This is a genomic window from Mesorhizobium sp. M1227 (assembly GCF_040318315.1).
Classification (GTDB): Bacteria; Pseudomonadota; Alphaproteobacteria; order Rhizobiales; family Rhizobiaceae; genus Mesorhizobium.
Window position 1 is genome coordinate 57672 of record NZ_JAMYLZ010000015.1, and the last position, 56656, is coordinate 114327.

Consider the following 56656-nt stretch of genomic DNA (forward strand, 5'->3'; position numbering starts at 1 on the left):
CGCGCATAGTCATATGTCGGCATTGAGCTTTCTCCTGGCTCGTCCTATAAGGCCGCGCGCACAGCGGGCACGCTCCGGCTGTTGGGGCGTAGCCAAGTGGTAAGGCATCGGTTTTTGGTACCGACATTCCCAGGTTCGAATCCTGGCGCCCCAGCCAGTTCTCCAATTCTGACGATCCCCGAGTCGTAGTCTCAGTTGCAGACACCTTGGTCGCGGACTGGTATCTGCGGTATCTGTCCACAACAAATTGGTGTCTCCGGTAGAGAGCGCGATGCGACTGGCATCTTAGTTTAATGTCGGCTCAATTGGCCGGCAGTCAAATGCATCTTTGGGGAAAAGCAGTTTTTTATGCCACGGCTTGGCGTTAGATCTTATAGTTTAGGCTTTTATAATCAAAAACATCGGGTTTTTTGTCGCCTTTCCTCAAAAAAAGCCAGAGCATTTAACACCTCTATAGTATTACCAGCGCTTTAATGAAGTTCAATTTCTTTTTAACGACGGCGATCATGTTATCTTGTGAGTATATTTTTCGCCGCGACGTAAGAATCCTGCCGCCGATCAACCATTCTATCAGAGCCTGCAGGTATGTGATTTGGCGCTAATATACACCCTCTAGTAGGCAGACATCCGCGGGGCGCTATCGAATCAAAATGAGGGATTATGGATGGCAACTCTGCACTATGCATCGGGTGGTTCTGCCACCGAAATCGCAACCGCCGGCTTCAATCTGGCTGACGTTCAGTATGTTTCGCTGGTCGACGCATTGCCGGACGGCATGAAAGGCCTGGTCTATCTCAACGAGCATGAGGGCGTAACCGCATCCTTCATCGAGAAAATGACCCCCTTCCTCGGCAATCCGAATGTGTTTGGGTTCTATCTGGTTGACGAGCCCGATCCCACGGGCAGGTGGGGCACCTATGCAACCGCCGAGAACCTGAAGGCGGAATCCGACTGGATCCATGAGCATTTTCCAGGCGCCAAGACCTTCATCACCATGATGAACATGGGATCCCCGACCAATCCGGATTTTACCAACACCTACAATCCCGCCAACACGCATATCGACTATTTTGGAATAGACCCCTATCCGGTGCGCACGGGAACGGACACGGTCGACTACGACATGATCGACCGAGCCGTGGCTGCAGCGGTGAAATCCGGCATCCCGATCAGCAACATCGTTCCGGTCTATCAGGCCTTCGGCGGCGGTAACTGGGAGACTTCCGACGGCGGCAGACAGGTCATGCCCACCGCCGAACAGATGCAAATCATGATCGATCATTGGGCCAAGCTGGTTCCGTCACCTGCCTTCGACTACACCTACAAATGGGGAACGCAGAACGGCGACACCGCATTAGAGAGCTCTCCGGAACTACAAGCCGTTTTCCGGGAGCACAACCTCGCAACAACTGGGACCGAACCGCCTCCCGTCGACACAAGCGACACCTTGTATGGCACCAGCGGCGACGATGTGTTTCACGGCGCCGGCGGCCACACGATGATCGGCTATGGCGGCAATGACACCTATTATGTCGATGACATCCGCGACAAGGAGATCGAGGCGGCGGGCGGCGGTACCGACAAAGCATTCGCCTCCGTAAGTCATGCGCTTGCGGCCGGATCGGAAATCGAACTTCTCGCCACCAACAGCCCGTCCGGCACCACGGCGATCAATCTGACCGGCAATGCGTTTGCCCAGACTATCCAGGGCAATGCCGGTGCCAATGTCATCAACGGCGCCGGCGGGGCCGATACGTTGGTCGGCTATGGAGGCAATGACACCTACTATGTAGACAATGCCGGCGACAGGGTGTTCGAGGTGGTGGGCGGTGGTACAGACAAGGTGCTCGCCTCAGCAAGCTTTGCGCTTGTGCACTCGGCAGGCGCGCAGGTCGAACTTCTTGCTACCACCAATCCCTCCGGCACGGCAGCAATCAATCTCGTTGGCAACGAGTTCGCCCAGACGATCCAAGGCAATGCCGGTGCTAATTACATCAACGGTATGGGTGGCGCCGACACGCTGACCGGCTATGGTGGCAATGACACTTACCTCGTCGACAATGCTGGCGACAGGGTGATTGAAGTGGCCGGCGGCGGCGGCGACAGGGTATTTTCCTCGGTGAGCTATGCTCTTTCGGCCGGCTCGCAGGTCGAGCTTCTTGCCACCACAGGTCCTTCAGGTACGGGAGCAATCAATCTCACTGGCAACGAGTTTACCCAAGCCATCCAGGGCAATGCCGGCGCCAATGTCATCAATGGTGGCGGCGGTGCTGACATCTTGACCGGTAACGGAGGCAATGATGCCTTCGTGTTCAACAGCGCTCTTGGAGCCGGCAATATCGACAAGGTCACCGACTTCAACAAGCTCCAGGACAAGATCCAGCTCGACGACGCCGTTTTTGCCGGGCTTAAATTGGGCGGCCTTTCATCCGACGCTTTCTTTGCTGGCACGGCTGCGCATGATAGCTCCGACCATATCATCTACAACAGTTCAACAGGAGCGCTCTCTTTCGACAGCGACGGGATCGGTGGCGCAGCTCAAATACAGTTCGCCACTCTCTCTCCAGGTCTGTCGCTTACGGCAGGTTCGTTCCTTGTGATCTGAACGACCCGGAACGGCGGACCTTCAATTCGAGACGGTCCGCCGCCTTATCTTTGTTCAAGCACCCGATTTTCCAAGCAAAGTGACCGGTCTGAGTTGTGCTCTCCTCCTGGAGTGCAACGTCCCCTCCATAAAGGCTCACTCCAAAATGGAGTGGTATCGTCCTTGTCTTCGTGATCCTGCCTCTAGTCTAGAAGAAGCCGGGATGGTCTCATTGTCTGATTCAATGTCAATACTGAGATATGGGGATAGCCCGCCGGCGTCAAAAGCGCTCGAATGTCTGCAATTTGTCGCTGCCTTGACCTTGAGCAGAGATGCGGAGCTCGATTCAACTCACGACACTCAATTATGCGCTTGTGGTCGCAGAGGAGGGCAGCTTTCTGCGTGCCTCGCGACGCGCCGGGATCGATCACACCGCGCTCAGCAGGCGCATCCGCGATCTGGAATACGCGGTGGGTACGAGGATATTTCATCGCCATGCCCGCGGCGTCGGCCCAACCCCGGCCGGCGAGCGCTTCCTGGAGCGTCTGCGCTCCGTGCTGCTCGAGCTCGACAACACGCTCACACTGGCCAGGTCCGGCACCAGAGATGACCAACAAAAGCTTTCCATCGGCTCCAACGGGATCATTCTCGCCGGGCGGGCCTTGGATGCAATCATCGAGTTCGGGCAATCTCATCCCAATGTGACCGTCAGCTTGACAGAGAGTCCTTACCCTTCGCCTGAGGCTGCTCTGGGTGCCACTCAGGTTGACGTGGTCGTGACCTCCTCCTCCCGATTTACCGGCGGCGCATTCGAATTGACGCTGTGGAAAGACACTCTGGCTGTCGTCCTTGCCTCAAATCATTCTCTCGCAAGCCGTTCGGTGATCGAGTGGCACGAGTTGCACCAGGAAACGTTGCTGGTGCGCAGGGGCGAAGCATTTCAGATCGCCGACGCTGTTGGGCGCGGCGTGCAGCTTCCTCCAATCGTCGAACATCACGTCAGTGCCGGCATTCTTTTGCGCCTTGTCGGAAGCGGGCTTGGAGTTGCTTTGGTCCACGACGGAGATGCCAACAATATTCCTGAAGGTGTCGTCTGCCACAAGCTGCGGATCGGGGGCAAGCCAATCCAGATCTGCAATTTTGCACGTTGGCGACCGGACAATGCCAATCCTGCCCTGCCGATCTTCATTGCGTTCCTGCGTGATCGGTATTCGTCCTGACGGCTGTCCGACCGGCATACGCCCGGAACACTCGTCCCGGCTTCAGGCTTCCTCGGGCTTTGGCAAAGGCTCAGTCCGACGTCATGACCGGGTCAGCATCGGCGCTATCAGCTTTGCCGGATCGGCGACTATCTGTCCGGTCTCGCGGCCGAGCAATTCAGCATAGGCGACGAGATCGCGATGAACGGCGGCGGGCAGTTCGATCGTCATCTTGACCGGCCGGTCATGGCGGAGAGCATGGCGGGCCGTACTCGGTCAACCCGAAACTTCGGCAATGCGCACCAGATCGCTAAGCGCTGAACGGATTTGTGGCCAAGGAAATTCGGAGCATTCCTCCCATGTCTCGCCCTCGCGCAATACGGCATCCAGCTTGCCTGCCACACCCGCAAGAGTGGTGGCCGGCGTCGTCGAGAACGCTTCCAGCAGATCCGCCGCGCGTTCGCCAGCCTCGCGCTCGGCTCTGAGCGCAGCAGTGTAACCGGTCTCCTTGGCAGCCGCATTCCAGCGTGCCTGATACATCGCGAAATAAGCTTCGGCCTTTTCACGAAGCGCCATCTCCGGCTCTTTGCCGAGCACTTCGTTGAGCGCCTCGATGGAGTGGACCGTCACTTCCCGCCCCTTGGGCAGGCGGACGATCACACAAGGAAGGCCGACGCTCTCTAGGAGCCTCGTCTCCAGACGCTGCTGCCTACGGCAGAGCCGTTCGGTCCTCTTATGGGCTGTCTCCCATTCCCGCCAAAGTGCCAGCGCTGGGTCTGCCGGCATACTCGGTGCAGCTGGACTTCCGGCAAATACATTTTTCTCAACCACCAACGCCGTGGACGTGATCATCCCAGCCGCAAGCACTCGCCTGCGGGTGACGAAAGATAAAGTCGTGGTATTGTCGGAATCAGCCATGATCCGAGCTCCAAGCAGCTTGGGTTGTGGTCAGGCTGGGCACGGTGCGTCAACACCGCGCCTAGCCGCTTAAATGCAGATTAAGGTACAGCTTGAGCAGCAAATGCGCAACAGAAATCATCATAATATAGTGATTGCATGACGCCGATACAGTGTCGAATGGCTCGGGCGGCGCTGGACTGGGGAGTATTGGATCTAGCTCGGGAAGCGGGAGTCTCCACCCAAACGATAGTCCGCCTCGAACGCGGCGAGGCGCTTAAGCAAGCAACTGTCGATCGTATTTGTCACGCGCTCAAATCGGCCGGCATTGAGTTCATTCCGGAGAACGGTGGAGGTCCTGGCATTAGGCTGGCACGCCGATCTAACAACCGATGAACCATTACGGCCAAACGTCCCATTGGAATCAAACTGCGGCGAATCTCTTGCGACCGAGTGCCGCGTAGGACCCGATTTTCCCGAACATTTTGCGACAGAAATACCTCGCTGTCAGCTCCAGTGAAATGCGGACGCATCCCATGCGAACCTGAAAGCCGAGTTGGTGGGCAGGCATGCGGCTGCACCATGCAGGATACCCAAAGGCCGGCTGGCCAACGGGCAGGGTTTGGCACGTTTCCGGCCCTGCCCGCCCTCGGCCACCAAGGGCCGGCATGCCACATGCTCGTCAGCGTATGGCAGACAGGCAGGCCTGATTGCATCCTGTCACAATCTCATCGAAAACAGGATGGGCAAGTCGCGTCACGGCCACTGCCGCGGATTCTCGACCTTTACTCCGCCGCTCCGCGCTCAGCGCGACTGTTTAGGGCAATGAGGTTTTTTGCCCGGAACAGGCAATCCGGCTGCTCATTCCGATAGCGGTGTCCGATTTCCATGATGAGGATGGTCCCCGGCAAGAAGGCCAACGCGCTGAAGATGTCATCCCAGTCGATATCGCCCAGCCGAGCGGCATGTGCGGGTCACCTATACCCGGCGTTGCATCCTCCTGCGGAAGGTAGGTTCCGTGGAAGCCCTTCGGGCGCCCGAAGGAATCATGGACATGCAGGTGCCCCGCAACCGGCGCCATGGCCCGCAGCTGCTCGCGGAAGTTCAGGCCGCGATGGTTCGATTCACTAAAAGCGTGACTTAAATCGACGAGCGCCACCAGGTTCAGATGGCTAACCGCCTTTGCCGTCTGCGCAACCTCAGGGCCTTGGCAGCATCAATCTGGTAACGGTAGACCGCCGGGTCCGTGAGGTTCGATGAGACGACGCGGTGAGCCGTATAGCGGAAATCGAACTCCCTCGTCAGCGCGATAAGCCTCTCGGCTCTCTCGCGGACGACGCGACCACCGACCATGAGGTCGAGGGTCGTCAGTTCCAGTCCGACGGCTTCGACGCCCATATCGGCAAAGCTGCGAAAGTCCGCTTTAAGGCTCTCCATCTGCCATTGAAAGAGACTGAGTTAAAACCTGCGGCGATAATCTTGCTCATAAGCATTCCCAATGACGGGCGGCCAGGAATGCCAGGCCGGTCCGGATCGTTGTCAGATGAGATGGCAATTACAGAACCGATGCCATTCTCGAAACGAGCTTCGTTCACCCTAGGTGCGATCGAGCGGTCTACGCTATTGCCAGTGGGCTTACATTAACTCGGATCAGACCGCGACGACCTCGAGTCTCACGAAGCAGACTGCCTGCCCCGAACCTGGAAGCTCTCAAGAGCACCTCTCGTTCAGACAGACTTGATACTGAGAGCCCCCTTTCTCAAGCTAAACTATTACAGGTTCACGCAAATCACCTTGTCATCGTGGCGAATTCATCAGCCTCCAGAGCTGGAGGAACCGGCAAGATGCGCGGCATGAGGCAAATCAATTCGACCGCCGGAGGCCCTGCCGCTGCAGAGTTTCCGGGTTTGCGTTTCATTGCTGCGGCGTGCTCGCAGATCCCAGGAAAAGACCGGTGAAGTTCGCAACACGTTGAATTCTCGGCGACACGCAGAGGTTACAGCTCGCCTTTATGTACGCCGCAACGGCTCAGATCTGTCTGGGTTCGGTCCACTCGGCGCCCGAGAGGCGAAGATTTCGGGATCGAGGCGCTCGAGCCACTGCGCGCCAGACAAAGCTATCCGATCCGTGTCATACTGTCAGGCAAGACACTAGCAATTTGGGGGCCGCAGCAAATGAAAGAAGAGAACGACGTTCAGAAGTTGGTGCGCACGCTGCGGGCTCGAGCACCTGATGACGCGGCTGAATTGCTGGCCCGAGAATCTCCCGAGTTTATCCGCGACACACTAAAGCTGTTGCCGGACGGGCACGCCCGTAAGGTGGCCGAGCATTTGCCACCGCACATGCGGCCCATCAGGTCTCATGGCGGTGGCAAGGATTTCGCGGTCCCCGACTCGCTCGTCGAGCTGATGGACCCGATTCCCGCCAGCGTTCCTGTCGCGACGACGGTTGCCGCCGCGGTGGAAGCTGTCAGACGCGCCCAGGTGCCGACCGAGCTCACTTATCTCTATGTCACGGACGAGGGCAATAAACTGGTTGGCCTGGTGGTCCTGCGCGATCTGATGCTGAGCGAAGCGGACGCGACGGTGGATCAGATCATGCTGCCCAGGCCGTTCGCTCTTAATGTCGGTCTGTCTTTGAGCGAGGCCTGCAAGGCAGCAGTACGCCGTCAGTACCCTGTCTATCCCGTGGTGGACGCGGAGAACCGGCTGCTCGGGCAGGTTCGCGGCTGGCGCTTGTTCGAGCAGCAAATCATCGAGATTTCCGCCCAGTCTGGCCAGATGGTGGGTGTCCAGAAGGAGGAGCGTTCTTTTACGCCGCTGTTTTCAGCCTTCTTGAAGCGTCATCCGTGGCTGCAACTGAACCTGCTGACGGCCTTCATGGCCGCTTTCGTGGTCAGTTCATTCACAGGCACGATCGAGAAGATCGTCGCCCTGGCGGCGTTCCTCCCGGTCTTGGCCGGGCAGAGCGGAAACACCGGCTGCCAGGCACTGGCTATGACGCTGCGTGGCCTTGCCCTGGGGGATGTGGACAAACGACCGAAGCTGCACCTGGTGATGCGGGAGGGCGCGCTCGGGATCGCCAACGGCGTGCTCGTCGGTCTTGTGGCGGCTGCAGCGATGTGGTTCTACGCCTCGCGGCAACCGGAGTCGGCGGCCCAGGCGCCAATGCTGGCACTTGTGATCCTGCTCGCCATGTCCGGATCGTGCCTCATGTCCGGAATCTCCGGCGTGCTGATCCCGCTGGGCCTGCGCCGGGTCGGCGCCGATCCGGCGGTCGCCTCGGCGATCTTCCTCACCACCGTGACCGATATTGTAGGCATGGGCCTGATGCTGGGGCTGGCCACCATGCTCGTGCTGTAGCAAGACGCGTCCGGTGACGCGTCCCTGGGAGTCGGGGCGATAAGCTGACCTCGTCGCGTTCAACAAAATAGCAAGAGCCAGGCCGCATCGCGCACGTGTCGTGAGAAGCACCTTCCGGCAGCTCTCCGACCCCCTTGCGCAACGCGACGGAAGACCTTTGGATGAGCCGTGGGTGACCTTGAAGCCTCATTCGGTGACCAGATACGCGCAGAATCGCGCAAACAATATTAATCTTGTCGGCTGCGCGATCCGCCACTGATGATGATTTGAGTTAGTTGCCACTGGTGCCGAATACTTCAATTATGTACAGCAACGCTGAGAAGATGTTTTGACAACCAGCGCAGCCGAAACACGAATAAACCGATAGTTTGTTGCGCCGCTGCAACAGCTGCTGAGACTCGCATGGTCTGGTGACAGTTCAGTCGCCTTTTTCTTTGAGTCGTGCTAAATCCTTCGCACTAGTCGGGTTTGGGGTGGGTTCTCGGCATGCAATCTTCGTTTCGAACGATCTTCGGCTTCGCCGCAGCGCTGCTTTGTACCGGCGTATTGCCGGCCGGCGCACAAGGTCTTTTTACGGGCTATGATGATGCGTTTTCGGCCCGCATCGCCAGTCCGGCCGACAACGGAACGCTCGCCCAGTTCGTCACGGTTGCCGTCAACGCGGGACAATACGATCAGGCGATCTCTTCAATCGAGCAGTATCTGATCAAATATCCCCGCGATGCGCGCGCCCGACTGGCGGCCAGCCGATTGTACTATCATGTCGGCTCCTATGAATTGGCCCGGCGGCAGGTGCAGTACGGCATCGAAGTCGGCGGTCTGAGCGCAAGTGAGCAGCAGGAAGCCGTTCGCCTGCTCGCCCGCATCGAGCGCGCGTTGCGTGGCGTCACCTGGGAACTCGCCCTGACCGGCGGCGTGTTCAGCGCATTTACCGATTTTGAGCCCGGCGGGGCGCAGGACGACGACAGCTTCGTCTCGCCATATGGGCGGGCGGAAGGCTTTGTCCGGTGGGACCTCGGCACGCCAAGCGCCGACGCTCTCGTCCTTTCAGGCTCATTGACGGCGACACAGCGCTTTTTCACGGAAGACCTGTCGGTTCCAGGTAGCGAGAAGACCTTCATCCACGGCAACGCCGCAATCACCTGGGACAAGGGGCTGCCGAACAGTGGGATCGATTCGCTGCGCCTGCTGCTTTCGGCGTTCACAGTTACGGATCGTTTCGACAGCGATATCCACGAGACCGGCATCGGCGTCAGTGGGCGCTTTCTGGTGCGCCCGACGGTCGAAACGACGCTTTTCGCAGGCGGCGGCTACATCGATCTAAGCGCCTCGCAAGGCATTTTCGCCGATAGCAGGGTTTTCTATGAGGCGGGCGGCAGCTACCGCTTCCGCAATGGCCAGGCGCTCGGACTGCGGCTGGTCGGCTCGAATGACTTCGCCTCCGGATCTGGCGAAATCGGCCACAGCTACACGGGCGAGGTCCGCTATGGCGGCCTGTTGATGAACGTACCGGATCTTTTCGCATGGTCGCACCAGATCGCCTTTTCGGCCGGCCACAGCAACACTCCCGATCTGTCCGTCGGCATCGGCACAAATATCAAAAGCGACTTCTGGCGCATTGCCTCGGAAAGCGATTTTCAGCTGACGGAGGCGCAGAAGATCAGCGTCGATGTCGCCTATCGCCAAACCAACTTCGACATCGCCAACGGCGACCGAAAATCGTTCGAAATGCTCATGAGCTACACGTTGACGCTCAATTGAAAGAGGCCGCGATGAGGACCCCGTACCGTCAGATCGCCATTTTTGTCGCCTGCCTTGCCTTTGCGGCACCTTCCGCCGCTGAGACGGTCGGGTCGATGACGGCCTACCAGACCAACATCGTCCGCAACAACGGCGGGACAATGAACGTGGGGGCCGGCGTCGAACTCGGCGACCAGCTGCGCAGCAATCCCACCGGTCTTGGAATGCTGGTGTTCCGGGACGAATCGAGCGCCAAGATTGGTCCGAACACCAGCCTGACGATCGATGAATTCGTCTACAATCCGGGCTCCGGATCGGGAAAGATCGACATCGGGATGAACAGCGGCCTGGCCCGGTTCTATGGCGGCCAGGTTTCGAAAGGCGGCGTCATGCAGGTTGCGACGCCGCATATGGTGCTCGGAGCCAGAGGCGGCATCATCGAAGTGCTGGTGGCAGCCGGCCAGACCGTGGGCATTTTGCGCGCTGGCCGCATGACCTGCACGATCAATGGCAAACGGCTGGTCATCACAAACCCAGGCTACGCCTGCACATCGGAAGATGGCAAGCTGCTGACCGGCTACGGCGGAATCGACACCTTCCCGATATTGGACAGCATCGACCGGATTGCCGGCACCGGCCTGCCAGGCGAACCGGGTCCGGGACTGGATGTAAGCGCGCTTTGTGCGTCGGCACTCGGCGGCTCGCTCAAAATCTGCGACTCCACCGACGGCGCATTGCCAGGAGTGGTCATGGAGTTCCCCGACACCCCAACGCCACCCGTGGGCGGCGGCGTGAATAAGGGCGAGTGTGAGGGTGAGGGTTGCTGCAACTACTGCGAATAGGGCTGGCCGCACGACATGAGCCTCTTGGTCGGTTGGCGCTGGGCTGATTGGCGGCAAGCTGGCAGGCGCAAAGTATCCGGCCTTGTGGTCGTGCTCCTGCTGCTCGCTTGCCATTTGGCTTTTGACGGGCCGTTGTCGCGCCTGCGCGAACGCACGTACGACTTCTACCAGTTTCTCGCTCCGCGCCAGGCGACGAGCAATCCTGTCGTGATCGTCTCGATAGACGACGCCAGCCTCAAGGCACATGGGCGATGGCCCTGGAACCGAGGCCTCTTGGCCGATCTGGTCGATGGCATCACCAAATCCGGCGCCGCGGTCATCGGGCTTGCGCTGGTGCTGCCCGAGGCCGACACCTCGCCTGAGGGCATCGCCGGAGACAAGCGCCTGGCAGCGGCACTGGCCAAAAATCGAACGGCGCTTGCTGTCAGCCTGGGCAACGAGGCGACGGTTTCAGAAGCAGGGCCCAAAGCCGGCTGGTCGATCGTCGGACAGGTACCCGACACACTTCCCGGCTTCGCCGGCCTGACCGGCTCGCTTGGCGAATTCTCGAACGCCGCCGCGGGCCTCGGCGTAATTCGCACCTTGCCCGATCCCGACGGCGTACTGCGCCATGTGCCGCTGCTGTGGCTTCGCAATACCGCTCAAGGCGTGCAGCTGTGGCCGTCCTTCGCGCTCGAGCTTCTGCGCCTTTACGCCGGGCAGGACGGCTACATAGCCCGGATGAAGGCCGCCGGGTTCGACGCACTCAGGATGGCCGGCGCCATCGTGCCGCTCGAGCCGGAGGGGAGCATCCGCCTCTGGGAAACCGCCACCGATACGCCGCGTATATCTGCCAGCACTATCCTTTCGGGCGGCAGTGATCCGCGGCTGCGGGACGCCATCGCCATTGTCGATCTGTCGGCCGTGGGACTGACGCAGTACCTGCCCACCCCGACACGTCCAGCGCGACCAGGCGCGGACATCCACGCCGATGCAATCGCCCAGCTGCTTGCCGGGCAGTACCTAACAGAGCCGCCGCATGCGCGCACGGTGGAGCGGCTCTGGTTTGTCCTCAGTGCCGTCATTTTTATCGGACTTTCCGGAGTGCTCGCCGGGCGTGTCGTGCTTGGTGCCCTGGCTCTCGTGCTGCTTGCTGTCACGCCGTTCGTGTTCGGCGCTTTCGAATACAGCCTGCAGGGTGCACTCTATGACCCGCTGCAGCCGGCGCTTGCCACGATCCTGGTAGCCGGCTTCGAAGGCTATGTTCTCTACAGGCGCAGCGAGCAGCGCCGGTCCACCCTGGCACGGCAGTTCTCCCAGTATCTGTCGCCTTCCGTGGTGCAGCGCCTCGCAAGCTCAGACACCGAAGCGATCCTGTCCGGCGAGAAGCGCGAGATCACGATCCTGCTCAGCGACATACGCGGCTTCACGACGATGAGCGAACAACTCGATACCCAGGAAATCGCAAAGGTGGTCAACCACTTCCTTGGCATTGCGACCGATGAGATCCTCAAGCGCGACGGCACCATCGACAAGTTCATGGGCGATGCGGTGCTCGCTTTCTGGAACGCGCCGCTTGATCAGCCGGACCATCGCGAGCGCGCGCTCGACGCGGGCCTTGCCCTGATCGAACGGGTGAAGCGTGAAGACGCCGCCTTCAGCGCGGACGGCCACCCCTCCATTGCAATCGGCGTCGCCATCGAGACGGGCATTTGCTCGGTAGGCAATTTCGGCTCCGAACGGCGTTTCGATTACACCGCGATCGGCTCTCCGGTGAACCGCACGGCACGGCTCGAGTCGACGACCAAGAAGCTGGGCATCCCGCTGGTGCTTGGTCCCGGCTTTGCGGCAGGAGCATCGATGCCAGTCGTCCAGGCGGGCGCCTTTGACCTCCAGGGTTTCAAGGGCGAGGTGCCGGTTTTCACCGTTCCGGAGATGCAAGCTGCTCACCAAAGTATGAGCCGCGAAGAAGAGAGCCAACGTGGTGGGCAATCTGGCGCCCCTGCCGTGGTGGTTGGTTCGCCGCCATCCGTGCAAATGGCACCGCCTGATCTTGCACCCCGAACCCGAAGCACACGCTGACCGGATCCAGCGGATCGCAGGGGTGCCGACCTGCTTTGTGAACTAATACTGCTGGGGAGGCCAAGGTGTCATCAAACGGCCCTTTAATTGCGGGTGGCTGTCAATCCGGATCAGCGCGAGAGCCGATGAGACGCGTATAGACGGCGAAGGGATCCGTCGAGGTAACTCCGGCAATGATTGTCGAGGCCGCCGAATTTTCGAGCGAGAAGATAGGCCGTGTTATCCAGTTCACCACGAATGGCAGCACGGCTTCGTTGAGTTCGCCGCGCCATCATGTGGAGGCAGCGCGTGGTTCAGATTGTTTATCCTCGCCGCCGGATCATGCGCTCGAGATGTTTCCAAGAGCATCCAGCCGTAGCACTCCCCGAGCTGCCCTAACGAGAGAGTTCACTTGGGCCGGGATTACGGCCCTATGAACCTGACGCAATCGATGCAGCTGGCGCTGGCCTCATCGGGCGCGTGGGCGGTCTATCGACATCAATCGGTCGCCGCGGATGTTGGGATGCGCATGCGTCGGCGCACGTAGCGTCGATACGCCTTGGGCATGTGGGCATTGACAGTGACATGGCCGGAGCGACGTGTTTCAGACGCCGAGCAATTCCAAGGACTGAGCACCAGAACCGAACCTCCCGACGGAATTTCGCGAGCTCATTCCTCCCTCTCCTCCTTATCAAAAGGCCGCTCGCGAATTCGCTGGCGAGTATATCTCCGCTATGATATACATATATCACTCATGAGGATATACAAAATGCCGCTCTTCATTCGCGATCCCGACGTCGACGCCATGGCCGTCGAGCTGCAGCACATTACCAACGCGCGCAGCAAGACCGAGGCCGTCAGAACCGCCTTGCGCCACGAGATCGAGCGCAACCGCGGCAGCGTCCCGCTGCGCGAGAGACTTGCCAAAGTCAAGGAAATGGCGCGGCGGATCGGGCCGGCCAACCCTGATTTCGATATGAAGAAATTCACCGACCAAATGTGGAGCGACGACTGATGTTCGTCGATGCCTCGGTGATCGTTGCCATCCTGAACGAGGAACCTGGCGCGGAAGAACTGGAAAAGCGGCTCGCGGCCGCGACCAAGCCGCTGTATATCTCCCCGCTCGTGCGGTTCGAGGCAGTCCAGGGTCTCGCGCGAGCGTCGGCCGAAGCCATCAAAAAGAACGCCAAGCCCACGGCCGACATGCTGGCGCAAGCCCGTGATACCGTCGACGTCTTTTTGATCGAGATCGCCGGCAAGGAAATCATGATATCCGGCGATATCGGCGACCGGGCGATCGAAGCCAGCATGAAATACGGCAAAGCAGTCGGGCACAAAGCCGATCTCAATTTCGGCAATTGTTTTGCCTACGCTTGCGCGAAGGCTCACCGGCTCGCCCTGCTTTACAAGGGCAATGACTTTTCACAAACTGATCTCGCGTAGGGCTTTCCTGGCCTTGCATCGCGGCGCGAGAGCCGATGGGCCCTTTTGCATGCTTTGGGCCAATCGTCGTCTTTCATGGTTAAACGCAATATTACGAGGAACGTTCGCTGGAGCACTGGTTTTCTTCGGCACGATCACCGTCCAGGCACAGCGGGCAGACGGCATCTTCTGGGTGCTGCGATCGGGTGCGCCATGGCGCGATCTGCCCGAGCGCTACGGCCCACGCACCACCTGCTACAATTCGTTCGATGGCGGAAAGCAGGTGTGTGGGACCGCCTCATGCATGGCATCACCAAAGCCCATGATGCAACGGTGCAGATGATCGACACCTCCATTGTTCGCGTCCATCAGCAGGGTGCGATGGCAAAAAGCGGAATCGAGATCATTGTCTCGGTCGTTGCCGATGCGGGCTGACGACCAAAATCCATGCTCTTGTCGACGCCGAAGGCAGGCCGATCAAGCTGACGCTCACGGCAGGTCAAATGAGTGACATCGCCTACGCAGCGGACTTGATCAAGGATTTGCCCGAGGGTGCCATGCTGCTCGCCGACAACGGCTATGATGCCAGCACCTTGCGCAATGCCGTCACCGAGCAAAAGGCATGGCCAACATGCCGCCCAAGGCCACCGCAAGGACCCGATGTGCTTCAGCCCCCTCCTCTACAAGGCCCGCAACTTCGTCGAACGCTTCTTCACAAGGCCAAGCAGTTCCGTCGCATCGCAACTCGAGATGACAAGCTGGCAGAAAACTACCTTGCTGCCCTGAAACTCGTCTCAACTCGCATCTGGGCTACGCGGTGATGAGTCTACGTCCTAGCGTTTTGCGTGCCCTCCCCGGTTGTCATTCACCGCGCATCGTCGCCTGGAAGGTCGGCAGGTGCTTCTTCTGTGCCTCGAGCATTTTCTCGCGATAGACGCCATAGATGACGTCGGTGTCGTGCAGTGTGACGCCGGCAATTGTCGGCGAGGCAAAAACCGGCAGTTCGATGCCACGTTTCGAAAGCGCCTCGGCGGTGCGGGCGATCAGCTCATGCGCCAGGATCATGGCAAGCACGGTCGACGAACCGGAGACCGGCCGGCTCCAGCCCTCGACCGGCACGATGGCATCCTCGATCGGCGAGCAGGTGTCGATGACAAGGTCGGCGGCATCGGCAAGCCGTTTGCCGGAAGAGTGCGTCGCCGGCTTGTCGAGATTGTTCTTGCTGGTTATCGCAACGACGAAGATGCCGCGTTTTTTCGCATAGAGCGCGGTGTCGATGCCGGACGAATTGCGGCCGCTGTGGCCAAAGATGATGATCGAATCGCCTTTGTTCAGCGGCTGGTGGTCGAGGAATTTCTCGGCGTATTTCTCGGTCCGCTCCAGCCACAGAAGTTCGCGCACGCCGCCGGCGCCGAGCACGTTATGCCACATGACACGCGGGTCGGTCAGCGGATTGAAGCCGACATAGCTGCCGTAGCGCGGAAACACTTCCTGGACCGGCAACACCGAGTGGCCCGAGCCGTAAAGATGAACCAACCCCCCGCTCTCGAGCGTGTCGGCAAAGCGGCTGGCCGCTTCGCCAAAGGCTTCGGCATTGGCTTTCGAGGCCTGTTCGATGAGGGCGGCAAGGCGAGGTATGTAGAGATCGGACACGTCGGTACTCCTGTTATGTGTCGGCTTCGGTAATGGCTCAGCTTCTTGCGGTTGGCGCGGCGCGACCGGCACGCAGCGTCGAGCGGATTTCGTAGCGGTCGCCCCGCATGACCGAGACGGTGAATTCGAACGGCCCACGCTCGTCGGTGGTGATGCGCTCGACCACGAAAGCGGGGCTCCCCGCAGGCAGATCGAGCAACTCGGCATCTGCCGTCCCGACCGCGCCAACACGGTAGTTTTCGCGCGCCGCTACCGGCACGATGCCGTAATGGCGTTCCAACGCTTCGTAGAGCGAGCCCTGCAACAGGCCGGCATCGAGAAAGCCCGGCACGCGCGCGGCCGAGAGTTGCGCAGTCTGAATACCGATCGGTTCGTTGTTGCCGAGCCTGAGCCGCCGGATGCGCACCACCGGATCGCCCTCCTCGATCTCCAGCGCTCCGGCCACGGCGGCATTGGCGGTGGTCAGGCTGCAGTCGAGCAATCGCGAGCCGGCGACCACGCCCATATTGCCCATTTCCTGCGTGAAGCTGGTGAGTTCGCGGGTGCCGGCGACCAGCGTGGTGGAGCGCACGAAGGTGCCACGGCCATGTTCGCGCCTGAGCAGTCCGTGCTCCTCAAGATTACGCAGCGCGTGGCGCAGCGTGATGCGGCTCACCCCGAATAGGGCGCACAGTCTGTCTTCGGCCGGAATCTGGTGGCCGGTCGCCCACTCGCCACTTTTCACGACGGCGCGGATGGCCTCTTCCACCTGATACCAGAGCGGCTCGGGCCTTCGGCGGTCGGGCAGCTGGAAGCTAACTTGGCTCATCTTATCTGCCTCCACTGTGCTCCGGCGAGACCGGCCAGCGAGGCGCCGACGAGACCGGCGCGGGAGCCAAATTCGCCGGACCGCAGCACGACATCGCGCAGATGCGGCGGCAGCTGACGCCGCAATGCCGCAAGCAGCCTCGGTCCAACGACGTCCAGCGCATCGGCAAGCCCGCCGGAAATCAGCACCGCCTGGGTGTCAAGCAGCGCGACCGCACCCGCCAAGGCAGTACCCAGCCGGCGCGCCGGCAGCTCCAATGCGTCAAGGGCGGCCGTCTTGCCACCCCGGGCCGCCTCGACCAGCCTGCCGCCATTGGCAAGCCCGATCTGGCGCGCCGCGGCGTCGAATGCCCGCCCGGAAGCGAAGCGCTCCAGCCAGCCGCTGCGGTCGTCGCCTTCATCCTCGATGTCGGCGCAGGCCCAGCCGAATGAGCAAGCGCCGCCACGTACGCCGGCGACGATGTGGTTATTGGCCAGAACGGCGGAGCCGATACCGGTGCCGATCGCCAGCAGGATGGCATCGGACAGGTCTTTTGCGGCACCTTCGACCGCTTCGGCCAGCATGGCGACCTGCGCGTCATTGCCAACGGCAACGCGCAGACGAGGAAACAAGGCCGCGATGTCGATGCCGTCGAGATAGGGCAGGTTCGGAATCCAGCGGCAGACCGAGCCCTCGACAAGCCCCGGCACCGCTAAGCCAAGTGCCTCGACCGGACCGGCCTCGGCGCGCAACGCACCGACGCGGGCGACGAAGGCATCAAGACTTGCTGGTGCGGGCTCGCGGCTGAGCATCTCCAGCCAGCGAACATCGCCGGTATGGATAGCGGCGCGCAAGTTGGTGCCGCCAAGATCGATGGCCAGAACGCGTGTCATCGAGAGCGACTCCGACTGGCTGCCGCCCGGTCCTCGGAGCGCCAGGTCCACGACGCCACGGCGTCGTCGGCTCTGGTCGGCAGTGCGGTACAGACTCCGGTGCACGCGGCGCCAAAGCCGATCGGGCTGAGCGCAGCGTGTCGATGAACCATGCTTCGTCTCCCATTCGACATCGGCATCCTTTGCAAGCGGCGCCCGGCAGCCGAGAGGCTGCCTGTCTCCGCCGCGGCAACGAAAAGCAGCTCAGTGTCATTATAACGACATGACTTCGATCGCAAGAAGTTTTGGGGGATAGCCAGCAGTGAGAAACAGCTCGAGCCATCGCACTTAAACTCCTGTTTATTATCTGTGATCTCCCTTCACAAAATCGGAGTAAGAAAACGCCGCAACGCCGGCAGGAGCTCTCCACGAAGATAGCGCTTGCATCGTTGCTTCTGGTTGTCATAACGTCATGGACATCGCTGTGTGGCTATGCGGAGGGTCGGATGTCTTTGGCTTGGATTTTGAAACTGGCACTTGCTGCAGGGTTGTTGGCCTCGCCCACCATTGGTTGGGCCCAATCGGTCAACATCTCCTATCTGACCCACTGGTCGCCCGAAACGGTCGCTTTGCTGGACGCCGCGGCCAAGGACTACGCCAAGAGCAATCCCGATGTGACCGTCACCGTGCGCGCCGTCCCCTTCGGCGATCTCCTGACGACGCTGCGTTCCCAGGGCGGCAGCTCGGACGGGCCGACGATCGGCGGCATCTATGATTTGTGGCTGCCCGAGCTGGCGCGAGACAAGCTGGTCGCGCCGGCCCCCGATGCGATTGCCGGCGAGGTCAAGAGTGCGTGGCCGGCCGGTGTCGTCAGTGCGGCCTCTGTTGGCGCCACGCTTTACGGCATTCCAAACGAGATCGACGTCTACGCGCTGAACTACAACAAGGAGATGTTCAAACGGGCAGGCATCACAGCCGCGCCGAAGACCTGGTCCGAATTGAAGGATGCGGCGCAGAAGCTGACCAGGAAAGATGCCGGCCAGCAAGGCTTCGGCATGATCAATTCCTGGGCGGCGGGCGTCGTCCATCCCTTCGCCTCGCTGCTGGTCTCCAATGGCGGCGAGCTGGTCAAGGACGGCAAACCGATGCTCGACAGTCCTCAAGCCGGTGAGACTTTCCAGCTTTACGAGGACCTGATCAAGTCCGGCGCCAGCGATCCGGCGATGGCCACGGCCGACGCCAACACAACCGGCCCCTTCCTAGACAATTTCGTCTCCGGCAAGACCGGCATGATCATCATGGCCAACTGGTGGGAAAGCGCATTGAAGAGCGGCATGGGCGACAAGTTCTCCAATATCGCCACCGCACCCATCCCGGTCGGTCCGAGCGGCGACAAGCCGCACTCGATCTCCTATTCATGGATGACCGTCGTCAACGCCAATGCCGGTCAGGCCGAGCAAAAAGCGGCATGGGATTTCCTGGTATGGCTGAACAGTCCGAAGTCCGGCAAGAACGGCGCATCGGCAATGTCGGATATTCTGATGTCGATGGGCATCCTGCCGACGCGGACCTCCGACATCGAAGCCCATAAGGACAAGCTCGGTTCCGAGTTCCTGTCCGGCTATGTCAGCGTGCTTGCTGACGCCAAGCCCTTCCCTGTCGTCCCGGGCGGCCAGGAGTTCAGCGAATCGCTGCAGCAGACGCTCGAGGCGTTGCAGTATGGGCAGCTCTCGGCCAAGGATGCGCAGGCGAACGCGCAGGCCGATGCCGTCTCGATCCTGGAGCGTGCCGCCAAATAGCGAAGGCGCTGTTTCGAGAGCCCGACGCTTTGGAAGCAGAGCGATGATCAAGAGCTATCGTGCCTCGGTGGGCATCATGCTGGCGCCCGCCGTGACACTGATTGGCGTTTTCATCCTGCTGCCGATGCTGCTCACCATCTGGCTGTCATTCCAGGACTGGTCGACGCAGACGCCTTTTTCCAATGCGAGCTTCATCGGCTTCGACAATTTTCGCGAAATATTCGGGCCGACCTCGGTCGGGCGGGATTTCAAGCGAGCGCTGCTCAACACCGCCATCTACACGGCATTGTCGGTGATGCTCATCCTGCCCCTTTCGGTAGTGTTCGGCTTGATGGTCCACCAGCGCGATGTCGAAGGCGGTACGGCGCTGCGGACCGTGTTGTTTTCCACCTACATGGTGCCGATGATCGCCGTGACGCTGGTCTGGTCGAAGCTCTATTCGCCGAGCGAGGGGCCGCTCAACCAGGTGCTCGGTCTCGCCGGCATCGGCCCGCAACTCTGGTTGTCCTCGCCAAGATCGGCGTTGATCTCGATCGTCGTCCTCAATGTCTGGCAGCAGATCGGCTATTTTACGGTGCTGGCCGTTGCCGGGCTGACCCAGATCCCAGGCAGTCTTTACGAGGCGGCGACGCTTGACGGCGCCAACCGGCGCGAACAGTTCCGCTTCATCACCTTGCCGCTATTGAGCCGCACGCTCTTGTTCAGCGCCGTCATTGCCATCATCAACGCCGTGCAAGTGTTCGAGCCGGTGGCGCTGATCACCCAAGGCGGGCCGGTCGGCTCGACCAACGTGCTGACCTACCATATCCGCCGAGTCGGCATCGAGCGGGCACAAGGCGGGCTGGGCTCGGCCATGGCAGTGATGCTGATGCTGTCGCTGATCGTCATTGTGTGTGCGCTGTTTGCATTCGCCAACCGGAAGGATGACGAATGAGCGCGCCGGGCCGCTCAGCATCGAGCCGGTTGGCGCGCAAACGCCTGGCGGGCCGCAGAGCACTGCTCGCCACGCTGATGCTGCTGGTTGCCGTGGCCTCCGCCTTCCCGCTGTTGTGGATGGTGCTCTCCAGCCTGAAAACGCCGGCCGAAACCATGCAGGTGCCGCCGGTGTGGATACCGCGCACGCCGACCCTCGAAGCGTACGAGAAAGTGTCCGGCGTCATCAATGTCGGTCGCTCGATGTGGAATTCGCTCGTGATCGCCACGATCACCACCGCCGGCATTCTGGTCACCAGCATGATGGCTGGTTACGCCTTCGCCAAGCATCACTTTCCCGGCCGCTCACTGCTGTTTTCGGTGCTGATCGCCACCATGTTCCTGCCGCCGATCGTCACGCTGATCCCGCTTTACCGTCTCGTCGGATCAATCGGCCTGAACGCCAGCCTTGCCGGTATTATCGTGCCCAATCTCGCCAATGCGTTTGGCATTTTCCTGATGCGCCAGTTTATAGCCGGCGTGCCCGACGATCTGATCGACGCAGCGCGGATGGATGGGGCGTCGGAACTCCTGATCCTGTTCAAGATCGTCGCGCCGAGCGTGGCGCCGGCAATCGCGGCACTGGCGCTGTTTGCCTTCGTCTATCACTGGAATAGCTATCTCTGGCCGCTGACCGTTCTACAGGGCAATGCACACGAATATCCGATCGTCATCAGCCTTAGTCGCCTGCTCAGCTACAACAGAGGCGCTCTCAACACGGGACTGGTGATGGCTGGCGCGACGCTTGCCGTGCTCCCGCCACTGGTGCTCTTCGTCTTCCTGCAGCGCTTCTTTGTGGATTCGATCGTCGGCCCGGCGGTCAAGGGATAGCGTGGGCGGCACTGCCGGCATCCGTCTGGCTGTCATCGGGACGCGCTGGTGCGCTGAACGGAGCTAAGCAGATGACCGCGTTCTGAGAGCCATCAGTTCATCAGTACAACTGGCCGCGAATGCCTCCACCACGTTAGCTGCAACTAGTGAATCGCACGCTTGGTACCCGCCCCAGGCCGTTTTCACAGCTCCCAGAAAAGCGGCGCGGCCCTGCTCGTTTGCAGACGTTCGGAAGGTCACGGGAAGGTAGTGATTGGACCCTGCGTTTAACGGTGACCTGCCTCATCTCGGGAAACTAGCCCCGATCGAGGAATTTGCGCCCCCGCGAGAAGCTCTCGCTCGAATAGTTGCTCGAACTCATGCGACGCGAGCTGGGTCAGAGCAGGACCGCGATCTTCAGCTGTTCGCTTCGCCCCGCTGCGGCTATTCCGCGCGAGGGCGTCGGCTTCGTTGATCTGGTTAGGGTTCTTTCTTCCGCAGGTCCTTTACAACATCGAGAAAAGCCCGCAGGGCGGGCGGCACGGCTCGATGTCCGGGGTAGTAGACCGCAACTTCTTCCGGTGCTGGCGTCCACGCGGTCAGGACCTTGCGTAGCCGGCCATCGGACAACGCGGCTTCGGCGGCCCAATCCGCCACATAGGCGATGCCCAGACCCTCTATTGCGGCTTCGACCATCAGTTCCTCGTCATCAAGGACGATGGGGCCGTTTGCCCCGATCACCAGTTCCTGGCCTGCGCGTTCGAACTCCCATCGATAGAGCTTGCCGCTGGGCATACGGTGGCCGATGCAATGGTGGCGTTGCAATTCCTCGGGCGTTCCCGGCTCCCCGAAGCGATCGAGATAGGCGGGTGACCCGATACAGATGAACGTCAACGCGCGTGCAAACGGCACGGCGATCATGTCTTTGGGAATTGATGTGATGAGGCGCGCGCCGGCATCGAACCCGCTGGACACGATATCGATGAGCCGTCCCTCGACGACGATGTCCACGGTCACGTCCGGATGGCGCTCCGCCATCTGCGGAAGAACCGCGCGAACGAGAAGCCCGGCCACCAATCGCGGTGCGTTGATGCGGACCGTTCCTGCGACATTGCCCCGGAACCCCGCGACGCTGTCGAGCGCCTCGTCCAGCGAGGCGAGCGCCGGCTGAAGACGGTCGAGCAACCGGAACCCGGCTTCTGTCGGCGAGACGCTGCGTGTGGTGCGGTTCAGAAGTCGCACGCCCATGCGTTCCTCGAGCGCACGCATCGCATGGCTCAATGTGGAAGGTGCCGTGCCGATCTCGTCCGCTGCGCGGCGGAAGCTACGGTATGTGGCAACGGCGACGAAGGCGGTGAGATCGTTGAGCGACGGGCGGGGCATTGATGGGGATTTTGCATTGTCCCGTGCCGATTTCAACGGCTAATGCGCGCAATGCGATTGCCCTATCTCCTGCCTGGATCAATTGGAGAAATGAGAAATGGAAAAGGCCTGGCTCATAACGGGTGTGTCTTCTGGTCTAGGCCGGCTGCTGGCGGAGAAGACCCTGATCAGGGGAGACCGCGTCGTCGGTGCCAGTCGCAGCGAGGACGCACTTCCCGACCTGCGTGCAAGTTACCCCGAACGGCTCCGCATCGTCGCAATGGACCTCAAGGACCAGAGCTCGGTCCGCGCCGCGGTCGACCGGGCCTTCGCGGCATCCGCTCGGATCGACATCGTCGTCAGCAATGCTGGCTATGGCCTGCTCGGCGCGGCTGAAGAGGCTGGCGATGTGCAGGTTCGGACATCATCGACACCAATCTCATCGGCTCGATCACGCTCATCCAGGCGGCGTTGCCGCATCTGCGCAGCCAGGGTGGTGGTCGGATTCTACAGGTATCGAGCGAGGGAGGCCAGATCGCCTATCCGGCTTTCAGCCTCTATCACGCGACCAAGTGGGGTATCGAGGGGTTCGTCGAATCCGTGGCGCAGGAGGCTGCTCCCTTCGGCATCGAATTCAGCCTTGTGGAACCCGGGCCGGCGCGGACCGGGTTCGGCGGCAATCTCGCGCGGACCAAGCCGCTTGCGGCCTATGAGGGAACCCCCGCCGATCAGGTCCGCGAGGCGCTCCATGGGTCTTGGGTAATCAAGGGCGACCCCGACCGCATGACGGACGCAATGATCAGGCTTGCCGATCAGGATGCTCCGCTCCCGAAACGGCTGGTGCTCGGTGCCGAGGCCTATGCCGGCATCCGCAAGGCACTCGGCGGACGCATCGAGGAGCTCGACCGGCAGAATGACATCGCGGTTGCGGCGGATTTCACAGACGAGGAGTTGGCGCGGCTGTGACCCCCGGCTCCGGCCCGCTGCTCGTGCCCACCTCTTATCAAGACAGAAAGGAACTTGAGATGCCTACACGTGACGCCGTCTACCCGGCCAACCGGCACGCGTTATACGATATCCACCGCTATTCCGCAGCCATTCGGTCCGGCGATCTTCTCTTCGTGTCGGGTCAGGTCGGGAGCCGTGAGGACGGCTCGCCCGAGCCCGTATTCGAGGATCAGGTTCGACGGGCCTTCGCCAATCTGCGCGCGGTCTTGGCGGCCGCCGGGTGCAGCTTCGACGACGTCGTCGACGTCACAACGTTCCACACCAACCCGGACGAACAGATCGAGACAGTTCTGGCCGTCCGAGCGGAAGAAATCGGTGCACCTCCCTACCCGAACTGGACCGCAGTGGGCGTCAATTGGCTTGCGGACTTCGATTTCGAGATCAAGGTCATCGCCCGCATCCCTTCGACGACGAGCAGCCAGCCGGCGGACAAGCGCTGATCGCTCGCCCTGCAGTTCTGTATTGGCTATTTGGGGCCGAAGGCAGCCTGTCAGCTCTTGTGTCCGGAGCGGAGATAGCTGACCTCCACCTGCGAGAACCGAGGTCGTGAACTGACCAAACAGATTAGGTTCGTTCGGTCAGCGTACCGCAAGGGAATCTCGCAGCCTGTTGTGTATCTTGGCTTTATAGTTCGAGAGAGGTGCTGAAGGTCGAGAACTCTTCATCTGTGATCGGGACCACGTGCTGCGGCTCGGGTAAGCGCCCGCCTGCACGTCGGATACGAGCTCGCGATAGGCGGCAATACGCTCGCCTTGCAGCCGCTCATATTCGGCGGCGAAGTTGCGGTAGGTCTTGGCGTGGCGCGGCCTGTGGCCAGCGGTGTGGCCAAGCATGTCCTCGCTGAACAAATACTGCGCGTCGGCATTTGGGCCGGCGCTCATGATCATCTGTATTCCGGGCGATCAGTTCGGCGACCGGTCGGAGACCACCTCCAGCTCGGCGCCAAAGCAGCCTATGCCTCCACCTTCGCGTATGAGCTCCGAAATTCGTTCGGAGGCACCACTTTCAGATCTCTCCAACTCGAGGACCGGGATGTCGGAGGCAAGCACGCGCCAGAAGCGACGGGAGAACCCGTAACGGCGAATGTTGTCTTCAATCAGTCGCGCGGAACGCGACAGAGTGGTCACGACACAGAAGCTGTGAGCGACAAGGCTGACGGATGAAGCGAAGCCTTGCCTATACCGATGACGGGCTTGGTAGCGATGGCGCTTGCCGCGTCGACACCCGTATCGTCTAAGCAGGCAATGATATGGGCGTCGACATTGTCCATTTCCGCCGCGACCACCTGCTTGAGCAGGCCCGCTACGGAGAGTGCACCGTCAAATGGCCCTTCGATCGCTTCAGGCCCAGCCGTTGGCATGCACGCCCACTATCTCGTCCCTGGGCCTGTCACCGCCATGGCGGCTGCGACGATCCCGCTGGTCATCGAAGCGGTCGTGTTGGGATTGATGATGGCAATTCGCATTCCGGGCATCCTGGCTTGGTTCCGCTCAGTCACAAGGATGCCAGCGCGCTGGACATCCGCTCCAGCCCTCGGCGCAGCAGGGGACGCGGGCAGCCGACATTCAGGCGGATGAAACCTTCGCCGCCAGGCCCATAGACGCGGCCGTCATACAGATTGACGCCGGCCTGATCGACAAAGAACTTCTGAATTCCACCCACTCTACGATCGAGCGCGCACGCGTCCAACCACACCAGAAACGATGCGTCGGGCCGCATGGGCGTAATGCCTGGAAGGTATTCGCCGGCGAAGTCACAAACCAGATCAATGTTGCTGGCGATGTAGGGTGTGAGTTGATCGAGCCAGGGCGCGCCGGTGCTGTAGGCAACCTCCAGGGCCAGGCGGCCGAAAAAGTTTGCATTTACCATGAATGAGGCCTGCATCGCGGCAAGAAGCTGCTCGCGGCGCTTTTTGCTCGCCACCGCAATGGTTGCCGAAGGCACCCCGGCGAGGTTGAAAGTCTTCGTCGGAGCGGTGCAGATGAACGACTTCTCCGCGGCATCGTCCGAGATGGAGGAGAAGATGATGTGCGGGTGGTCCGACAACCTTATGTCGCAGTGAATGTCGTCGGATATGACCAAAATCCCATGGCGCTCACAAATGTCGTTCAGCGCTGTCAGTTCTTCGAGTGTCCAGGCCATTCCGGCAGGATTGTGAGGATTGCACAGCAGGAACACCTTGGCGCCGCCGGCCGCCAGTTTCTCGAAGTCTTCCAGATCGAGTTCATACCTGTTGTTTTGCAGCCTCAGCCGGTTCGTGAGCAGAATCCGGCCATTTCCCTGAACCACTTCGAAATAGGGCGAGTACACGGGTGACTGAACGATGACGCCGTCACCAGGCTTCGTGAAGGTTCGCAGTATCGCAGCGACCGACGGCATGATCGCCGGCGCGGGGAGCAGGGTCTCCAGCATCGGCGACCAGTTGTGCCGGCGTGTGAACCACGATTGCACGATCTCATAGTGGCGCGGATCGCGGCGTGTGTAGCCGTAAATGCCATGGTCCGCGGCCTCGCGCAGCCGCGCGATGACGGTTTCCGGAGCACGGAAATCCATATCCGCTGTCCATAGGGAGAGCAGGTCCTGGCCTTGCACCTGAGGAGAGAACTCGTCCCACTGGTTGGCCCATTTGACGGATCCGAATTGCTGGCGGTCGTGGATTTGGTCGAAATCTATTCCCACAATATTTTGTTGCCCAACCGCCGATGCGGGCGTGTCTGCACAAGCCATTTGATACTCACCTGGAAAATCTACTGCCACGGTTACGGGCCTTTGCGTCTGCGGACTTCCCTATTTGAGGATTTGCGCCAGAAACTGCCGCGCTCGTTCCGACCGGGAGTTGGTGAAGAACTGATGGGGCGTGTTGATCTCGACGATCTCCCCGCGGTCCATGAACACCACGCGATCAGCCACCTCCCGCGCGAAGCCCATTTCATGCGTCACGCACAGCATCGTCATACCTTCACCGGCGAGCGACACCATCGTGTCGAGCACCTCCTTGACCATCTCCGGATCGAGGGCAGAGGTTGGCTCGTCGAAGAGCATGATCTTCGGGTTCATGCAGAGAGCCCGGGCAATTGCAGCACGTTGCTGCTGGCCACCCGACAGCTGACCCGGGTAGCTGTCCGCCTTTTCCGCAATTCTGACGCGCTCCAGATAATGGCGCGCCAATTCCTCAGCTGCCGTCCGCGGCATCTTCCTCACCCAAACAGGCGCAAGCGTGCAATTCTCAAGCACCGTGAGGTGGGGAAACAGATTGAAGTGCTGGAAAACCATCCCGACATTGCTGCGGACTTCATCGATCTTGCGCAGATCCTCGGTTACCGCTTTGCCGTCGACGATGATCTCGCCCGACTGATGCTTCTCGAGATGGTTGACGCACCGGATCATCGTCGATTTGCCCGACCCCGAGGGGCCGCAGATCACAATGCGCTGCCCCTGTGGCACCGACAGGTTGATGTTCCTGAGCGCATGGTATGAGGCGAACCATTTGTTGACGTCACGCAGTTCAATGGCCATCGCCTTGTTGAAGGGCTGTCCCTTCGTCGATGCGTACATTGCTTGTGGCATCATCGTCGCGTCCTAAGATTTGTGGCCGCGCGCCAATTGGCGCTCCATCGATTGCGAGTAACGGGACATGCCGAAGCAAAAGCCCCAGTAGACCAGTCCCGCAAAGAGGTAGCCGGTTGATGAGATCGTCGGGCCTGCCCAGTTCGGATCGACGCGCGCCGTTTCGATGGCTTTCAGGAAATCCGCGATGCCGACGATGGCGACCAGAGTCGTGTCTTTGAACAGACCGATGAAGGTGGAGACGATGCTCGGTATGACGATCGTCAACGCCTGGGGGAGGACGATCAGGCGCATTATGTCGAAGTAGCTGATCCCAAGCGCCTTCGCCGCCTCGTATTGGCCCTTCGGGATCGCCTGAAGGCCGGCCCTCACAACTTCGGCCATATAGGCGGACGAGAACAGCGCTATCGCCATGAGCGGGCGCAGGAGACGATCAGGCGTCAGATAGTCCGGGACGAAGAGCGGCATCATGAAGTTCGCCATGAACAATACCGTGATAAACGGCACCCCCCGGACGACTTCGATGAATGTGACGCAAACCGCCTTGACGAAAGGGAGTTCGGACCTGCGTCCAAGCGCCAGGATAACCCCGATCGGAAGCGAGACGACGATGCCCACAATCGACATCAGCAACGTGATCAGGAGACCGCCCCAGAGCGTCGTATCGATGACAGACAAATGGAGCCAGGCGACCCCGCGCACGAGAACGAACGCGGCAACGGGGTAGACAAGGAAGAATAGCAACGCCGCCACTTTGCGCCGCGGAGCCTTCGTCCACAGGAGCCAAACGATGAGGATGGCGCCGATAGCCTGTGCGAGATCAACGCGCCACCGCTCGGAAGCCGGGTACGCGCCGTATCGCAGGTAATCGAACTTCTCGGCAATGAAAGGCCAGCAAGCTCCTTGGCTGTTCGTGCGGCAAGCCTCGCGACCGCCGCTCCAGACCGCGTCGAAGATCGCAAAGCTCAGAAAGTGACGCAGCAGCCACACGGCGAAGAGGAGAAAGCATATTGTCAGCGCGCCTGAAGACGGCGTCGAAAACAGATTTTTTTTCATCCAGGTCACTGGACCCGGCCAAACGTCAGCGGGGGGCGCCATCGCTGGTATGAGCGCGCTGCTGACAACTGGCGAATGCATGGACTGATCGCTCATGCGTCACCTCTCGACGATCGCAAAATGTCGGTTACACGCGTTCATGGCCAACGACGTGGCAAGGGAGATAACGAGATAGACGGACAAGGTGATCGCCATGACCTGGACGGCGGCGCCGGTCTGGTTGAGTACCGTCCCGGCAAAGATCTGAACGAGGTCGGGATAGCCGATGAACACCGCAAGCGATGAGTTCTTGATTAGATTGAGATACTGGCTTGTCAAAGGCGGGATGATAATACGCAGCGCCTGCGGAACAACGACAAGGCGAAGCGTCTTGCCCGGCGCCAGCCCCAGCGCATACGCAGCCTCGCTCTGGCCCTTTGGCACTGCCTGGATTCCACTCCGGACGATCTCGGCGATGTAGGATCCGGTGTAGACCGACAGACCGATCAGGAGAGCGGCAAACTCTGGATAGAGTTGATGTCCGCCTTGAAAGTTGAAACCCCGCAGCTGCGGCGCGACAAACGAGACCGGCTCGCCAGCCGCCAGGAACACGATCAGCGGAAATCCTATCAAGGTCGCCAGGCTGACCAAAAATACCGGCAGCTGCTTGCCAGTTCGTTTCTGGACACTCTTGGCGCGGAACCAGAATGCAATGCAGCAGAAAACGGCCGCTACCAATGCCAGGCCCACAAGCCCCGCCCCCGGATGCCACTGGATCTCCGGAATGATGAGGCCGCGATTGTTGAGATAGATGCCGCCGGGGATGGCGATGGACGCCTTCGGGGAAGGCAACGGCTTGAGGACGGCGTTGTACCAGAACAGCAGCTGCAGCAATAACGGGACATTGCGCACAAGCTCGACATAGGCGGTCGCCACCTTCGAAACGATCCAGTTCGGCGAGAGGCGGGCAACGCCGATGACGAAGCCAAGCAAGGTGGCCAGCAAGATTGCGAGGAAGCTGACGTAGAGGGTGTTGACCACTCCCACCCAGAAGGCCTGACCGTAGGTGGATAGTGCATCGTACGGTATCAGGGTTTGATTGATGTCGAAGCCGGCAGCCTCACCCCAAAAATCGAATGAGAGCGGAATCCCCCGGACCCGCATATTCGATGCGGTCTGCATGCCGATGCCCAGGGCCAAAGCCAACAGGCAACCTGCGAGCAAGAGCTGGTAGAAAACGCCGCGCACTTTCGTATCGTGCAGCGATAGGCTCCTGCGCGAGGGCGCTGGAAGCGACAAATCGGACATGGCGTGTTCCTATTGGGATCTGTGCAAGGCGCTGGCGGTAACACGCCAGCGCCTTGCAACCATGCTTTGCCTAGCGAATCGGCGGAGCGTACTGAACGCCGCCTTTGTTCCAGAGCGCGTTCATGCCGCGCTCCATTTTCAGTGGGGAGTCCTTGCCGACATTCCGATCAAACACTTCGCCGTAGTTACCGACCTGTTTGATCACCTCGACCGGCCAGTCGTCGCCGAGCCCGATGTCCTTGCCGATGCTGCCTTCCACGCCAAGCAGACGGCGGATGCTGGGATTGTCCGACGACTTCATCGCATCAACGTTTTTGGAGGTGACCCCGTATTCTTCGGAGGCCACCATGACGTAAAGCGTCCACTTCGCCACATTGAACCACTGGTCGTCTCCCTGCCGCACTGCCGGGCCAAGCGGCTCCTTGGAGATCAGTTCGGGAAGAACGATGCTGTCGTCCGGCTTGGCCATGCGAAGCCGCGATGCGTTCAAGGTAGAGGTGTCCGCCGACAGGACGTCGCAACGCCCCTCCTCGTAAGCCTTCACGACAGCTTCCTCGTCGGCGAAACCAACCGTGGTGTACTTGATCGACTGCGAGCGAAAATAGTCGGCAAGGTTCAACTCGGTCGTGGTGCCTTGGGTGACGCAAATCGATGCGCCCTCGAGCCCCTTGGCTGATGTGATGTTGTCCGCCTTGCGCACCATAAATCCCTGACCGTCATAGAAGTACGTCCCCGCAAAAAGTATGCCGAGAGACGTATCGCGCGACGATGTCCATGTTGCGTTGTGTGCAAGAATGTCGATCTCCCCCGACTGCAAGGCGGTGAAGCGATCTTTTGGCGTCAATGGGATGAACTTAACCTTTTGCGCATCCCCGAGCACGGCAGCGGCCACGGCGCGACAATAGTCGACCACAAATCCGGTCCATTTGCCTTCATTATCGGGAAGGCTGAAGCCAGCCGTGGCCGAATTTGTGCCACACGTCAGCAGGCCATTTTTCTTGACATTGTCGAGGGTTGCGGACCACGCCGAGGAGGCGGTGCACGCGATAGCGAGGGCAAGTAGGCCCTTAAACGTCGATCTCATTTCGGTATTCCCCTGTTTTTGTTGAAGGGAATGTGGCCTCAAGTATGACTATTCGTCAAATTGACTGTTCTCATTGCGAAAATGAGCGTCATTCATAATTGAGGAGGCGCTCGCTCTCGGGTGAAAGGGAGCTTGAGTGCTGATCGGGCTAGTTTGCTTGGGGCGGGCTAATCGAATGAGCGACGGCGCGCGCGACCTATGGTGCAGCCAACCCCGGTGCTCCGACGGTTGACCCTTGGTCTCTCTCGGTCCGCGACTCGTTGTAGATGCTCATGATTATTTCCCGGAGCCATTTGGTACCCGGGTCATTCGCCATCTGGCGGTGAACAATGAGCCAGGCATTCACATTCGATATGGCAAGGGGCGGCGGGACCAACGTCACCTCACTCCTCTCGTCCAGAATTTGCAGGATGGCATCGCCGCAATGGGTAATCAGTTCAGTGCCGCGAAGCGCCCAGGGCAGCACCAGATAATTCGAGATGGTCGCAACGACATTGCGCCGGAGACCATGCTGCTTGAGGGCGGCATCCGCGAGGCCTTCTGCCAGACCATCTGCGGAAATCTGCAGGTGAGAACTGGCCAAATATGTTTCCAGTGTCATTGCGTTCCTGGCGATCTTGCTTCCACTCCACACCGCGCAAAACAATTGATCCTGGCCAAGCTCCACCTTCAAGAGACTTGGGTCGTCGCGTATTGCCGCTCCCGTCAGCGCACAGTCGACTTGTCTCAAATAGACCGATGAACCGATTTCGGGTCCGTTTGCGGGAATGACGTTCAGCGTCGCGCCAGGCGCTTGCCTCGAAAATTCCCGTATGAGCCCTGGGATGAATATCATGGCGTGATAGTCAGTGAGTCCCACGCGAAAGTTGCGTCGCGTCGTTGCTGGATTGAAGATCTGATGCCCGTCGATCGATGCGCGGATAATCGCCAGCGCGGCAGAAATATCCGACAGCAGCTCAACCGCCCGAGGCGTTGGCCGCATCTCGCCTCCATCTCTCGTGAACAATTCGTCCTGCAATAAATACCGAAGTTTTGATAGGGAATGACTTACAGCTGATTGTGTTCTTCCCAATTCGGCAGCTGCGCGCGTTACGCTCCTTTCACGCATCATCACGTCGAACACTCTCAGCAAATTGAGATCGATATCATCGAAACTCATGAGACCTCCCCCGTTTTCATCATGCCTCGCCTGCATGCTAACATCGCTTCCAACGCGCGAACGATGCCATGGCGAACAAATGCGACCCTTCGACCTGCGGGGTCAACGTTCCCTGTTGGGAAATCAATATGTTAGCGGAGGGTTCGCCAACCCATTTCCTTCGCATTCTCTCGTATGGTCTGGCTAACCTAAGGACCAGGGATGTCTACGACTCGCTGCCCCTTAGGCTGAGGCCAGACTGACCTGTTGGCGCTTCGGCTGCCGTGCCGAAACCAGGGCAACGAACTGGTCCACCGCCTGCCCGGCCCGCGCCAGAACCAGCGAATCTACGAGCTTGCCGTCGGCAAAGTCGCTGTCACTGCCATAGATGGCGCTCGGCACCGTCAGGGCGGAGTAAAAGCCAAACAGCGGGCGAAGCTGATGTTCGACTACCAGCGCGTGGCGCTGGCCACCACCCGTCGCGCCGATCAGGACCGGCCGATCGACGAGCGCCAGTGGATCGATGAGGTCGAACAGATGCTTGAACAGGCCAGCATAGGAGCCGTTGTAGACCGGCGTCGTGACGATCAGCGCGTCGGCCTGTTCGACCGCGTTTACCACATTCAGCGCCTCCGGCGTCAATTCCCTTCGCGTAAACGCAGCACCCAGACCACGGCCGGCATCGACAAGATCGAGGAAATTTACTGTGACAGACAATCTTTCGCGCAGCGCCTCGCCGAGATGATGCGCCAGCGTCCGCGACTTCGACGGCCTGTGGGTGTTGCCCGAAAGCACGACGATGTTGTGGCGCAACCGTTCGACGTGGAAATTCATGGGCTCTCTCATCTGTCCAAAGCAATTGGAAACGCGGGCGGGGCCGCCGGCCCCGCCATTTCGTCGGCGACCGTCAGGCGGCGCGCAGAGGCCGTGTCAGCGGGATCGGCGCGGCCGGCTCCGAACGCGGCACGCGGCCTTCGACCGGATGGCTCGGATCATTGAACCCATGCGTTGAGGCATGGCCGGCGGTGACGAGGCGGTCGACAAAGGCCTCGTCCTCGGCGCTCAGCCTGAAGTCCAATGCCTTCGCATAGCTGTCCCACTGTTCCTCGGTACGCGGGCCGGCGATCGCCGCCGTGATCAACCGGTTGTTCAGCACCCAGGCCAGCGCGAAATCGGCGGCCGAGACGCCGCGTGACTTTGCGTGCGCCGCGATCTGCCTGGCGATCTCGATCGATTCCGGGCGCCACTCGGTCTCGGCGATGCGCTTGTCCCCACGGCCGGCCCGCGTGTCGGCGGCAGGCGCCTGGTTCGGCTCGTATTTGCCGGTCAGCACGCCGCGCGCCAGCGGGCTGTAGGAGACGACGCCAAGACCGTAGTAGGCGGCCGCCGGCAGCTGTTCGGCCTCGGCGGTGCGGTTGACGATGTTGTATAGCGGCTGGCTGGCCACCGGCCGGTCGATGCCGAGTTCATCGGCCAGATGCGCGACTTCGGCGATGCGCCAGCCACGAAAGTTGGAGACGCCGAAATAGCGCAGCTTGCCCTGGCGGATCAGGTCGGCGATCGCCCGCACCGGCTCCTCCAGCGGCGCATCGAAGACGGCGCGGTGGAAGTAGAACAGGTCGATATAGTCTGTTCCCAGGCGGCGCAGGCTGTTCTCGACCGTCTGGATCACCCATTTGCGCGAATGGCCGCCGAGATTGGGCCCCTTGTCATGCGAGTTGACGAACTTGGTCGCCACGACCCAATGATCGCGCCTCGCCTTGATGCCGCGACCGACGACTTCCTCGGACTTGCCGTTGTGGTAGACGTCGGCGGTGTCAATGAAGTTGATGCCTTGCTAACGGCTTTGGCAGCGTCGCTCGACAGGGCTGGGACATCATGACGGAGTCGCGTTAGACATTCCAGCGAGACGAATATCGGTTTGAATCCTCGGGCTGCCGCCCAACAATGCTGAACCATATCGTGTCAAGGCTTGCAACGACCGAAGACGCAACTGGCGCATATTGCACTTGGCTGTCAAGGTCGGGAATAGGGTCAGAACCTGCCCGTGATCTTGCATTCAGGGAACGTCCGAGAAGGGTCGGATCGCGAAGTTCCCCGCCGCATTGGCGAACGTCCCGAGATGGCGCATGGTGCCGTTTCGGAACCGGGTGGGACGGGGGGCAGGATCGCCAATCAACCTGGGATCATGTTGCAACCAAGTTCGAACGTCGCGTTACTGGCAAGTAGAAACGTCGCATTGGGACGTTTCAGAGGTAGGCGCCAGGTCAGAATTGCGGGTTGACGTGCATCCTGGCGTCGCCGTGAGCGCCCGATCGGGGGCGATCCAGTATGGCATTTCGGCTTTACCAGCTTTGAGAGCCACTTACGCGCGAGCTTCGTTGGCCGGTGTCGGTTGCGGGTGATCCGATATTCGTCCAGCATCGCGACGACATGTGCAATGCGAAGCTTGGCGAAGAGTTTGACAGCGCAGATCAGCGCAAGATGTCCGACAGGCTCTCGGGCTTCTTCTCGCCAAGCGACAGATCAAGGCCCGACAGAAGTTCGACGAGGTGGCTTTGCATCAGGTCGGACGCGTTTTGTGCGTCGTGCTTTTCGATGGCATCGACGAGGGCGTGATGGGCGTGGCTTTCGCAGGTGGTGTCGCGGCGGCGCCAGTAGAGCGCGATGATCAGCGACGACCGCGACAGCAGGTCTTTGACGAAACCGGTCAGGATAGAATGGCCGGCGATTTGGGCGATGCCGACATGGAATTTTGCCGACAGCATGATGGCGTCGCTGTCGCGGCCGGCATGCAGGGCCTCGTGCTCTTTTTCGAGATGAAGCCGCAGTTGCGCGATCTCGGCCGGCTTTGCCACTTCGGCGGCAAGCGCGGCGACCTTGGGCTCGATCAGCGCCCGCGCTTCGAACACCTCGCGCGCTTCCTGCTTGGTCGGCTGGGCGACGAACGCGCCGCGGTTCGGCTCGAGCCGAGCCAAGCGGTCATGCGACAGCGCCTGCAGCGCCGCGCGTATCACCGCGCGGCTCACCGAATAGATCGAGGCGAGTTCGTCCTCGGGTAGTTTTGTGCCCGGTGCGAGGCGGTGGCTGACGATGGCGTCGCGCAGGCCGGCATAGACCGGAAACCAGCGCATCGTCGGCTTGTCGCCATCCCGTGGCTTTGGCCCAAGCAGGTCCATCGTCTCATTGTCCCGGCGGCCGGATCGCTTAGCGGCGCGAACACCGCGTTTCCGGCCGGACATCGAACATCCTGTGTGGGAATGTCAACAATTTTGCACGCATCAGGATACACGGCCGGAGGGCGAAAAGGACGCAAAGATTCCGGCGAAGGATTTTTCGAGTGGAACCTGGTAGCCGCCGCGCTTTGAGGTCGACAGGCCAAGGCCGACGAGGCTCTCACAGAGTTTTACTGCGCAGGCGACGCCGTCGAGCACGGGAAGCCTATGTTCGCGGCTGAGCGCGGCGGCGAGGTCGGCCATGCCGGCGCATCCCAGCACAATCGCTTCGGCCCGGTCGTCGCGGATGGCGCGCTCGATCTCCTCCGAAATTCGTTGGCGGGCGTTGGAGCCGGGCACTTCGAGCTCCAGAACGGGAACGTCGCTGGCCCGCACCCTGGCGCAGCGGCTGGCGAGGCCGTAGCGCACCAGATTGTGCTCGATCGCCGGCACCGAACGCGACAGCGTCGTCACCACGCTGAACTTGCCGGCAATCAGGCTCGCCATGTGAAACGCCGCTTCGCCGATACCGACCACCGGCATCTCGCCGACGCAGCGTACTGCGTCGAGGCCGGTGTCGTCGAAGCAGGCGATGACGCAGGCGCTCGCCGCCGGATGTTTTTGGATCTCGCCGATCATTCCCGGGATGGCGAAGACCTCGTCGAAATAGCCTTCGACGCTCGGCGGCCCGTCCTTCGGATTGACGGCGATGATCCTGGTGCCGGCCGAAGCCGCGCGGCGCGCCGCCTCGCCGATCTTTTCGGTCATGGACGCGGTGGTGTTGGGATTGACGACGAGTACGTCCATTTGCGCTTTCATATTTCGCCGCCGAGATAGAGTTTCTTGACCCGGTCGTCGCCAAGCAGCTCAGCCGAATGTCCGGCCAGCGCGATCTTTCCGGTCGTCAGTGCGTAGGCACGCTGCGAGATGCGCAGCGCCATGCGCGAATTCTGCTCGACCAGCAGAACGCTGACCTTTTCGTCGCGGTTGATCGCGACGATCGAGCGGGCGATGTCCTGAACGAGCTTCGGCGCGACGCCGAGCGAGGGTTCATCGAGCAGCAGAAGCTTCGGTTTGGCCATCAGCGCCCGCCCGATCACCAGCATCTGCTGTTCGCCGCCGCTCATCGTACCCGCCGTCTGGGAATAGCGTTCCTTCAGGCGCGGGAAGCGCCCGAGCACCATGTCCAGCGTCCTTGCGATTTCGGCCTTGTCGGTTCGGGTGAAGGCGCCCATCATCAGATTGTCGCGCACCGTCATGTAGGAAAAGACGCGCCGACCCTCAGGTACCATGGCGATGCCCATCCTGACCAGCTCGTCCGGGCGCGTTCCGTCGATGCGGTGGCCCTGGAAATGAATCTCGCCGCTGCGGACCTTCTTCAGGCCGGTGATGGCGCGCAGGATCGAAGATTTGCCCGCGCCGTTCGCGCCGATCAGCGCTACCGTCTCGCCCTCGTTGACGCTCAGCGACACACCCTTCAGTGCATAGACATGGTCGTAGTAGAGTTCGACGTCCGAGACTTTCAGCAGTTCGCTCATGGCTAAAATCCGATCGTCTCATCTTCGGCGCCGAGATAGGCCTCGATGACCTTTTCGTTCTCCTGGATTTCCTTCGGCGTTCCCTCGGCGATTTTCACACCGAAGTTCAGGACGACGATGCGGTCGGAAATGTTCATGACGGCGGGCATATCGTGCTCGACCAGCAGGACCGTCACGCCGCGCTTTCGCACGCCGCGCACCATCTCCACCGCGCGCACGGTTTCGTCATGGTTCATGCCGGCGAAGGGCTCGTCGAGCAGAAGCACGGTCGGGTTCGTGGCGAGCCCGATGGCAATCCCGAGCGCGCGCAGATGGCCGTGCGGCAGCGTGCTGGCGATCTCATGCCGTTGCGCGCCGAGACCCAGGAAGTCGATGATCTCGTCGGCCGAGCGGCCGAATTCATCCTCGTCGCGCCGTGCGGTATTCGTGCCGAGATAGAAGCCGGCAAGGCTGGCATTGGAACGCAGGTGATGCGCGATTATGACATTGTCGCGCACCGTCATGCCCTTGAAGATCGTCGTCTCCTGGAACGTGCGCACCACGCCCTTCCGGGCGACGATATGCGGCGCCAGGCCTGAAATCCGCTCTCCCCGGAACAGCACTTCGCCCGAGGTCGGATTGAGGAAAGAGGAAATCAGCTTGAACAGCGTGGACTTGCCGGCGCCGTTGGGGCCGATGACGGAAAGGATCTCGCGTTCGCGGACCGCGAAGGAAACATTGTTGACCGCGACCAGCCCGCCGAAGCGTTTGGTCACTGCCTTGATCTGGAGAAGCTCAGTCATGGTCCTAGCCCTGCTTCTTGCCGAACAGCCTGAGGCTGAGCAGGCCGTTGGGAAGGAACAGCATCAGCGCGATCAGCACCGAAGAGAAGATCAGCAACTGGAACTCGCCGGTCTCGAACAGGAAATCCCAGCCGAAATAGAGCACGAAGGTGCCGATCATCGGCCCGAAGACGTGGCCGAGCCCGCCGAGGAAGCAGTTCAGCATGAAGTTCACCGAGTCGGTGACGGTGAAGCTCGACGGATAGATCGATTGCGAGATGGCGACGAACATCGCACCGCCGAGACCGCCGAGGAATGAGGAGATGGCATAGGCGATGACGCGCAAATAGGCGATGTTGACGCCGATCGAGGAGGCCAGTTCCTCGTTCTGCTGCAACGACTGGCAGAGTTTGCCGATGCGCGAATGGACAAGGCGGTAAAGCCCGGCAAAGCACAGCACCATCAGCGCAACCGAGACAAGATAGAAGGCGGGACGCGGATTGGCGAGCGTCGCGAAATCCGGAAGGATGCTCAGCCCGAAGATCGAGATGCCGCCGGGGAGCGGAATGCTGACCATGCCTTTGGCTCCGTTGGTGATCGGCAGTGCCAGCGCGAGCAGCCGCGCCACTTCGGTCAAAACCAGCGTGACCATGGCGAAATAGACGCCGCGAAGCCTGAGGATGGGCAGCCCGATCAGCACGCTTGCAGCGGCGCAGAACAGCCCAGCCAGCGGCAGTGTCAGCCAGAACGACACACCATGCTGGACGACAAGGATGGCCGAAACATAGCCGCCCATAAGCGCGAAGGCGCCCTGGCCGATATTGATGCGGCCGATGTAGAAAGTCACCCACACCCCGGCGCTGGCGATGCTGAGCAGCGCGACCGAAGTCAGCGTGTAGTAGAGGTCGAGCCGACCGGTCGCCTCGATCAGCCAGGGCACGCCGATGAGTACGACCAGCAGGAAGAGAGCGACGCCGAGGATGTTGCGTGTACGCTTCATGTCGATCACCCCCACGGCTTGCCCATGAGCCCGTTCGGGCGGATGCTCAGGAACACCATCAGCGCGGCGAAGATGACGAGATAAGTGACGTCGCCATATTGGCGTAGCACCGTCAGGCCGACCGATTCCATCATGCCGAGGATGAAGCCGCCGGCGATCGCTCCGCTGACCACGCCGGCCCCGCCGATCATCACCATCAAGAACGCCTTGATCGAGATCGGGCCGCCGATGCCCGAATTGACGCCGGTGATGGCGACCAGCAGCCCGCCGACTATGCCGGCAAGCATGGCGCCGAGCGCAAAGCCGATCATCGAATAGCGGTCGACCTCGACGCCCATAAGCTGCGCCGCGACCCGGTCCTGCGCCAGCGCCCGCATGGCGCGTCCCGGTTTGCTGTACTGCATGAAAAGCACGAAGGAGGCGATGAACAGTATGGCGAGTGCGCCGACCAGCAGCCGGTCGTAAGGCATTATGAGGCTGTCGGAGACGAAGACGCCGTTGACGATCTTCGGCACGCCGCGCTGCTTTTCACCGAACAGGAGGAGGATCACGGCGTCGAGGAAGAATGCGACCGCCGCCGCGAGAAGCATCGTACTTTCCTCCCGCACGCTTCGCTTGATCACCGTTCTGAAAAGGAATTTCTCGACCAGCGCTCCAATAACCAGCAGCGTGATCCCGGACGCAACGAGCGCGACGACGAAAGGCATGCCGAGCTGGCCATAGACGGTGTAGGTGATGAAGCCGCCGAGAACGTACATCTGCCCATGGGCAAAGTTAAGCACGTTCATCAGCGCGAAGATCAGGGTCAGACCGAGCGCGATCAAGGCGTATTGCGCGCCAAGATAGAGCCCGTTGGCGATGACTTGTTCCATCAGGATGGTTCCCCGGCCATTCAGAGGCTCAAGACGAATGCACGAGCCTCTGCGGCAATCCGCTTCAGTGCAGTTGCGTCAATCGACTTGAGCGACGAAGAGCGTCTCGAACTTGCCGTCGCGGTATTCCGTGACCACCATCGGGACCGAAAGCTGGCGCTTCTGGCCAAACGACGTCATTCCGACATAGGTCAGCTTGGCATCGCCCTTCAGATAGGGATTGGGCGCCGAGAAAGTGTCGATCGTCTTCTTGAACTCCTCGACATTGTCGATCGCGGCCGGGTTCGCCTTCAGCGTCTCGATGATGTATTCGAGCGCGTAGACCTTGGTGTTGGATTCGTCATTGTATTCACCGAACATTTTCGTATAGCGGTCGACGAACTCCTTCATCATGTCGGACGCGATTTCGGGCGTCGATGCGCCGCCGACTGAGATGAAGCCGTTGGCCAACTCACCCGCGCCCTCTTCCAGCACCTTGGCATCCTGCGCCGTTTCGGTGGAGATCAGACCTTCGTAGCCGAGCTCGCGCGCGGCGCGGATCAGCAGCGGCGCATTGCCGGGCGCGACACCCGAAAGCACCAGCAGGTCCGGTTTTTGCAGAACGATCGGCGTCAGTACCGGTGTGAAATCGCGGGTATCGTTTTGGTAGACGTCCGTGGCAGCCACAACCTCAAGTCCGAGCGCCTTTGCCGCGGCAACACCGCCATCCCGCTGGCTCAGCGGATCGGATTCGTTGGCGGCGACAAAGGCAACTTTTCTCACGCCCCTGTTTTCCATGAGATATTTGTAGATCGCCGGAGCTGACTGGTAGTTAGCGATCATGCCGAGCACAGCGTTGGACGCCGGTGGGGTGTAGAGTTCCTTCGGGAATGCGTAGGGAAAATAGATGATGCCCTTGGATTCTGCCACGGGACGCACCGCCGCCGCGCCATCGTCAACATTCGGACCGACGACATAGTGGATGCCCTCCTGGGCCATCTTCTCCATGCCGGCGATCGCCCGCTTGGGGTCCTTCTGATCGTCGAAGGTGACGATTTTGATGTCATAGGTCTCGTCACCAATCTTCACACCGCCGGTTTCGTTGATCCAGGCGGCGCGCGTCTGCATCGAGCGGACGTTGGATGTGCCCCACGCAGCGGCCGCGCCACTCGTCACGCCGACAAAGCCGATCTTGAGTTCCTTGTTGGCGGCGTGCACCGTGATTGTGCCGCCGGCCATGATTGCCAGCGCAGAGACGGTGCCGAGCGCGGCGAATGTGATTATTGAACGTCTATTGATCATTGTTCTTTCCCCTTTGGAGGCCGCGCATTGTTGCGACAGAACTCGACCGATACGCGGAGTTTTGTGAGTGAGGGCTCAAATCTATTATCTGTCAACAAAACTTTTACAGATTGTTGACAATCTTGTGCGGTCGTAGATGAAGGACGCGGTCCGCAGCATCGCGGCCCTTCCAGAATCACGCTCCGTTCGCTCTGGCTAATATAAGCTTTGTGCCTAGTATTGACTGGGTGCGTAAAATTGTAGTACCGGCGCCGGCCGTCCCGAGTTCATTCCGCCGATGATGCCCACCCGGTCGCCAACGAGAGCAGCTCTCGGGCTCCCGCGACGAACTTCGCAAATGGTGCAGACGGCGCGTGCCGAAAATGCTGGAGCAAGACCGGCTCAGCTCTCGGGTAGTTGGCGCCCGCCCTGATCCTGCCGCATTGAACGCGGAAGGCCAGCTAATGGCTTTTGCCTAGCCCTCCCGCGGCAGTGGACTCTGTTCCGATGTGCCGCTACGTGCGGACGGCTATGTTCGAAGTACCGGCCTGTAACGTCGGAAAAGGAGTGACCCCATTTTTTTGCGTGCAAGATCTTTTCCCATCGCAGCAAGGACTGCTTTTCTGGTCACACTGGCCGGTGTCCTCGTGCTCGCACTCTCACCGGAGTGGCTTTTGCAGAATTTTGGCTTCGGCTTCACCTCTCATGATGACAAGCTCAATCACGCCGCAGCTTTCGTCGTGTTGACGGCTATCGGCAGTCTCGGTTGGCCAGAGCACAGGGCAAGACTGACCATTTTTCTTGCTCTTACCGGCGCCGCGATCGAGATCCTCCAGGGCATGCAAATGATAGGCCGCGACATGGATATGTTCGACTGGTTTGCCGATTGTGTCGGCGTCGCTTGCGGGCTCGCAATTGCAAGCTGGACAAAGAAATTAGTCAGCGGATTCTCCTAGGTCACGACCCGTCAAGCTGGGGCTAATCGGCCGCGTGAAGCATATGCGCGGCGAAGAGGATCTACGTCACGCTTCGCTGCAGGACTTCAGAGAGCATTGAGTAAGGCCGCAGCGATCACTGAGACTATCATCCGCAAGCCGATCTGCGCATAGCAGCCGAGGGGAGTTATGGCCTTCTCTTTTTCATCAGAGCGCGGACTTTAACAATCATCGCTGCATTAGACCTCAATTGAGAGGCATGTATTTTGCGCATGTATCTGTCGGCGATCACCTTGTAACGAAGGGACAATCGCACCACGCGGTCGTACGTTGCGTCTTCTCCCGCGCACAATTGCTGCGCTTTTCTTGCTAAGGTACTCGGGGCGCCAGGCTGGACCGCTAGTTTTGCGGCCCACCCCAAATTACATCTGATTAGCGCGCTCTGTTCGGCCTTGATCATTGGATCGACTGCGGACCTAGCCTGAGAACTAAGAACCACAGATGCGACCAGAACCGCGATAAAAAGCCGCTTCACAGTTGCCCTCAAACGCTGCATAGGCAGCCCAGTGATTAAACATTGACTCCAAGTTTATAGCGCGCCGCCCGTTATGCGCAGCCGCCCACTCCGTTATTTTCGCCCCTGTTTCTGCCGGAAATATGTGATGACTTTGGAGACCATCGCCATCACAACCAGAACTCCGAATAGAATAAGAATCGGAAAATCGGTAGATTGCCGACAAGGTTCGTCATCTGGCGCGCAGTACGACAGGGCGGCCGCGGAATTCATCGTGCTTAGCAGCGCGGAAGTGGAAAGACCGAGTAACTTCATACGCAGGTTTTTGGGAATATCGGCCTGCACCGGTCGGGCCGAGCCCGCGGTGCCGCATTTACTCGCAGCTATGGCGTACCTGATCAGCCACCATGCCCGCGGGACCCAACATAGCCTCGTTGAGCCCGGTGTAGCCATCTGTTTTGTCAACCTCGTTTATAGTGGTGACGGCCGCGGGCTAATGGAGCCGATCGCTGACAATGCCACGGATTCGGGGCGCGCTCTCAACCGGCGCGTGGAAGTGAAAGCCGTGAAATAGTGCGAACGCGAGCAGATTCGGCCATGCGCTGCAGGTATTATAGCCCCGGCTGCCTTAGCCATGGATGATGAGCTTCCGGAGGAATATCCGCTTGTTCGGCAATAGCAGAAGTTCTGTCTATGGTTAATCGGTCCTTAGGCTCATCTACATCGTTCCAGCGCACGTCACGGCGGTCAGCCGCTCCGATACGATCGATGGCTGGCGCGACCGGCGCGGCGACGGCGGCGCTCCGCGCCTCCGGCCTCAACCTCATCGTTAGCGCGATCGTGCATTGGAATACGGTCTATATCGAACGGGCCGTCACCCACTTGCGCAAAATGCACCGCGAGATCCCGGATCATCCGCTCAAGCACGTCTCGCCGCTGAGCTGGGAACACATCAATCTGACCGGCATCTATACCTGGGATACAGAACATCAGATGCGTGAAAGCTTCCGGTCGCTCAGACTTCCGGCTCGGTTACGCCACGCCGCATGACGTTCATGCTCCGTTCAACCTCGTGTCGCTGGGAACTGTTCTTGCTCCGACCCCAGGCTGGGAGGCATGGAAGGATTGGGACGGCCACACGTTCCAGACCAACCGCGCCGCACTCAGCAATGAACGGACAATGCCGCTCTTTCGAGCGGGTCGATGCTGATAGGAAAGGTGGCGCGTGGGCGCCACCATTCTTGCTTTTCTTACGTGAATTACCTATTGTAGGTACTTTAAAAGGAAGTACGGCGATGAAGCAATTCACATTCTCCGACATGAATCGCGTGTCAGGCGAAATCCTCGAAACGGCATTGATCGAGCCGGTGGCCCTGACCAAGCGCGGCAAGGAAAAGCTCGTCATCCTGTCCGCTGCTCAGTACCACCAGCTCGTCGGCCAGCCGCATTCGGTCGCCTATACGATCGAGGACGCACCGGATGAAGTCCACAATGAACTCATGACAGGACTGGATGCCATAATTTCCGGCGACACGCCCGATGCTTAAAGCTGGCGATCTGCTCCGATATTATTACCTATGGGCGCGGGAAGCAGACGCCGGCGAGGAATCCGGACGCAAGGCGAGGCCGGTTTGCATCGTTGTCCGGACGCTAGCAACGCCCAGCCTTGTTTCTCTTTCCGCTGACTTCGCAAAAACCCCACCGGTCGCGCCCGCATCTCGCCATCAGCGAAATCGAATGCCGCCGCGGCGGCCTCGACTATCCGTCATGGCTGATCCTGGACGAATTTAACCGGGTGCCGGTCGATGAAGCCTATGATCTGGTGACGACGACGCCGATCGGCGCGTTCAGCCCCGCATTTGTCCGCAAAATTGCTGGCGTGATCAAAGAGACGGCGGCGCAGCGTCGATTGCGCGGCATCGTTCGCAAATAGCCGTACTGATTTCTTGGCGGGCCTCCGGTCCTTACCCGCATCGAACGGGCCAGCACCGGAGCGCGGGGCGCCCTACGCCCTCTCCTCGCGCCCCACCCTCCCCTTCTGACGGTGTTTTCTCAAGAGGTGGACATTGTTGTCGTTGGCCGCCTGCAATTCCTCGAAATGCTCCCGAGCAGCCCGTCGACCCAACAAACGGGCGATCGACAGGACGGCTCGTTCAACCATATCTCGTGCCGACATGTCAGCCCTGTAATCGTGACTTGCGCTGTCGTTCCCAGGTTTGGCCTCGTCCACCATGGCATGCCCGCTCTTCTGTATAGATCGAGGGCATTGAGCGGCGTGATGATCGGCAAGACAAGTTCAGTTGCCGCGCGGTCGTAGTGTGGCGTGCAAATACTTGAGCACTGCGATTTGGAATTCCCAAGCCAGGCAATTTACGAAAAGCTCGGTCCTCTTGCAATATCGCACGCGATATCCAATATGCCTGCATGAGACTGCTTCTCGATACGGCGACCATGGTGGCTCCCGGGCCCTCGCCTTCTCAGTCAGCACGCGCAGATACATCGCCGATCACATGGACTTCATGGAGCCGCAGAAAATTGGTTCACTTTTTGTTCTTTTCCGAAAACGCGTGGCGAGATATATAGTCTGGCGTGTCCTTTAACTGATTCCTCAGGGAGGCAGCGCGCAGATGACCGTCCAGCCCATCAATACCATGCTGCAGGGGGACAGGATTCTCAATGAACCGACAATCAGCTGCCCAAGCTGCAAGACGGAAATCAAGCTCAATGAGTCGCTCGCGGCCCCTTTGATTGCCGCCACGCGTGAAGAATACGAAATGCGCCTGGCGCAGAGCAAGGCATCGATGGCTGCCAGAGAAGAGGAGCTCAAGCGCCAGCAGGCCGAGATCGTCGCCGCCAAAGAGGACATCGCCAACCAGGTGGCTGGGCAAATTAAGCTTGAGCGTGCCGGAATCGCGGTCGAGGAAGCCCGCAAGGCAAAATTGCTGCTTTCGGTAGACCTGGAGGACAAGGATACGAAGCTTGCCGAGCTGGAGGCGACGTTGAAGGCGCGCGACGAAAAGCTCACCGAGGCCCAGCAGCAACAGGCGGAATTCCTGAAAAAGCAGCGTGCGCTTGACGACGAAAGCCGGGAGATGGCGCTGACCATCGAAAGGAAGATCCAGGAGGGGCTGGACGCCGTTCGCGTCAAGGCGAGGTCGGAAGCGGAAGACGGGCTCAAAATGAAGGTCGCGGAAAAGGAAGAACAGATCGCAGGCATGCAGCGTCAGATTGAGGAGCTGAAGCGCCGTGCGGAACAGGGTTCCCAGCAGCTGCAGGGTGAAGTTCTGGAGCTTCAGCTGGAAGCCCTCATTGCCGGCCGGTTCCCGATGGACGTCATTGAACCGGTTGCCAAGGGTGAGTTCGGCGGAGATGTCCTGCACCGCGTCGTCGGACCGGCCGGCCAGCCATGCGGCGCCATTTTGTGGGAATCGAAACGCACCAAGAACTGGAGCCAGGGTTGGTTGGGGAAGCTCAGGGCTGATCAGCGGGCCGCAAAGGCGGACATTGCGCTTATGATCTCGGAAGCTCTGCCTGCCGGTGTGGAAACCTTCGATCTTCTGGACGGGGTCTATGTCGCCCATCCCAAATGCGCGATGCCGATCGCAATCATGCTGCGACAATCACTCATCGAGCTGGCGAACTCCCGCCTCGCCCAGGACGGCCAAGCCACCAAAATGGAGCAGGTCTATGGCTATCTGACCGGTCCGCGGTTCCGCCATCGCGTCGAGGCCATCGTCGAAAAGTTCTCTGATATGCAGGAGGACCTGGCCAAGGAACGCAAGGCCACAACACGCCTGTGGGCCAAGCGGGAGGCTCAAATACAAGGCGTAATCGAGTCGACCGCGGGGATGTACGGCGACTTGCAAGGCATCGCTGGAAAGGTGATGCAAGAAATTGACGGCTTGGAGGTCCTGGCCATTGAAACATTTCCGCCCGGTGCCGAATAGGCAATCGGTATGCAGCTCAACAGGAAAACGATTGGCAATCTGGAGCGGCTTCCCCAGACATACCCTTCGGACTCCTCGGATAGGGTAAGCAAAAGAAGCCCGCCCACCCGAGGCAATCGTCGTGCCTAGCCGACGGCCTCTTATCTAAGGTCTTGACTCGTTAATCGCCATATGGCTATATAGTCATATGGCAATATATGGACCCACCGGCGACCGTCTGAGCAAGGCATTCTCGGCCCTCTCCGATCCCACGCGACGCGCGATCCTGGCCCGCCTTGCGACGGGCGAAGCCACGGTGTCGGAACTGCTGGCACCATTCGAACTCAGTCAACCCACGATCTCCAAGCATCTCAAGGTGCTGGAGGATGCGGGTTTCATCGAACGCGGACGTGATGCGCAGCGGCGACCGCGCAAGCTGGTGACAACGGCTCTCAAGGATATTGCCGACTGGGTAGAGCCGTTTCGCAGCCAATGGGAAGACAGGCTCGACAATCTGGATCGCCACCTCGAAAAAATGGGCAAAAAGGAGAAGTAGCATGCTGGCAGGGATCGCGAACACCGACCTGATACTCGACCGGGACAAGCACACGATCATTCTGACGCGCGTGCTTGCTGCGCCCTGTGAACAGGTCTTCGAGGCATGGACGCAGCCGGAGCATGTGGCATGCTGGTGGGATCCATCAGGCGAACCGCTCGCACAATGCGAGATCGACCTGCGTCCGGGAGGGGCCTTCAGGTTCGTCAACCGGCATCCCCCTGGCGCCAACCAGTTCGCTGGCGTCTATCGCGAGATCGCACCGCCGCGTCATCTCGTCTTCGAAGCAATGGGGGCGATCGGGCGTGTCATTCTCGACGAGACTGGCGGCAAGACGTTTCTGACGGTGAGGATCGAGTGCGGCTCGGCGGAACGGTTGGAGCAATATCTGAAAATGGGCATCGACACCGGAACGGCCAAGACATTGGACAACCTTGCCGCACATATTGGCGCGATGGCACAACGGACATCCAGCTCTCCGTCAACTGCTCCGAGCAGCGGCGAGTAACATTAGATGCAACAATCAATCTGGACAGCGGCAGATGCGGCTCTGGTGGCGTATGCCATCACCTGCGTCGTTCTATGCCTTAATCTTCTGATGCTCTGGGCTTCCAGCGGGGCGATCCGCGCGAAGGGTGGCGTGGCAATCAATCCGGAGGATGGGGCTCGCTATGGTGTACCCGTGTCAGAAATTGACCCGCCAACTGTCGCGCGGCTCCTGCGCGCACACCGCAATGCCGAGGCCACGATCTATCCATTTCTGCTGCTGGGCCTGCTCTTTGTTTTCACGGGAGGAAAGGCAGCAATTGCAATTCCCATTTTCGCAATTTTTGTAGTCGCCAGGATCGTACATTCGATAGTCTATCTGAAGGCCATGCAGCCTTGGCGCACGATCGCTTTTGCAGTCTCCCTGCTCGCAATCGTTGTCCTGATGGGCGCCGTAGTCCACGATTTGCTCTTTGCCTGAGGTAGAACCGTATGTCAGTACCGAAAGCTCCAATCCTGTCGTTCACGGACGTCGTCGCCATCGAGGCCTGCGTGTCGACTAGCGAAAGACTGACGAGGACGTCTGTTTGGGGTCGAACTTGCCTATTGGGAGAGCGGACATTCGCGGACCGCCACACTGCTATAGTCAATGCTATGGATCGACTCCAGCACCTGGTGCACGCGCGGCGGCCGTGATGATTTTGTCGGGATCGTCGGTCCAGACGAAGGGCTATGACTGCAGCTTGTGGTCGATGACGAAGCGGTTGATAGCGGAAACCAACCTGCCCTCAACACAGGACTGGTGATAGCCGGCGCACCGCCTGTCGTGCTGCCGCCATCGGTGCTCTTCGTTTTCTGAAGCGCTTTTTCGTGGGCTCAATCGTAAGAGCATCGTCAGGGCGACCTGCGGTTTTCCACTATTATGATCGGCTCGTGCCCGAATTTTCTATCAACGTCGCCGCGACTCGAGTATTAGGTTCCGCTTATGGAGCGTCGACACGCCATCCGAAGGATCAGGGACGGACTTTGGGAAGTCTATGACATAGACAATGAAAAGGTTGTCTTGGTGGACAGCGTAGCTCTGACCAATTTGCGGGATGAAGAGGCACTCGATGCGTTGGAGTTGCTAATGGGTGGATTTCTTGTTGCGAGCAGGTTTCCAACGCTCGGTTGATGGTTTCTCCAGGGACATGTTCGCGCGCACGTCAGGCGAAAGCGCCTCAAGCCTCTCATTGTGGGTTCCATCAGAACCGCAGGGCACGAGTTTCCAGCGCCGGTTGCCCTGCGGCGGGAGGTTGGGGTGGCACCAAGCAGGCAGGAAGGACATCGCCATTACGCACCGATTTACGCGGCAAATCTTGGCTCGGGAACTCCCGTCACGCCGAGGCCGGTGATGGCAAAAAGGCTGCCTCGTAAAACTCCGTCGCCCGGAAAGCGCGGCAGCGGCGGCTTGGCCATCGAAGTGACGTACAAGGTGTCGAGCCTGGGCCCGCCGAACATGACGCTGGTGATCTTCTTGACGGGCATGTCGATGATGCGATCAATGCTGCCGTCGGGCGCGTAACGCACCAGCCTGCCGTCATAGACCAGCGCGTTCCAAAGGAATCCTTCCGCATCGACGGTCGAGCCGTCAGCCGCCCCGCCCCGGCTGGTATCGACACGCGTGAAGGTGCGCCGGTTGGTGGCGGCACCGGTTGCGATGTCGTAGTCGTAGGCCCAGATCTCGCCGGTCCAGGTGTCGGCGAAATAAAAGGTGCGGTCGTCCGGGCTCCAGCACGGACCGTTCGAGCAGATGATGCCGGAATCTATTCTGGTAACCGAGAAATCCGGATCGAGCCGGTAGAGTCCGCCGGAGGGTCCCTCTTCCATCGTGTCCATTGAGCCGGCGAAGAAGCGGCCGCGCCGGTCGACCTTGCCGTCATTGAGCCGGTTCATCGGCCTGTCCGGCTCCGGATCGTGAATCGGCGTCACCTCGCCGGTGGCGAAATCAAGCAGATGGAAACCGCGCTGCAGCGATACCACCGCGCCACCTCCGTCCTTGCGCAATGCCATCGAACCGATCTTCATCGGCACGTCCCAGCAACGGATCTCGCTCCCGTCGGCGGTTGCCCGAAACACACGCCCGTCGAAACTGTCGATCCAGTAGAGGCGCTCCTGTTCAACGTCCCACAGCGGTCCCTCGCCCAGCGTGGTCTTCACGTCCACCACGACTTCGATCTTCATGCCGTCCTCCTCTGTTCGAACCTTGCAGAAACCGGTCAGAACGCGACCTGGTCGCCGCCCTTCAATGACAGGATTTCGCGGGCCTCGTCGGGCGTTGCCACTTCCATGCCGAGGCCTTCGACGATCTTGCGGGCGAGCACCACCTGCTCGGCATTCGACTTGGCAAGCCTGCCCCTACCGGCCCAAAGACTGTCTTCGAGCCCAACGCGAATGTTGCCGCCAAGCGCTGCCGATTGTGCCGCGATGCGCAACTGGCTGGCGCCCGCACCCAGCACCGACCAGCGGAACTGGTCGCCGAACAGGCGATCGGCGGTGCGCTTCATATGGGCGACGTCTTCCGGGTGCGTGCCGATGCCGCCGAGCAGGCCGAACACCGACTGCACGAAGAACGGCGGCTTCACCAGCCCGCGATCGGCGAAATGGGAGAGGTTATAGAGATGGGCGATGTCGTAGCACTCGAACTCGAAGCGCGTCCCATTGTCGTAGCAGGTTGCCAGTATGTATTCGATGTCCTTGAACGAGTTGCGGAAGACCAGATCACGCGTCGCTTCCAGATGCGGCTTTTCCCAATCGAACTTGAACGTCTCGTATTTGTCGGCGAGGTGATAGAGCCCGAAATTGATCGAGCCCATGTTGAGCGAGGCGACCTCCGGCTTGAATTGGGCGGCGGGGCGCACACGCTCCTCCACCTTCATGTAAGGACTGCCGCCGGTGGTGATGTTGATGGCGGCATTGGTGCCTTGCTTGACGCGCGGCAGGAAACGCGCGAACGCCTCTGGCGTCTGGTCGGGCTTGCCGGTCTCGGGGTCGCGGGCATGCAGATGCAGGATCGCCGCACCCGCCTCCGCCGCCGCGATCGCCTCGCGCGCGATCTGGTCCGGCGTGATCGGTAGATAAGGCGACATAGTCGGCGTGTGGATCGCCCCCGTCACCGCGCAGGTGATGATGACCTTGCCGCTGGGTTGCTGGGCGCCGGGCTTGCGGCTTGTTTGCGTCATTGTCCAAACTCCTGATCCGACTTTTTCTTGTGCGCCGCCAGCGCCATCAGCCGGCGGTCGCGCCAGACCTGCCGTTCGCCGAGTTCTTCCCGCGGCAGGCGCTTGCGACGCTCGGCCTCGACCGTTTCCATGACCTCGCCGGCCCAGTCGACGCGGCGCAGCATCTGAGGGAAGATGTTGGAATAGATCGCCTGATAGCGCTCGACATAGTCGCGCACACCACCGGGTGCATTGAGGTCGACCGTCTCGAACGGACCCATGAACGACCAGCGCAGCGCCAGCCCGTCGCGCAGGCCAGTGTCGACGTCCTCGACGCTGGCATAGCCGTCGGCGACGAGCCGAAACGCCTCCTCCAACAGCGCGCCTTGCAAGCGGTTCATGATGAAGCCGTCGAGCTCGCGCTTCATCACCAGTGGCGCATGGCCCGCCTCGACAAGAAACGCGCGGGTCCTTTCCACCGTTTCGGCGGAGGTCCATGGCGCCGGCACCACCTCCGCTGCCGGGATGAGATAGGGCGGATTGATCGGGTGCACGACGAGGCAGCGATGGCGCCCCTCAAGATGATCGGTGAATCTCGACGGCAACAGCGCCGAGGTGGAACTGGCGATCACCGCCTGCGGACCGGAAAGTGCGTCGATGCGGGAGAACACGTCACGCTTCACCTCGAGGTTTTCCGGCGTGTTCTCCTGGACATGGACGGCATCGGCCAAGGCCTCGCCAAGCTCCTCCACAATGATGATGCGGCCAAGCACGGTATCGACCGCCTGTCCCCGCAGCAGATCGTTGGCGGCAAGGTCGCCGAGCACCCCAGCGATATAGTCGCGCGCACCGCTGGCCGCGGCCGGCGCCTGATCCCACATGCGCACATCATGGCCGGCACGAGCGAAGCTGATCGCCCACGCTCGCCCGATGAAGCCGCTTCCGACAATTGCTACCTTCGCCATGATCTCCCCCTCAGAGTGTCTCGACGTTGCCGTCGACGCCGAGCGACTGGCCGGAAATGTTGATGCCCGCATCGGAAAGCAGGAAGGCCACCATCGCCGCGACATCGTATGGACTGGTCATGCGGCGCAGCGAGATGTTCTGCAGATAGCGTTGTGTCATCTCCTCGTTTGAAACGCCGAGCTGCTTTGCCCGGTCGGCAATGACCTTGTCGATGCGCGGCCCTTCGATGATGCCGGGCAAGATGGCATTGACCCTGATCCCATGCGGTCCGAGTTCCTTGGCAAGGCTCTGGGTCAGGCCGACAACGCCGAACTTGGCAGCCGAGTACGGCGTGCGGAACGCGTAGCCATGGCGGCCGGCGGCCGAAGACATCGAAACGATCGAGCCGCCGCCCGCCGCCTTGATCAGCGGCACGGCACGGCGCGCGCACAGGAACTGGCCGGTCAGGCAGATATCTATGCAGCGCCGCCAGTCTGCCGGATCGATCTCATCGACCCCGCCGGTCGGCCCGGCAATGCCGGCATTGTTGATCAGGGCGTCGAGCCCGCCGAGCTTCTCCTTTATGGTCTCGAACAGCCGGTCGACATCGTCGTCGCGTGAAACGTCCGCTTTGACTGCGCCGGCGAGTGTGAGCCTCTCTGGAGCGGCGGCCAGCGCCTCGTCGGAAATGTCGCAGATCACGACACGCGCGCCGAGCCCCGACAGCGTCTCGGCAATAGCAAAGCCGATGCCGCCGGCACCCGCCGTGACCAGCACGCGTTGGCCTTTGAGCCCTGTCAGGAATTCGTCCGCCGATGCCGGTGCGCTGGAGCTCATTATTCCATTCCTTTCATTGAATTCGCCTTTCGCGCAGCGCCATGACCGCAGCGAGCACCACCAGCCCGAACAGGATCGCCCGCGTCGCGTAAGGCAGCGTCGTGCCGGCGAGCAGCATCTGCAACGCCGTCAAAAGCAGCACGCCCCCCAGCATGCCGAGATAGTGGCCGCGCCCGCCGGTGATCAGCGCACCGCCGACGACGACTACGGCGATCGAGGGCAGCAGATAATCGTCGCCCATGCCGAGGCTGGCCTGGCCGGAAAAGCCGGTCAGCATGATGCCGACGAGCCCCGCGCAGACCGCCGACAGCACATAGACGAGGATGAGCGTGCGCCCGACCGCGATGCCGGAGAGCTGGGCCGCGCGCAGGCTGTTGCCGATGCCATAAACCCGGCGGCCGAAAGGGGTGCGGCCAAGCAGCAGCACAGCAAACGCGACGAAGGTGATCATGAACAGCACCACCGGCGTCACAACGAATACCTTCCCGGTCATGAACCAGCGCAGCATCGGCGAGGAGAAGCCGGCCGGCGTACCCTGCGAGTAAAGCAGCGCGACGCCTTGCAGAATGCCGTTGGTGGCCAGCGTCATCACGATAGGCGAAATGCCGAGGAAGACGATGCCGATGCCGTTGGCAAAACCGATCAGGCAAGCTGTGAGCAGCACCGCCGGCAGCGCATAGGCAAGTGCACCATCCGAGCCGTTGACCATGCCGGCAAGCAGGATGCCCGAGAGACCGATCGTCCACGGCACCGACAGGTCGAGCCCGCCGGTGAGGATTACGCTGCCTTGCCCAAGCGCGAGGACGGCGAGGAAGCTCGACAGCACGAAAAGCGAGTTCCAGTAGGTGACGTTGACGATGGCGCGTCCGAGCCAGATCTGGGTGACGATCACGACGACGGCCAGGCAGACATAGGCCGGCAGCGCATAACGCAGCGTCTCGGCATTGCGTATATGGAAGGCCGGCTGCGGCGCCTGCTGATCGTCGGTGCTGCCACGCGCGATCCTCAGCCGCCGGTCGGTGCGATCGATCTGCGAGGGCAGCATTCCGGCGCGCCATGCGGCCAACCGCGCCCGCAGCGCACGCAGTTGGCGGGCGAGCACGGAGCCATACGACAGCGAGCCGGCAAGCACCGCAAGGATCAGGATCGTGCCCTCGGCGATCGTCGAATAATAGGCCGAGACGTTGAGTACGAGCAGGATGTTGACGACCATCATCAGGATGTAGGCGCCGAAGACGGTGCCAACCGGCCCGCCTTGACCGCCGCCCAGCCTTGTACCGCCGACGACGACCGCCGCGAACATCGACAGCAACAACGGGTTACCGACGAGCGGATCGCCGCTGCCCGTCTGTGCGCTGATGAAGACGCCGGCGAGCCCGTAGCAGCCGCCGGCTATGACATAGACCAGGAAGCGCACGAGAACGACGCGCACGCCGACCGAAGCGGCCGCGTCCGGATCACTGCCGACGGCATAAAGCGCGGTCCCGAAGCGTGTGCCTTTGAGCCAGAACCAGGCGAGCAGGACGACGCCGATGACCACCAGCGGCATCGGTATCCAGCCGGCGATAGCATCACCGAGATAGAAGGCGCCAAGATCGGGCGAGACGAAGCCGCCCGGCTTGTCCATGACCAGCAGCGTTACCCCCTGCAGGATGAACATGGTCGACAGCGTGACGACGATAGGCTGCATGCGCAGGACGGCAATGAAGAAGCCGTTAAAGGCGCCGACCAGCATGCCGACACCAATTCCGGCCAAGGTCCACAGCGCGACACTGGAGCCGGTCGCCATCGGATCCATACCTTTTGCCAGGACGACATTGACCAGCGAGATCACCGCGCCGGCGGACAGGTCGAAACCGCCGGACAGGATGACCACCGTCTGGCCGACCGCCGCCAGTGCCGAGGTGGCGCCGCCGCTGGAGAGAAACGAAATGTCGAAATAGGTGAGCCGCCCGGCACTGACCAGATCGACGATAAGCAGGAGCACCGCAAAGACGATCGCCGCGATGATCGCGCCGCTGTGCCGCGCGAGAAGCCGCGTCAATGTCGCGGCCGGTGCCGCGGCGGGCAAACTCGTCACGCTCATTCCGCCGCCTCCCGGACCAACTCGCCTTGCCCCAGCGCCGGTCGCATGATCGCGCCTTCCGTGATGTGGTTGCCGGCAAGCTCCGCCACCAAGTGACCGTCATAGAGGACGAGCACTCGGTCGCATTGATGGACCAGCTCGGGAATTTCGGTTGAATGCAGAAGGATCGAGCCGCCGGCCGCCACAAAGTCGCGCATCATCACATAGAGCTCGTGCTTGGTGCCGACGTCGATGCCGCGGGTTGGGTCGAAGAGCAGCAGGATGCGGCTCTCGGCGACCAGCCATTTGGCGATGGCGATCTTCTGCTGGTTACCGCCCGAAAACGCCCCCGCCCTCGTCCACATGGCGCGGTGGTCGACCTCGACCGCCGAGAAGGCGGACTGGACGGCCTGCGCCTCCTCGTGCCTGCTGATCAGGCCAAATCGGGTAAAACGCGCGACGACCGGCAGCGATACGTTTTGCCGGCCCGAGAGCTTCAGGAACAGGCCTTCGGTCTTGCGGTCCTCCGGCACCAGCCCGATCGCCATATTGGGCTTGAGCGCATCGGCGGGCGAGCCGAGCCACACTTCGCGCCCGTCGACCAGGATATGGCCGCGCTCGATCTCGGCCATGCCGAAGCAGGCGAGGAACAGGTCGAGTTGGCCCATGCCCTGAAGCCCGGCAATGCCGAGAATCTCGCCCTTGCGGAGGTCGAAACCGACGCCGTCGAGCTTCATGCCGGCCTTGAGATCGCGTACGCCGAGCACCGGCGGACCGAAGACCGCCTCGCTTTCGGGTTTCGGCGGAAAGGTCTGGGCGATGCTGCGACCGATGATCTTTTCGATCACTTCTCCATCCGGGACGTCGGCCACCGGCGCCGTCACGATGTGACGGCCGTTTCTGAGAATGGTCAGCGTGTCGCAGAAGGCCCGCACCTCTCGCATGCGGTGGGTGATGAACACGACCGTCGTGCCGGCGGCCTTAAGTCGCGCGATGATGCCGCCCAGCCATTCGACATCGCCGCCCGACAGCGTCGAGGTCGGTTCGTCGAGCAGGAGGATGCGCGGCTTGCGATAGAGCGCGCGCGCGATTTCGATCTTCTGGCGGACGGCGAGATCGAGGGTTGCGACCTCGGCATCAAGATCGACCGAAAAGCCGAGATCTGAAATGTGCTGGCGCACCGCCCTGCGCGCGCTCGCCCGCCTGATCAGGCCGCTCGAGCCGACAGGCGCGTAGGGCAGCAGCATGTTGTCGAGAACGCTGAGATCGCGCACCAGCGTCATTTCCTGGAAGGCTGTCTGCACGCCTTTGGCGTGCGCGGCGCGCGGCGAACCGAGTGGCGCCGGTTCACCAAGAACGGTGATTTGCCCTTCGTCGGGCCGCACCAGTCCCGACAGCAGCTTGACGAGCGTCGACTTGCCGGCACCGTTTTCGCCGAGCAGCGCGTGCACGCTGCCCGAAACGATCTCAAAGGAGACGCCATCGAGGGCGACCGTCGCACCAAACGCCTTGCGGACGCCCTCTATGCCGACAGCTGTCGATTGCGCTGACATCATGATCCCAGTCCCGGCCTGCACGGGGTGCGTGGGAGGGCCTCCAAAGCACCCCACGCCCCATTCGGAGAGCCTTACTCCTCGGGCTGGCCGACAAGGGCGGCCGCGAGACCGATTTCAGGTGTCTGGTCGGAGAAGATCGAGGCGAACCAGCCGGGGTTGGAGACCAGCGACGGTTTGAAGGCGTTACAGCCAGCCTTCATCTCTGCCCAGGTGCCTTCGTTACAAAGCTTTATCGTGTCGTTGGTGACGACCGGCAGTGGCAGGATCGTCTTCTTGGCAACCTCCTTGCCGTCAAGTGCCTCGACTGCAAGCTTAAGGGCAAGCGCGCCGGAATAGGGCGGCGATGCATAGGAGATACGCGGCGCGCCGAGCGGCGCATAGGGAGAGGCTGCGCCCTCGACCTCCGTGCCCTCCGGCAGCATCTGGATGCGCCCGCCATTGGAGCCCTCGCCGGCGCAAGGCAGCAGTTCGCTGCTCTTCTTGCCGGCCTCGAGCTGCATGGAATTGGCGGTGAAGCAGCCGACCTGCATCCACAGCCCATTTATGTCGTCCCAGCTGCGCGTCGCCAATATCTTGGAAAGTTCGGTGCGGGCCACCGCCTGGCTCCACATACCGACAGCCTCGCCCACGATCTTGATGTCGGGATGCTTGGCAAACACCTCCTTTGCGGCCTTGGTGCGCAGATCGTCGACCGAGGTGCCGGGAACGCCGGTCACTGCGATGATGTTGCCCTTGCCATTGAGCTTCTTGACCAGCCACTCCGCCGTCACGCGGCCAGCCTCTTCCTGATCGATATGGACGTTGTAGGCGCAGGGCTCTGTGATCTCGGCATCGTAGGCAAACACCTTTACCCCCTTGTCGCAGGCGTTCTTCACCACCTGGTTGAGCGCTGTCGGCGAGATCGGGAAGATCACGATGGCTTCGGCACCTGCCTGCACCATCGCGTTGATCTGCTGGATCTGGCGCTGTGCGTTCGGCCCGGCCACCTGAACCTGGAGGTCGACCTTGTCGGCCATGCTCTTGTGCGACGCCATCGCCTTGACCATGTTGGCGGCCTCGGCCTGCCAATCATTGCCGATGAAGCTCATGCTGAGAAATATTTTGTGCTTTCCGGCCGCCTCGGCCGCCGACATCTCAAAGGCGCAAACAGCCATGCCGGCAAGCAGCGCGAGCCGCCGGGCTTTCGATCCGATACCCATTCGAAACTCCTCCCAATTCAGACGACCAAATGCCTCCCAAGGGCACGAAACGTGCTCCTTGTCATTCGACGCAGCTGACCGTATCATGATTTGATCAAAGATCAATGATGAAATGCTAATGGGTAAAAGCCGGATACGCCGGCGCTTGACGCGGCAATCCGAACCTTGCATTCCGGGCACAGGCGCCGGGTAGGACAAGAGCGTCGCCGTTTGGGGAAAGGTAGGCACAGATGGCTGGGGCGGCATTCAGGAAGCCGGGCGTCGAGATTACGCCGCTGTCCAGGGAAACCCTGCAGGACAGGGTCTACCG

At 60.8% G+C, this 56656-nt stretch carries 51 protein-coding genes, 1 tRNA gene and 6 pseudogenes (1 of these 58 running past the window's edge); 27 read left to right on the forward strand and 31 right to left on the reverse strand.

Translation table 11 applies throughout. The features are described from left to right. Positions 1 to 82: 82 nt before the first annotated feature. The 3 genes from NKH28_RS18680 (at position 83) to NKH28_RS18690 (ending at position 3804) form a co-directional block, all read left to right on the forward strand. Positions 83 to 157 (forward strand) — tRNA-Gln (locus NKH28_RS18680). Positions 158 to 664: 507 nt separating this feature from the next. After that, the gene (locus NKH28_RS18685) at positions 665 to 2605 is read left to right on the forward strand and encodes a calcium-binding protein (RefSeq protein ID WP_352979984.1); all 1941 of its coding nucleotides are present in this window, start codon (positions 665 to 667) and stop codon (positions 2603 to 2605) included. A 311-nt stretch (positions 2606 to 2916) separates the two neighbouring features. Further along, the gene (locus tag NKH28_RS18690) at positions 2917 to 3804 is read left to right on the forward strand and encodes a LysR family transcriptional regulator (RefSeq protein WP_352979986.1); all 888 of its coding nucleotides are present in this window, start codon (positions 2917 to 2919) and stop codon (positions 3802 to 3804) included. Positions 3805 to 3885: 81 nt separating this feature from the next. Here the strand turns inward: NKH28_RS18690 and NKH28_RS18695 are convergent, their stop codons facing one another. Then, positions 3886 to 4014 carry a DUF2274 domain-containing protein gene (locus NKH28_RS18695; protein WP_502906636.1) on the reverse strand — a complete coding sequence of 43 codons (129 nt, stop codon included), beginning with the start codon at positions 4012 to 4014 and terminating at the stop codon, positions 3886 to 3888. Between the two features lie 45 nt (positions 4015 to 4059). Next, positions 4060 to 4701 carry a hypothetical protein gene (locus tag NKH28_RS18700; protein ID WP_352979988.1) on the reverse strand — a complete coding sequence of 214 codons (642 nt, stop codon included), beginning with the start codon at positions 4699 to 4701 and terminating at the stop codon, positions 4060 to 4062. Between the two features lie 159 nt (positions 4702 to 4860). Here NKH28_RS18700 and NKH28_RS18705 point away from each other — a divergent pair, with 159 nt between their 5' ends. After that, entirely contained in the window at positions 4861 to 5076 is a 216-nt protein-coding gene (locus tag NKH28_RS18705) for a helix-turn-helix domain-containing protein (RefSeq protein ID WP_502906640.1), read from the forward strand. 389 nt (positions 5077 to 5465) lie between these two features. Here NKH28_RS18705 and NKH28_RS18710 read toward each other — a convergent pair. After that, positions 5466 to 6167 (reverse strand): annotated as a pseudogene (locus NKH28_RS18710) (TIM barrel protein). 687 nt (positions 6168 to 6854) lie between these two features. Between NKH28_RS18710 and NKH28_RS18715 the strand changes: the two are divergent. From NKH28_RS18715 to NKH28_RS18755, 9 genes and pseudogenes are all read left to right on the forward strand, one after another. Further along, positions 6855 to 8042: a magnesium transporter gene (locus NKH28_RS18715; RefSeq protein WP_352979992.1), complete on the forward strand. Its 1188-nt coding sequence runs from the start codon at positions 6855 to 6857 to the stop codon at positions 8040 to 8042. A gap of 486 nt (positions 8043 to 8528) precedes the next feature. Next, positions 8529 to 9803, forward strand: a complete 1275-nt coding sequence (locus NKH28_RS18720) for a tetratricopeptide repeat protein (RefSeq protein WP_352979994.1) — start codon at positions 8529 to 8531, stop codon at positions 9801 to 9803. Then, positions 9800 to 10624: a FecR family protein gene (locus tag NKH28_RS18725; RefSeq protein ID WP_352818467.1), complete on the forward strand. Its 825-nt coding sequence runs from the start codon at positions 9800 to 9802 to the stop codon at positions 10622 to 10624. Before NKH28_RS18720 ends, NKH28_RS18725 begins: the two co-directional genes overlap by 4 nt. A 15-nt stretch (positions 10625 to 10639) precedes the next feature. Continuing rightward, positions 10640 to 12685 (forward strand): CHASE2 domain-containing protein, encoded by a 2046-nt coding sequence (locus NKH28_RS18730; RefSeq protein WP_352979996.1) that lies wholly within the window; start codon positions 10640 to 10642, stop codon positions 12683 to 12685. 748 nt (positions 12686 to 13433) lie between these two features. Then, positions 13434 to 13679 (forward strand): type II toxin-antitoxin system VapB family antitoxin, encoded by a 246-nt coding sequence (locus NKH28_RS18735; RefSeq protein ID WP_023678723.1) that lies wholly within the window; start codon positions 13434 to 13436, stop codon positions 13677 to 13679. Next, on the forward strand, positions 13679 to 14107 hold the full coding sequence (locus NKH28_RS18740) for a type II toxin-antitoxin system VapC family toxin (protein ID WP_352979998.1): 429 nt from the start codon (positions 13679 to 13681) through the stop codon (positions 14105 to 14107). The genes NKH28_RS18735 and NKH28_RS18740 overlap by 1 nt, the downstream gene beginning before the upstream one ends. A gap of 157 nt (positions 14108 to 14264) precedes the next feature. Beyond that, positions 14265 to 14357: pseudogene (locus NKH28_RS34485) on the forward strand (transposase); the annotation flags it as partial. Between the two features lie 29 nt (positions 14358 to 14386). Next, positions 14387 to 14521, forward strand: coding sequence for a hypothetical protein (locus NKH28_RS18750; RefSeq protein ID WP_352980035.1), 135 nt, complete (start codon positions 14387 to 14389; stop codon positions 14519 to 14521). Continuing rightward, a pseudogene (locus NKH28_RS18755) lies at positions 14494 to 14907 on the forward strand (transposase); the annotation flags it as partial. The gene NKH28_RS18750 and the pseudogene NKH28_RS18755, both read left to right, overlap by 28 nt. 40 nt (positions 14908 to 14947) lie before the next feature. Here the strand turns inward: NKH28_RS18755 and NKH28_RS18760 are convergent. Genes NKH28_RS18760 through NKH28_RS18770 form a run of 3 tightly spaced genes read right to left on the reverse strand, consistent with a single transcriptional unit; the run spans position 14948 to position 17419 of the window. Next, positions 14948 to 15739, reverse strand: a complete 792-nt coding sequence (locus NKH28_RS18760) for a sugar isomerase domain-containing protein (protein WP_023722251.1) — start codon at positions 15737 to 15739, stop codon at positions 14948 to 14950. A 37-nt stretch (positions 15740 to 15776) separates the two neighbouring features. Beyond that, the gene (locus tag NKH28_RS18765; RefSeq protein WP_352475026.1) at positions 15777 to 16547 is read right to left on the reverse strand and encodes a GntR family transcriptional regulator; all 771 of its coding nucleotides are present in this window, start codon (positions 16545 to 16547) and stop codon (positions 15777 to 15779) included. Next, positions 16544 to 17419, reverse strand: a complete 876-nt coding sequence (locus tag NKH28_RS18770) for an ROK family protein (protein WP_352980002.1) — start codon at positions 17417 to 17419, stop codon at positions 16544 to 16546. Before NKH28_RS18770 ends, NKH28_RS18765 begins: the two co-directional genes overlap by 4 nt. 485 nt (positions 17420 to 17904) lie before the next feature. Here NKH28_RS18770 and NKH28_RS18775 point away from each other — a divergent pair, with 485 nt between their 5' ends. The 3 genes from NKH28_RS18775 to NKH28_RS18785 are packed head-to-tail and all read left to right on the forward strand — an operon-like array spanning position 17905 to position 21000. Continuing rightward, positions 17905 to 19197: an ABC transporter substrate-binding protein gene (locus NKH28_RS18775; RefSeq protein ID WP_352980004.1), complete on the forward strand. Its 1293-nt coding sequence runs from the start codon at positions 17905 to 17907 to the stop codon at positions 19195 to 19197. Between the two features lie 43 nt (positions 19198 to 19240). Beyond that, positions 19241 to 20131, forward strand: coding sequence for a carbohydrate ABC transporter permease (locus tag NKH28_RS18780; RefSeq protein ID WP_352923501.1), 891 nt, complete (start codon positions 19241 to 19243; stop codon positions 20129 to 20131). Further along, the gene (locus NKH28_RS18785) at positions 20128 to 21000 is read left to right on the forward strand and encodes a carbohydrate ABC transporter permease (RefSeq protein WP_352503540.1); all 873 of its coding nucleotides are present in this window, start codon (positions 20128 to 20130) and stop codon (positions 20998 to 21000) included. Before NKH28_RS18780 ends, NKH28_RS18785 begins: the two co-directional genes overlap by 4 nt. Positions 21001 to 21459: 459 nt before the next feature. Here the strand turns inward: NKH28_RS18785 and NKH28_RS18790 are convergent, their stop codons facing one another. Beyond that, entirely contained in the window at positions 21460 to 22362 is a 903-nt protein-coding gene (locus tag NKH28_RS18790; RefSeq protein WP_352980006.1) for a LysR family transcriptional regulator, read from the reverse strand. Between the two features lie 97 nt (positions 22363 to 22459). Here NKH28_RS18790 and NKH28_RS18795 point away from each other — a divergent pair. Together NKH28_RS18795 and NKH28_RS18800 are read left to right on the forward strand one after the other, a co-directional pair. Next, positions 22460 to 23307 (forward strand): annotated as a pseudogene (locus NKH28_RS18795) (SDR family oxidoreductase). A 59-nt stretch (positions 23308 to 23366) separates the two neighbouring features. Further along, positions 23367 to 23789, forward strand: coding sequence for a RidA family protein (locus NKH28_RS18800; RefSeq protein WP_352980033.1), 423 nt, complete (start codon positions 23367 to 23369; stop codon positions 23787 to 23789). Positions 23790 to 23927: 138 nt separating this feature from the next. Here NKH28_RS18800 and NKH28_RS18805 read toward each other — a convergent pair whose 3' ends face one another. The 17 genes and pseudogenes from NKH28_RS18805 to NKH28_RS18885 all read right to left on the reverse strand — a co-directional run bounded on the left by NKH28_RS18805 (position 23928) and on the right by NKH28_RS18885 (position 40148). Further along, positions 23928 to 24236, reverse strand: coding sequence for a 3-methyl-2-oxobutanoate hydroxymethyltransferase (locus tag NKH28_RS18805; RefSeq protein ID WP_502906637.1), 309 nt, complete (start codon positions 24234 to 24236; stop codon positions 23928 to 23930). Between the two features lie 236 nt (positions 24237 to 24472). Next, the gene (locus NKH28_RS18810; RefSeq protein ID WP_352980008.1) at positions 24473 to 24709 is read right to left on the reverse strand and encodes an aspartate/glutamate racemase family protein; all 237 of its coding nucleotides are present in this window, start codon (positions 24707 to 24709) and stop codon (positions 24473 to 24475) included. A gap of 134 nt (positions 24710 to 24843) precedes the next feature. Continuing rightward, a complete protein-coding gene (locus NKH28_RS18815; RefSeq protein WP_352980010.1) occupies positions 24844 to 26106 on the reverse strand; it encodes a MalY/PatB family protein in 1263 nt (420 codons plus the stop codon). Positions 26107 to 26136: 30 nt separating this feature from the next. Further along, complete coding sequence (locus tag NKH28_RS18820) at positions 26137 to 26865, reverse strand: amino acid ABC transporter ATP-binding protein (RefSeq protein ID WP_502906638.1); 729 nt, start codon at positions 26863 to 26865, stop codon at positions 26137 to 26139. Between the two features lie 63 nt (positions 26866 to 26928). Further along, positions 26929 to 28068: an amino acid ABC transporter permease gene (locus NKH28_RS18825; RefSeq protein ID WP_352503545.1), complete on the reverse strand. Its 1140-nt coding sequence runs from the start codon at positions 28066 to 28068 to the stop codon at positions 26929 to 26931. 3 nt (positions 28069 to 28071) lie between these two features. Next, complete coding sequence (locus tag NKH28_RS18830; RefSeq protein ID WP_352542699.1) at positions 28072 to 29259, reverse strand: amino acid ABC transporter permease; 1188 nt, start codon at positions 29257 to 29259, stop codon at positions 28072 to 28074. Positions 29260 to 29329: 70 nt separating this feature from the next. After that, on the reverse strand, positions 29330 to 30343 hold the full coding sequence (locus NKH28_RS18835; protein ID WP_352923512.1) for an amino acid ABC transporter substrate-binding protein: 1014 nt from the start codon (positions 30341 to 30343) through the stop codon (positions 29330 to 29332). A 196-nt stretch (positions 30344 to 30539) separates the two neighbouring features. Beyond that, on the reverse strand, positions 30540 to 31502 hold the full coding sequence (locus NKH28_RS18840) for a LysR family transcriptional regulator (protein ID WP_352980012.1): 963 nt from the start codon (positions 31500 to 31502) through the stop codon (positions 30540 to 30542). 222 nt (positions 31503 to 31724) lie between these two features. Beyond that, entirely contained in the window at positions 31725 to 32315 is a 591-nt protein-coding gene (gene msuE, locus NKH28_RS18845) for an FMN reductase (protein WP_352980014.1), read from the reverse strand. A 73-nt stretch (positions 32316 to 32388) separates the two neighbouring features. Then, positions 32389 to 33318: pseudogene (locus NKH28_RS18850) on the reverse strand (aldo/keto reductase); the annotation flags it as partial. Between the two features lie 637 nt (positions 33319 to 33955). Further along, positions 33956 to 34660, reverse strand: coding sequence for a GntR family transcriptional regulator (locus tag NKH28_RS18855; protein WP_352474573.1), 705 nt, complete (start codon positions 34658 to 34660; stop codon positions 33956 to 33958). 102 nt (positions 34661 to 34762) lie between these two features. After that, positions 34763 to 35503 carry an aspartate/glutamate racemase family protein gene (locus NKH28_RS18860; RefSeq protein ID WP_352503768.1) on the reverse strand — a complete coding sequence of 247 codons (741 nt, stop codon included), beginning with the start codon at positions 35501 to 35503 and terminating at the stop codon, positions 34763 to 34765. Positions 35504 to 35511: 8 nt separating this feature from the next. Beyond that, complete coding sequence (locus NKH28_RS18865; protein WP_352503769.1) at positions 35512 to 36234, reverse strand: ABC transporter ATP-binding protein; 723 nt, start codon at positions 36232 to 36234, stop codon at positions 35512 to 35514. Positions 36235 to 36236: 2 nt separating this feature from the next. Then, positions 36237 to 37016, reverse strand: a complete 780-nt coding sequence (locus tag NKH28_RS18870; RefSeq protein ID WP_352474568.1) for an ABC transporter ATP-binding protein — start codon at positions 37014 to 37016, stop codon at positions 36237 to 36239. 4 nt (positions 37017 to 37020) lie between these two features. Then, positions 37021 to 37995 (reverse strand): branched-chain amino acid ABC transporter permease, encoded by a 975-nt coding sequence (locus NKH28_RS18875; RefSeq protein WP_352923050.1) that lies wholly within the window; start codon positions 37993 to 37995, stop codon positions 37021 to 37023. 5 nt (positions 37996 to 38000) lie between these two features. Further along, on the reverse strand, positions 38001 to 38867 hold the full coding sequence (locus NKH28_RS18880; protein ID WP_352452194.1) for a branched-chain amino acid ABC transporter permease: 867 nt from the start codon (positions 38865 to 38867) through the stop codon (positions 38001 to 38003). Between the two features lie 78 nt (positions 38868 to 38945). Further along, entirely contained in the window at positions 38946 to 40148 is a 1203-nt protein-coding gene (locus NKH28_RS18885; RefSeq protein ID WP_352474565.1) for an ABC transporter substrate-binding protein, read from the reverse strand. Positions 40149 to 40801: 653 nt separating this feature from the next. Between NKH28_RS18885 and NKH28_RS18890 the strand changes: the two genes are divergently transcribed. From NKH28_RS18890 to NKH28_RS18925, 8 genes and pseudogenes are all read left to right on the forward strand, one after another. Next, on the forward strand, positions 40802 to 41083 hold the full coding sequence (locus tag NKH28_RS18890; RefSeq protein ID WP_352503771.1) for a VanZ family protein: 282 nt from the start codon (positions 40802 to 40804) through the stop codon (positions 41081 to 41083). A gap of 1291 nt (positions 41084 to 42374) precedes the next feature. Beyond that, a pseudogene (locus NKH28_RS18895) lies at positions 42375 to 42626 on the forward strand (Tn3 family transposase); the annotation flags it as partial. Between the two features lie 245 nt (positions 42627 to 42871). Further along, entirely contained in the window at positions 42872 to 43123 is a 252-nt protein-coding gene (locus NKH28_RS18900) for a type II toxin-antitoxin system Phd/YefM family antitoxin (RefSeq protein WP_352773274.1), read from the forward strand. A 119-nt stretch (positions 43124 to 43242) separates the two neighbouring features. Next, positions 43243 to 43509 carry a hypothetical protein gene (locus NKH28_RS18905; protein WP_352503773.1) on the forward strand — a complete coding sequence of 89 codons (267 nt, stop codon included), beginning with the start codon at positions 43243 to 43245 and terminating at the stop codon, positions 43507 to 43509. A gap of 694 nt (positions 43510 to 44203) precedes the next feature. Continuing rightward, the gene (locus NKH28_RS18910; protein ID WP_352923053.1) at positions 44204 to 45523 is read left to right on the forward strand and encodes a DUF2130 domain-containing protein; all 1320 of its coding nucleotides are present in this window, start codon (positions 44204 to 44206) and stop codon (positions 45521 to 45523) included. Between the two features lie 187 nt (positions 45524 to 45710). Next, positions 45711 to 46058 (forward strand): ArsR/SmtB family transcription factor, encoded by a 348-nt coding sequence (locus NKH28_RS18915; RefSeq protein WP_352473191.1) that lies wholly within the window; start codon positions 45711 to 45713, stop codon positions 46056 to 46058. 1 nt (position 46059) lies between these two features. Beyond that, positions 46060 to 46566, forward strand: coding sequence for an SRPBCC family protein (locus tag NKH28_RS18920; RefSeq protein WP_352473189.1), 507 nt, complete (start codon positions 46060 to 46062; stop codon positions 46564 to 46566). 6 nt (positions 46567 to 46572) lie between these two features. Further along, positions 46573 to 47025, forward strand: coding sequence for an MAPEG family protein (locus tag NKH28_RS18925; RefSeq protein ID WP_352473188.1), 453 nt, complete (start codon positions 46573 to 46575; stop codon positions 47023 to 47025). An 863-nt stretch (positions 47026 to 47888) separates the two neighbouring features. Here the strand turns inward: NKH28_RS18925 and NKH28_RS18930 are convergent. The 7 genes from NKH28_RS18930 to NKH28_RS18960 form a co-directional block, all read right to left on the reverse strand. Then, positions 47889 to 48767 (reverse strand): SMP-30/gluconolactonase/LRE family protein, encoded by an 879-nt coding sequence (locus NKH28_RS18930; protein WP_352980016.1) that lies wholly within the window; start codon positions 48765 to 48767, stop codon positions 47889 to 47891. Positions 48768 to 48802: 35 nt separating this feature from the next. Continuing rightward, entirely contained in the window at positions 48803 to 49765 is a 963-nt protein-coding gene (gene kce, locus NKH28_RS18935) for a 3,5-dioxohexanoate:acetyl-CoA acetone transferase (RefSeq protein ID WP_352686489.1), read from the reverse strand. Further along, the gene (locus NKH28_RS18940) at positions 49762 to 50709 is read right to left on the reverse strand and encodes a 3-hydroxyacyl-CoA dehydrogenase (protein WP_352923057.1); all 948 of its coding nucleotides are present in this window, start codon (positions 50707 to 50709) and stop codon (positions 49762 to 49764) included. The genes kce and NKH28_RS18940 overlap by 4 nt, the downstream gene beginning before the upstream one ends. 10 nt (positions 50710 to 50719) lie before the next feature. Further along, positions 50720 to 51526 carry an SDR family oxidoreductase gene (locus NKH28_RS18945; protein WP_352923060.1) on the reverse strand — a complete coding sequence of 269 codons (807 nt, stop codon included), beginning with the start codon at positions 51524 to 51526 and terminating at the stop codon, positions 50720 to 50722. Between the two features lie 13 nt (positions 51527 to 51539). Then, complete coding sequence (locus NKH28_RS18950) at positions 51540 to 53612, reverse strand: ABC transporter permease (RefSeq protein ID WP_352923062.1); 2073 nt, start codon at positions 53610 to 53612, stop codon at positions 51540 to 51542. Continuing rightward, positions 53609 to 55147, reverse strand: coding sequence for a sugar ABC transporter ATP-binding protein (locus NKH28_RS18955; protein WP_352923065.1), 1539 nt, complete (start codon positions 55145 to 55147; stop codon positions 53609 to 53611). Before NKH28_RS18955 ends, NKH28_RS18950 begins: the two co-directional genes overlap by 4 nt. A gap of 71 nt (positions 55148 to 55218) precedes the next feature. Further along, entirely contained in the window at positions 55219 to 56346 is a 1128-nt protein-coding gene (locus NKH28_RS18960; protein WP_352980018.1) for a sugar ABC transporter substrate-binding protein, read from the reverse strand. Positions 56347 to 56576: 230 nt separating this feature from the next. On the opposite strand from NKH28_RS18960, the gene NKH28_RS18965 reads away from it, so the two are divergent. Continuing rightward, positions 56577 to 56656, forward strand: the 5' portion of a protein-coding gene (locus NKH28_RS18965; RefSeq protein ID WP_352473177.1) for a GntR family transcriptional regulator. It continues 601 nt past the right edge of the window; the window shows 80 of its 681 coding nt (coding positions 1-80); its start codon is at positions 56577 to 56579; the stop codon falls past the right edge of the window.

What these genes read in the sequence shown, in the direction of transcription:
- NKH28_RS18785 (WP_352503540.1), top strand. Translation starts at nt 20,128, where the DNA reads ATGAGCGCGCCGGGCCGCTCAGCATCGAGCCGGTTGGCGCGCAAACGC.
- NKH28_RS18820 (WP_502906638.1), bottom strand. Translation starts at nt 26,865, where the DNA reads ATGGCCATTGAACTGCGTGACGTCAACAAATGGTTCGCCTCATACCAT.
- NKH28_RS18870 (WP_352474568.1), bottom strand. Translation starts at nt 37,016, where the DNA reads ATGACTGAGCTTCTCCAGATCAAGGCAGTGACCAAACGCTTCGGCGGG.
- NKH28_RS18750 (WP_352980035.1), top strand. Translation starts at nt 14,387, where the DNA reads ATGCATGGCATCACCAAAGCCCATGATGCAACGGTGCAGATGATCGAC.
- NKH28_RS18830 (WP_352542699.1), bottom strand. Translation starts at nt 29,259, where the DNA reads ATGTCCGATTTGTCGCTTCCAGCGCCCTCGCGCAGGAGCCTATCGCTG.
- NKH28_RS18920 (WP_352473189.1), top strand. Translation starts at nt 46,060, where the DNA reads ATGCTGGCAGGGATCGCGAACACCGACCTGATACTCGACCGGGACAAG.
- NKH28_RS18880 (WP_352452194.1), bottom strand. Translation starts at nt 38,867, where the DNA reads ATGGAACAAGTCATCGCCAACGGGCTCTATCTTGGCGCGCAATACGCC.
- NKH28_RS18775 (WP_352980004.1), top strand. Translation starts at nt 17,905, where the DNA reads ATGTCTTTGGCTTGGATTTTGAAACTGGCACTTGCTGCAGGGTTGTTG.
- NKH28_RS18925 (WP_352473188.1), top strand. Translation starts at nt 46,573, where the DNA reads ATGCAACAATCAATCTGGACAGCGGCAGATGCGGCTCTGGTGGCGTAT.
- NKH28_RS18955 (WP_352923065.1), bottom strand. Translation starts at nt 55,147, where the DNA reads ATGATGTCAGCGCAATCGACAGCTGTCGGCATAGAGGGCGTCCGCAAG.
- NKH28_RS18735 (WP_023678723.1), top strand. Translation starts at nt 13,434, where the DNA reads ATGCCGCTCTTCATTCGCGATCCCGACGTCGACGCCATGGCCGTCGAG.
- NKH28_RS18685 (WP_352979984.1), top strand. Translation starts at nt 665, where the DNA reads ATGGCAACTCTGCACTATGCATCGGGTGGTTCTGCCACCGAAATCGCA.
- NKH28_RS18860 (WP_352503768.1), bottom strand. Translation starts at nt 35,503, where the DNA reads ATGGACGTACTCGTCGTCAATCCCAACACCACCGCGTCCATGACCGAA.
- kce (WP_352686489.1), bottom strand. Translation starts at nt 49,765, where the DNA reads ATGACGCAAACAAGCCGCAAGCCCGGCGCCCAGCAACCCAGCGGCAAG.
- NKH28_RS18855 (WP_352474573.1), bottom strand. Translation starts at nt 34,660, where the DNA reads ATGGACCTGCTTGGGCCAAAGCCACGGGATGGCGACAAGCCGACGATG.
- NKH28_RS18765 (WP_352475026.1), bottom strand. Translation starts at nt 16,547, where the DNA reads ATGAGCCAAGTTAGCTTCCAGCTGCCCGACCGCCGAAGGCCCGAGCCG.
- NKH28_RS18800 (WP_352980033.1), top strand. Translation starts at nt 23,367, where the DNA reads ATGCCTACACGTGACGCCGTCTACCCGGCCAACCGGCACGCGTTATAC.
- NKH28_RS18940 (WP_352923057.1), bottom strand. Translation starts at nt 50,709, where the DNA reads ATGGCGAAGGTAGCAATTGTCGGAAGCGGCTTCATCGGGCGAGCGTGG.
- NKH28_RS18865 (WP_352503769.1), bottom strand. Translation starts at nt 36,234, where the DNA reads ATGAGCGAACTGCTGAAAGTCTCGGACGTCGAACTCTACTACGACCAT.
- NKH28_RS18875 (WP_352923050.1), bottom strand. Translation starts at nt 37,995, where the DNA reads ATGAAGCGTACACGCAACATCCTCGGCGTCGCTCTCTTCCTGCTGGTC.
- NKH28_RS18705 (WP_502906640.1), top strand. Translation starts at nt 4,861, where the DNA reads ATGGCTCGGGCGGCGCTGGACTGGGGAGTATTGGATCTAGCTCGGGAA.
- NKH28_RS18730 (WP_352979996.1), top strand. Translation starts at nt 10,640, where the DNA reads ATGAGCCTCTTGGTCGGTTGGCGCTGGGCTGATTGGCGGCAAGCTGGC.
- msuE (WP_352980014.1), bottom strand. Translation starts at nt 32,315, where the DNA reads ATGAATTTCCACGTCGAACGGTTGCGCCACAACATCGTCGTGCTTTCG.
- NKH28_RS18835 (WP_352923512.1), bottom strand. Translation starts at nt 30,343, where the DNA reads ATGAGATCGACGTTTAAGGGCCTACTTGCCCTCGCTATCGCGTGCACC.
- NKH28_RS18695 (WP_502906636.1), bottom strand. Translation starts at nt 4,014, where the DNA reads ATGACGATCGAACTGCCCGCCGCCGTTCATCGCGATCTCGTCGCCTAT.
- NKH28_RS18770 (WP_352980002.1), bottom strand. Translation starts at nt 17,419, where the DNA reads ATGACACGCGTTCTGGCCATCGATCTTGGCGGCACCAACTTGCGCGCC.
- NKH28_RS18930 (WP_352980016.1), bottom strand. Translation starts at nt 48,767, where the DNA reads ATGAAGATCGAAGTCGTGGTGGACGTGAAGACCACGCTGGGCGAGGGA.
- NKH28_RS18825 (WP_352503545.1), bottom strand. Translation starts at nt 28,068, where the DNA reads ATGAGCGATCAGTCCATGCATTCGCCAGTTGTCAGCAGCGCGCTCATA.
- NKH28_RS18700 (WP_352979988.1), bottom strand. Translation starts at nt 4,701, where the DNA reads ATGGCTGATTCCGACAATACCACGACTTTATCTTTCGTCACCCGCAGG.
- NKH28_RS18805 (WP_502906637.1), bottom strand. Translation starts at nt 24,236, where the DNA reads ATGATCATGAGCGCCGGCCCAAATGCCGACGCGCAGTATTTGTTCAGC.
- NKH28_RS18950 (WP_352923062.1), bottom strand. Translation starts at nt 53,612, where the DNA reads ATGAGCGTGACGAGTTTGCCCGCCGCGGCACCGGCCGCGACATTGACG.
- NKH28_RS18840 (WP_352980012.1), bottom strand. Translation starts at nt 31,502, where the DNA reads ATGAGTTTCGATGATATCGATCTCAATTTGCTGAGAGTGTTCGACGTG.
- NKH28_RS18960 (WP_352980018.1), bottom strand. Translation starts at nt 56,346, where the DNA reads ATGGGTATCGGATCGAAAGCCCGGCGGCTCGCGCTGCTTGCCGGCATG.
- NKH28_RS18945 (WP_352923060.1), bottom strand. Translation starts at nt 51,526, where the DNA reads ATGAGCTCCAGCGCACCGGCATCGGCGGACGAATTCCTGACAGGGCTC.
- NKH28_RS18780 (WP_352923501.1), top strand. Translation starts at nt 19,241, where the DNA reads ATGATCAAGAGCTATCGTGCCTCGGTGGGCATCATGCTGGCGCCCGCC.
- NKH28_RS18915 (WP_352473191.1), top strand. Translation starts at nt 45,711, where the DNA reads ATGGCAATATATGGACCCACCGGCGACCGTCTGAGCAAGGCATTCTCG.
- NKH28_RS18720 (WP_352979994.1), top strand. Translation starts at nt 8,529, where the DNA reads ATGCAATCTTCGTTTCGAACGATCTTCGGCTTCGCCGCAGCGCTGCTT.
- NKH28_RS18910 (WP_352923053.1), top strand. Translation starts at nt 44,204, where the DNA reads ATGACCGTCCAGCCCATCAATACCATGCTGCAGGGGGACAGGATTCTC.
- NKH28_RS18790 (WP_352980006.1), bottom strand. Translation starts at nt 22,362, where the DNA reads ATGCCCCGCCCGTCGCTCAACGATCTCACCGCCTTCGTCGCCGTTGCC.
- NKH28_RS18810 (WP_352980008.1), bottom strand. Translation starts at nt 24,709, where the DNA reads ATGCCAACGGCTGGGCCTGAAGCGATCGAAGGGCCATTTGACGGTGCA.
- NKH28_RS18740 (WP_352979998.1), top strand. Translation starts at nt 13,679, where the DNA reads ATGTTCGTCGATGCCTCGGTGATCGTTGCCATCCTGAACGAGGAACCT.
- NKH28_RS18690 (WP_352979986.1), top strand. Translation starts at nt 2,917, where the DNA reads ATGCGGAGCTCGATTCAACTCACGACACTCAATTATGCGCTTGTGGTC.
- NKH28_RS18885 (WP_352474565.1), bottom strand. Translation starts at nt 40,148, where the DNA reads ATGATCAATAGACGTTCAATAATCACATTCGCCGCGCTCGGCACCGTC.
- NKH28_RS18900 (WP_352773274.1), top strand. Translation starts at nt 42,872, where the DNA reads ATGAAGCAATTCACATTCTCCGACATGAATCGCGTGTCAGGCGAAATC.
- NKH28_RS18715 (WP_352979992.1), top strand. Translation starts at nt 6,855, where the DNA reads ATGAAAGAAGAGAACGACGTTCAGAAGTTGGTGCGCACGCTGCGGGCT.